The sequence below is a fragment of the Paenibacillus glucanolyticus genome, assembly GCF_037333485.1.
Taxonomy (GTDB): Bacteria; Bacillota; Bacilli; order Paenibacillales; family Paenibacillaceae; genus Paenibacillus_AQ; species Paenibacillus_AQ glucanolyticus.
Window position 1 is genome coordinate 3,180,069 of record NZ_CP147845.1, and the last position, 57,671, is coordinate 3,237,739.

Genomic DNA, 57,671 nt, shown 5'->3' on the forward strand with positions numbered 1-57,671 from the left:
CGTGTATCAAATGATACCACCGTGGAATCTATCAAAAGTTTAACAGATAAAGATGCGAAGACTTTCTTGAACCTTATATACGCAGTTTTGAAAGATAACACGAGTCCTAAAGAACAATTGATTTCAAATGTATTGTCCATTTATGAGAAGCAAATACCGAGAGTGGTTAAAGCAAGACAGAATCGTAATGATGGATCAAGCTGATAGATATAAAAGCCGTATAAGTTACACCTAAAGAAGAGGCTGGACTCTCTCACAAGGCGTTCAAAACCGGTAGTCGTGAGACGCACGATCTACGGAACGGATTTTACTGTCGCAGCAACTTTTCTAAGATCTATGTGTTACTATTGTAGTATTGAACTTTACATTAAGTGGGTGATCATTACTTGAAGATTAAGAAATGGAAAAATGCAATTGCCGTTATACTTATGATATCCGTACTTTTACCGCTGGGAGCACAAAAATCGGATGCGGCTTCGAAGTACGTTGAACTGGAGTTGCAATGGGAAGACGGCCGAATCTCTCATATTGAGACGCTGCTTAAGGACGGGGTTACTTACGCAAGTTTTTTCTCACTCGGCAGTGCGGCAGGTCTGCTGTGGAAGATGGAAGGTGACGATGTGGCCGTTCTGACAAGGGATCAGAAACGCATTGTTGTACACATGGGCAGCAAAATTGCTGAAGTTGATGGTCGAAAAGTGGATATGGGCAGAGAGCCTGTGTGGTATATCAGTCACCTTTATGTGCCGATTCAATTTCTCGCATCTGCTCTGGATGGGGAAGTGGCTAATCGTGACACAAAGACGGGGAAGGTAACCGTGACTGGACTCCACAATTATACGGATACTTTCTATGGCAGCATGATGGGATACAGCTATGTGATTCGTGCAGCAAGAGGGGATCTTGAGATTACTAATGCTGTTACGGGACAAAAGAATTCGATTCCGCTAGGCATCAAGGACATTAATGTGAATACTCACGATCTCAGCTTACAATTCAAGCGGACTCCCGAAAATTTACTTATTGTAATCATTGAGTATTCTAATCGAAAGACTGGAGAATATGATCTGTATGCATTAGTATTTAAGAATAAAGGGCTAATTCGCAAATCTGTTGCTCACGGGTTAATGGAGCAGCATGAATGGTTGAAGTCGGACGGCACCATTCAACTCATTGATGATCACAATATACGTATGATTGACGATGGAAGCGGCAATGTACTTGAAGTGATTGCTCGGTAACGTTGGACAACAAGAACATAAAGACTCTAAAAGTCGCTTAATATGCGACTTTTTTTGAGGCTCCATAAAAAGAAGAGGGCTATGGGAACAAGGTGTTCAAGTCCCAAATCCATAAAAAAATTTGGCGCTTTAGCCTTTCTACTCTTTTTATTTTTGTACCTAATGGGTAATAAGATGATGTTGGCTCTGATGGGAGGGATACGCGCATTACCACGTATGAGGGAGATGAATCAATAGCTCCTTCGAGTGCATTCTGTATTTTTCACCAAGTTGTCAGAAAGAGTTGACCCTTTCTTGAACGTTTAGGGACGAAGACGTGTCAGTGATTGATTTGCTAGGAGACAAAGATATAATAATTTTAACTATTAGGTTTCATCTAGTCATATAAATGCATGTAGTACCAGGTTTATACAGGCTCGCAAGATCTCGCTTCAGTCGGGCAAACGGCAGTCAAACGAAGCAACCAACGTATTGCCCAACACAGTGCTGTCATTTACGTTACTTTGTGAAAAAATTCTCTTTTTATATAACAGAGATCGAGGAACGATTCATAAAACGCAGCTTGCAGCGATGTCGCTAAAGCCTATCCAAACCTGATATTGAATGCAGCCCAACGGGTGGCAGGCCTAATCCAAAGTTTAATTTATCACAATAATGGAACAGAGTTTAAAAGGAGGCAGTATAAAATGGCAATTGATACGGTAATGTGGAGCAGGCTGGTGACAGGTATGACACTCGCATTCCACGTTATTTTTGCGACACTTGGAGTCGGTATACCCTTAATGATCGCTATTGCAGAGTTCATCGGGATTCGCAAGAAAGATCCCCATTATACACTGATGGCGAAGAGGTGGGCACGAGGTTTTGTCATTTCTGTCGCGGTTGGTGTCGTGACCGGCACCGTGATCTCCCTGCAGTTGGCTCTGGTGTGGCCGAACTTTATGAAGCTGGCTGGGAATGTCATTGCACTGCCATTATTCATGGAAGTGTTTGCGTTCTTTTTTGAGGCCATCTTCCTGGGCATTTATTTGTATACGTGGGATCGATTCAAAAATCCGTATATCCACTGGCTGCTGACCATTCCGATTGTGTTGGGCGCAGGCATGTCGGCTGTCTTCATTACAACGGTGAACGGATTCATGAACCAGCCTGGAGGCTTTGTGATGGAAGCAGGCCAATTCACGGCGGTTGACCCGGTGCAAGCGATGCTGAATACGGCAACGTTCTCCAAGGTGTTCCATGTATTAAGCTCGGCCTATTTGACAGGGGCAGCCCTGTTAGCCGGTATCGCAGCCTTTGCGATGCTGAGAAAAGGGGTATCCGCCTACCACAAAAAAGCCTTGAACCTCATGATGGCCGTTGTTTTACTGTTCGGGGTGCTGAACACGTTAGCCGGGGATGTGTCCGCCAAGTTTTTGGCTGAGCATCAGCCGGAGAAGCTTGCTGCGGCAGAGTGGCATTTTGAGACGGAAAGCGGCGCGGATTTGATTCTAATGGGATGGCTGAATGCAGAGCATGAAATTCTAGGGGCTCTTCACCTGCCGAAACTGCTCAGCTTCCTGGCCTTTGGAGACTTTAATGCAGAGGTAACGGGGCTGGAGGAATTTCCCCAGGACGAATGGCCGCCGCTTCTCGTTCATTACCTGTTTGATTTGATGGCCGGAATCGGATTTGCTCTGCTCGCTATTGCGGTGCTATATTTCCTGTTTGTGTTCTGGAAAAAACGCAATGAGCTTAACAAGTGGATGCTTCGCATTATCGCACTGGGCGCACCGCTTGCTTTCCTGGCTGTTGAGCTGGGCTGGTTCTATGCGGAAATTGGGCGACAGCCGTGGATTATCCGCGGGATTATGCGGGTGGAGGAAGCTGCTACGTCTTCACCGAATATAAGAATTTTATTCTTCGTTTTCTTGCTCCTGTACATCGTACTGGGCATCATGTGTGTAATCGTGTTAAGACGCTTGTTCAACAATAATCCGGCGGAAGTCGAGATGGAGAAATGGCTGAAGGAAAAGCCTGATCCATCTACGGAGAAGGGTGGTCCTGCATCATGAGTTACGAATTGATTGGCATCTCGGTGCTGTGGCTGTTCTTGTACGGCTATCTAATTATAGCCTCTATTGATTTCGGGGCGGGCTTCTTCGCTTTCTATGCACGCTTGACGAAGCAGGATCATCTGATTAATCGTTTGATCTCCCGTTATTTATCACCCGTTTGGGAGATCACGAATGTATTTTTTGTCTTTTTCTACATTGGTATCGTCGGATTTTTTCCGGACACGGCCTTTTATTATGGCTCCGCGCTGCTTGTTCCGGCCAGCATAGCCGTAATACTGCTTGCGATTCGCGGTTCGTTTTATGCTTTTGAAAATTACGGCTCCAAGAAAAACATTGTGTATCTGTTCCTATACGGAGCAACAGGTTTGCTTATTCCCGCTTCATTATCAGTGGCGCTAACGTTGTCTGAAGGCGGCTTTATCGTGAAGCAGGGGGAGACGGTTTCTCTGGATTACTGGGAGCTGTTTACCAATCCGTTATCGTGGAGCATTGTGGGACTCGCAATAGTGTCCGTGTTGTTCATTAGCGGCACATTTTTGACATTTTACGCTTCTCGGGCAGAGGATCATTCTGCGCTGAAGCTGATGCGGAATTATGCCCTGTTCTGGAGCACACCGACCATTATTCTCGCACTGACAGCATTTATTTATTTGGGTCAGCACAATGAGCGTCATTTTCAAAATATGATGGATTTATGGTGGCTGCTCGCGCTTTCCGTTGCTTTCTTCATGATTACGATGTGGCTGTTATACAACGGACGACGTTACGGTTTAGCTTTTATATGCGTCATGCTGCAATTTTTCTGTGCCTTTTTCGCTTACGGGATTGGGCAATACCCTTATATTCTTGATCCGTACATCACGATTCAGAGCAGCGCAACTTCACCGGCCATGGGCTTCGCACTGGTTGTTGTGTTTGTCGGTGGACTGCTCCTGTTGATCCCATCCCTTATTCTGGTGTTCCGACTATTCCTGTTTGATGCGGATTATGTAAAAGGGAAAAAATAAAGAGAATTGATCCATTACGGCTTGTAACAGGTTTCTATACAGGCCTATATATAAAGGAGGAGAGCTCTGTGAAGAGGAGATCCAGTCTGATTTCTCAGCAAATGTCTTCACAACGGAAAAGTATGACCCTCCTCGCGGTCATTTCGCTCGCGCTTGGTGTTGCTATTGTGAGTCAGGCTGGACTGCTTGCTGAAGCAGTCCAACGGGTTTTTGTAGAGAGTGCTTCCTTTTCATCGGTTGCCGTGCTGCTCGGCCTGCTTCTGGCTGTTATGGTTATACGCACATTGTTGTCGTATGGAAACGGTAAAGTTGGCTTGCGTATGGCTGCCACTGCGAAGACGAATATGCGAGCAGCTGTGCTGCAAAACTTGACCCATGCCTCCATGCCTTCAACCCTTCTTGGACAGACGGGAGGGAAGGTCAGTATTGCTCTGGATGCTGTGGATGAGGCTGACAGTTATTTCAGTCAGTACATGCCGCGTATGATGGAAGCTGCCATGATCCCGCTACTGATTCTGGTCGTTACATTTACCCAACATGCCAACACAGGTTTCATTATGCTGTTTACGGCTCCGTTTATCCCGTTGTTCATGATTCTGGTGGGGCTGAAAACGAAGAATAAATCCGAAGAAAAATATGCGCAGCTGGCCGAGTTTTCAGGTACGTTTCTGGATTCTCTGCAAGGGCTGGTGACGTTGAAACTATTTGGACGGGCCCGCCATCAGCAGCAGGAGATTGAACGCAGCAGTCTGGGCTACCGTGATGCCACGATGGGCATTTTGAAGATTGCGTTTACGAATACCTTCATGCTGGAATCGATCGTGATGCTAAGTATCGGTATTGTCGCGCTCGAACTGGCTATCCAGCTGCTCGTTTTCAAATCGATGACGTTCCATACTGCATTTCTCGTTCTGCTGCTCGTTCCCGAGTTTTACAGTCTGTTAAAGAACACGGGAACGGCCTTTCACAGCGGACGAACCAGTATGGGAGCGGTTCGCAAGGTGGAGCAGATGCTGGAGGAAACGGCAGGGGAGAGCTGGAACGCGAATGGCAATGAAGGAGAAGGTACATCCGAAGGAATCGACAAGATCGATAGTATGGACAGGGGCGTCAGCAAGATCAGCCCATCAGAGAGTGCTCATTTCGACCCAATTCACATGCCGCCATCGTTGGAACTGGACCATCTCCGGTTTCGATATGCTCCCGATTCTTTCGAGCTGGAGACTGGACGGATCACGCTGGGTCCGGGAGAACACATTGCCATTGTTGGCAAGAGTGGTTCCGGCAAAACGACTTTGCTCCATCTCATTGCAGGTTTGCTGAAACCAGCCTCGGGAACCGTACTGGTGAATGGAAGCCCACTCTCACAATACGATGAGAGCGCATGGTTCGAGTATGTTAGCTACATTACACAGCATCCGTATATTTTTGCAGGCACATTGGCTGAAAATATTGCAATTGGGGCTGGTGGAAACATCACCAGGGCTGAAATTGAGCGAGCGGCAGAGGAAGCCGGACTTGCCGCGCTTACCGCCCAATTGGAGCATGGATTTGATACCTTTGTGGGTGAAGGAGGCAGGGGGCTGTCCGGCGGGGAGAAGCAGCGGCTTGCTCTGGCACGCGCTTTTTTGAAGCGGCCTGCCATCATATTGTTTGATGAACCTACAGTTGGGCTCGATTTGCACACCGAGCGGGTACTGCAGCGCTCCATTGCCAAGCTGGCCAAGTCGGCTACGATGATAACGGTGGCTCACCGATTATATACAATCCAACAAGCCGACAAAATTTTGTATATGGACCGTGGAGTGCTGGTGGACGCCGGACGGCATGATGAGCTTCTGGAGCGTCTGCCCCAGTATGCCGAGATGGTTGATGTAGAGCGGAAAAGGGGGGATGACCATGAATGAGCTGGCTGTTCTGTCCAAAGCGATGATGCAGGAGCGCAAGGATATTGTCCTATCGATTTTGGGTGGTTTTATCGCTGGCATAGCCGGTGTGGCACTCTTTTCCGCGAGCGGTTATTTGATTTCGCAAACGGTATTTGCGCCACCGCTCTATACATTGATTGTGCTTACCTCGCTGGTCAAAATGCTGGGTCTGCTTCGGGCGGCAAGCCGTTATGGAGAACGCTTGTATTCTCACCGGGCGACGTTCTCCATGCTCAGCCGTTTGCGCACATCCTTTTTTGCCAAGTTAATTCCTTTAACGCCCGGTATACTGAACAAAAATCGAAGCGGGGATTTGCTTGCGCGGATCGTTGGGGATGTGGAAAGCCTGCAAAATTATTTTTTGCGTGTTGCTTATCCCCCGATCATGGTAGTCATGGTGTTTTTAGCAACGGTGTTGTTTACTTCTGCCTTTTCACTCTGGATTGCCCTTCTGTTTGTGCTGGGCATGCTGGTAACGGCATTCGTTGTACCGGGAATTGTTTTGCTCGGGCAGCGGAGAATCCATGGACGCGTTCGCGAGCAGCGGGCGCAGCTTTCCACGGAAGTCACCGAAGTGTTGTATGGTTTCCGGGATTTGAAAGTATACGGACAATTGGCACAGCGGGAGCAGCAGCTTCAGCAGGCTTCCTCAGCACTGGCGGCCGAGCAGCAGCGAGCAGCCGGGCACTTGCTGCGTGGGCAATCGATGCATGCTTTGGTTACGTTTCTCATTTCCTGGGGGGTGCTCGCGCAGGGTGCCTATTTAATAATGGACGGGGCGCTCGCCGGGGTGTTTCTGGCTATGCTGGTCATGGCCTCGTTAACCGTATTTGAAGAAGCGGCGGCAATGGCGACATTACCCGCGTATAAGGAGGATAGCGAACACGCAGCTAAACGACTGACGGAAACGGTTCAGTCCACCGCCGTGCAATCTTCGCAGCCAGGCGGCACGTTGGCTGTGGATCATGCTGTTTCGATTGAGCTATCCGGTGTTACGTTTCAATATGAAGGGGAATGGAGAGCGGCGCTCAGGGATATGTCGCTGCTCATTACACCCGGATCCAAAACGGCGATTGTCGGGCCGAGCGGTTCAGGAAAATCAACGATTATCGACTTGCTGCTCGAGCTGCGTACACCAATGGATGGTGATATACGATTAAACGGCATTTCAGTGAAAGAACTGGATGAGGCGAGCATATGGCAAGCGGCTAACGTGGTGTTGCAGCAAAGTCATTTCTTCCGGGGAACGATCCGGGACAACCTGCTGTTGAATGGAGAAGAGCACACAGACGAACAATTGTTGGAAGTGCTGACTAAAGTGCAGCTGCCCGATACATCGTTGACCGATAGGGTGTATGAAAAAGGGGAGAATCTGTCAGACGGGGAGAAGCAGCGGCTGGCTCTGGCACGGGCGATGCTTCGCAAAGGACGGTTATGGCTGCTGGACGAACCCACTTCATCGCTGGATTATGTGACAGAGCAGCACGTTATGAAGCATCTCTATACACAGGCAGCTCATGATACACTTCTCCTGATATGTCATCGGCTTACCGGATTGGAAGAGATGGACCAGATTGTGGTCATGGACCAAGGCAGGGTAATCGAAACAGGTTCTTATTTGGAGTTGATGGAGCAAAAAGGCTATTTTTATGAGATGAAGCAAATTGAGCGGCAAATGATCGGAGAAGTGGGAGCGTAGACAAGCCACAACTCGCCATAAGGTGTAGCCTACTGCCCGCACTGTGATGGTCCTCTGTTTGCAGGCAAGGACGTAGCGGTTATTGGCGGAGGAAACTCCGGCATCGAAGCAGCGATTGATCTTGCAGGCATTGTAAGTCTTGTGACGGTTCTCGAATACAATACGGAGCTATAAGCGGACGCCGTTCATCAAGATCGTCTTTACAGTCTGCCTAACGTAACGGTCCTAAAAAGACGTTCAGATAAAAGAATTTACTGGAACATATAAGTTGAACGGTGTTTCTTATATTGCCACCATGGCGCTACGAGCTTGCCAGGTGTGTTTACTGCCGGCGATTGTACAAACAGTCCGTACAAACAGATCATCATTTCTATGGGATCGGCGCAAATGCTGCTTTAGGCGCATTTGATTATCTTATCCGCAATTAATACAATATCTAATGTTTAAGCGGTCGCCTAACTACCAATCAGGTAGTTAGGCGACTTTTATTATTTTGATAGGTATCAATCCCAGCACCATGTTCACGTATAATCTTTAGTAGATAATGAAGGTATATTTAGAAAATTAGTGTATAAAGAGTCATTATTTCCTACGAAGCAAGTGCAGTATTGATTGACCTTGAGGGAGGCAATCCCCGAGGTTTTTTATTTATATGGACGTTCGCCTTGTCAACGAGTAAGAAACTGAATACCTTATGACATATAACCATAAAAGGAGGAAAACACATGAGTGAAGTTCTAAGACACGGATACCATCATTGTCATCAGGGTCACGGTTCAGTTGGGGCAATATTGGTTCTTTTTATCTTGTTGGTGATAATTACTAGTTCTTTCTGTGCTTGGGTATAATTCTCTCGCCCAAGGCTGTTATGCCCGTTTCTTTAATGGCATAAGTGTCATGCATGATTGCCTTCATGGCTTAATTCCTATTCTGAACTGTTGCCTAAGTGTGATAAAGTCCCCAAGACTTTAACTTTCATATCCATTCAAAAGGCCATGAAGCCCATGCCTACATGGCCTTTCTTCCGAATTTACCATATGCAACACCGATATTCACCTATCACTTCGCTCATGAATCATTCCACCTACCTTATCGTATGATGGTTACATAGAAAGGTAAGGGTGTACAAAAAAAGTTGAATGTGGAAGGGGGGAGCAGCATTTAGTACTTATCAACTACAGCCCCCAATGTAATCCCTCTCACATAAGGTTTTCCACTGAGTACCTGAAACTCTTCTGCTGTCCCTGTAACAACCACGCCCAAAATACGAACATCACTCGCATCCGGTTTAGATTTATCTTTCTTTAAATAATTGTAGATTCGCTTGAAATCATAATGGTAGTTTCCTTTCAGCTGAACTCCCCGTTCCAAAGCATCAAGAAACGGCTGTTCCGTTGCTTCAATTGCAGGTTCGGTTGGGGAGATGCCAAATCCGTGAGCCCATGACTCTGAATGAGGAATTGCGTAGCTCTTGTTCCCGTTTCCATCGATATAGGGTTCATAAATTTTTTTGTTATCGTAGGTGTCCACCCAATACCAAGTCTGGGTTAGTCCTGAAGGAGTCAGCTGTTTCACCTCACTTAATGAATAGCTTTTGTCAAAAGAAATGGCCATTTCAACCAGCTTTGCTGGATCCATTTCCTGAAGCAGGGGGAGATCATTAAGGATTTTGCCGTTATAATCTACTCCGGGAATATAAAACAGCATTTCTCGTTGCCCGTTCAGACCATTGTAACTGCGTGAATACTCATAACTGTTTTTTTGCATGTGAGCATCGGGTATTGAAATGCTTTGCTTGGTACTTCCAGACAAGGAAGCGAAACTGCTTTTTGTTATACCACTTTTGTTTTTAACGAAAGCGATAAATCCCTACAATATTTTAGGTATTTTTAATATTTTCCCACTTTTTTCTTAAGCAATCTTATCTATTCTTAATGCATTGGGAAACGTAACAAGCCAGGATGGAGGTCTGAAACTTAACTGAGAAAGGATGGATCGGTCAATCATGAAAAAATGGCTCCGTAAGGATGCTTCGGCGGCCATGTTGTTTCTCGTGCCAAGCGGTATCGGATTTGCACTCTTTTATCTTATTCCATTTGTCATGGGCGTGTACTATTCCTTTATGAGCCAATTGGTGGACGGTCATTTTGTGGGGCTCGATAATTACGTGGAACTGCTTGGAAGTGGTTCCTTCCGCAAGGCGGCATCCAACACGTTTTACTTCAGCGCGGTCAGTGTTCCGCTTATGGTCATGCTGTCCCTGGGATTAGCGATGCTATTGAATAAAAATATATATATTCAAAAATGGCTTCGGACAGCTTATGTCATGCCGCTTGTTGTGCCCGTCGCCTCCATCATCATGATCTGGCAGCTGCTATTTGATTGGAACGGCTCCCTGAACGCCTGGCTGAACAGCTATGGATATGAACGGGTGGATTGGATGAAGACGGAATCGGCACGTGGGGTCGTAATCATGGTGTATCTATGGAAGAACATCGGTTACAACGTCATTTTATTCCTGGCGGGGCTGCAGCAAATTCCGAAGGATTACTACGAAACGGCCCGGATTGAAGGGGCTGGTCGTTTACGACAATTCCGAAGCGTGACGCTGGTCTATCTGACTTCCACCATGTTTTTTGTTGTGATTATGTCCATTATCAACTCATTCAAAGTGTTTCGGGAAACGTATCTGATCGCAGGTGATTATCCTCATGACAGCATTTACATGATGCAGCATTATATGAACAATATGTTTGCATCACTCGACATTCAGAAGCTGACCGCAGCGGCCTCCTTGATGTTTGTCTGTATTATGCTGATCGTCCTGGTGCTTTTTGCGATTGAACGACGGCATCGACAGTACATGGAATAGGAGGTGGAGCGAAGTCTGTGCGAGTAGTCTACATATTGAAAAAAAGTGCTTTAACGTTTCTCATGGGCGTTATTGCTGTGATCTTAATATCACCTATTGTGATTACATTCACAAATTCATTGATGACAGAACTGGAAATTGAGATCAATTATGGCCTCATCGGGCAAATGAGTGAAGCGACTCCAGGTAGAGACGGCTCCTTTGCAAACCTGAAACTGATTCCGGATAAGGTGTCTTTTGCACAATATGGGGAGGTGTTCATCGACAATCCGAAATACTTGACCATGTTTTGGAATTCCGTGTTCATGGTGGTGCCAATCATTGCGGGCCAGACCCTCGTAGCAGCCCTAGCTGCCTATGCATTCTCCAAGCTGAAATTCCGCGGCCGGGATCCTATGTTTCTTGTATATGTCATGACGATGCTCATGCCATTCCAAGTAACGCTGGTACCCAACTATATTATGGTCGATAAGCTTGGCATGCTGAATACCACAGGCGCCATCATCTATCCTGGTATTTTCGCAGCATTTGGCGTGTTTATGCTCAGACAGTTCATGCTGGATATTCCCTATGCCTACATTGAAGCTGCCAAAATGGATGGCGCCGGGCACTTGCGGATATTTATGACGATGATCGTTCCGATGATTAAGCCAGGACTGTCCGCTCTCGTGATTTTGCTGTTCGTTGATTATTGGAACATGGTGGAACAACCGCTTGTTTTTCTGGACGACCCATTCAAGCAGCCGCTGTCCGTTTTTTTATCCAGTATCCATGATAGCGAGCGGGGGATTGCCTTTGCTGCATCCTTCCTCTATATGGCCCCGATGGTGATGTTATTTCTGTATGCGGAGTCGTATTTTATTGAGGGCATTCAATTGTCAGGAGTTAAGGGTTAACTTTTCAGGGCGGTTTTTAGGAGGAGAAAAAAGGATATGGAGTTAGGAAAAGGGGTTGCTGACCAAAGACGAAAGCGAATCATTCAAATCGTGTTCATGGGTTTTATGGGATTGCTGCTGTTCTTCACATTGTTCAGTAACACACTGCAATCACTCACCTTGCCGAAGGTGACTACAGAACAGCCAAAAATGGGAGGCATCGAGTTAGCAATTGAGGGAAGCGGAATCATTCAGTCGATTGCTGATGCTAAACTATCCAGTTCAACGGACTGGAAGGTTCAGCAGATTCTCGTGAAAGAAGGGGAACGTGTTAAGAAGGGGCAGAAGCTCATCACCTATGATAGTCAATCGGCAAGTCAAGAAATAGAAGTTGAAGTAACGAATCTGGAAAAGCAGAGAATCGAGCATCAGAATCTTCAGGACCAGTTTATTCAGTCGTCCATCGATGAAGATGAACTTAAGCTGCGCAGCGCAAAACGTGAAATTGAAAAAGGTAAACTTGATATAGTTGCGCAGGAACGCAAGATCAACCAGATGAGAGAACGTCTGTCAAAAGATCAAGTACTGACGGCTCCGTTCAACGGGATTGTAACCAAGCTGAATGCAGTAGAAGGACTGTCATCTGCGGGCGAGCCGGATGTCATTATCTCGAACAGCAGCCAAGGCTACCGATTTGAAGTGGGTGCGGATGCCAAGCGCTTGTCCAGCATAGGGGTATCCATCGGAGAGCGGATTGAGGTTGAGGTAGATACAGATAACAAGCAGCGAAGCAGTGTCATGGACGGTGTCATTGAAGAAATAACCAATGCGGAGCCGCTTATAGAGGGGGGATCGGATGAAGGAGCGGTGACGACAACCGTCCCTCAAAAGATCATTCGCATTAAGATCATAGATGCCAAGCTGAAGGGAGGTGAGCAGGCTCGAATCAAAATCGAGAAAAGCTCACTCGAAAAAGGACTGCTTGTTTCAAGCGGCGCTGTTCATCAGGATCGGGAAGGCATGTATGTTTTTGTGGTTGAAGAGCAGCCAGGTGCACTCGGTAATGTATTTGTTGCCCGTAAAGTGAACATTGAAATCAGTGAAAAGAATGACAAAGAAACGATGATCCAATCCGATCGCATCTATGAAGAGGATAAGATCATTCTGAAAAGCAGTGAGCCTCTGCAAGATGGAAACCGTATTCGATTGGAATAGTGAGGCGTTTCAATAAGAGAAGATCAGGAGGAATTTGTATCATGAAAAAATGGCTATCGATCATTTCAATGGGTGTTATTATCGCAAGTTTAACCGCATGCGGCTCTGGAGAAAGCGGGAAGGCGGGTCAGTCCACAACGAAAGAGGGAAAAACGGTGCTCACCCTGTCGCTGTTAGAGTCGAGTCCGTTCTATAAGACGCTGGAAAAAAAGTTTGAAGAGAAACATCCGGATATTGATCTGCAGATCCATGAATCTAAAGACTACGAGAAGTATCGAAACACAACGAATACAGCCATGTTATCGGGAAAAGGCATGGATATCATTGAAGCTGACGTCCTGCCTCTTAATGAATATGTGAGCAAAGGTTTTCTTCTCGATATGAATGATTTACTGGAGCAAGAACAGACGTTGAACAAAGACGATTTACAAACCACTATTTTGGACGGTTTGAAGGTGAATGAGGGGGTTTACGTGATCCCTTCGGGCTATTCCTTCAGTGTGTTTGTAGGTGACGGGGACATGCTGGGCAGCGCCAATGTGAAGTTCGATGATCAGACCTGGAACTTGAAGGAGTTCGAGCAAGTTTCGAAGGAAGTTATCCAAAAGAATCGTGGTGCCGATGAACTTTATGCGTTGGCAGACTATCCGCCGGAATACCTTTTTCAGGAAATGTTATTTACGAACTACACTGCGTTTGTTGAGGCTTCCGCCAAAAAGGCAAAGTTCGACTCGCCCGAATTTGTGGATCTGCTCCAGCAAGCTAAGAAAATGTCTGACGATAAAATCATCACATCAGAAGTGGCAAAGGCGGGCAATCAATTGTTCTACTCCAGCCGGATCGGATCACCAACTGATTTTATCGAAGGCCCTTATACGATTTTTGATAATCCCAAGCTATTGCAAATACCGCAAGCGGGAGAAGCCGGAGATCGTACAGGCGCGAGAGTTGTTCCTTTGTCTCAGTTCGTAATCAATGCCAAAACGCCGGTAAGAGATGAAGCCTGGAAGTTCATCACTTTCTTATTGTCGGAAGAAGCACAATCGATACAAGAAAGAACAGGGTTCTCGATGCTTAAATCCGTGAATGAAAAGATGATCAATGACCTTCAGGAAAAAGTGAAAAGCGGCGATTATACGCTTTCGAATGGGGAGCAGGCAAAAGTATCTGATGAACAATTTACCGTGTTTAAACAAATTGTTGAATCCGCCGATCAATACGTGGAACTGGATGCTAAAGTGTTAAACATTGCCCGTGAAGAGTCCTATGCGTTCTTCAGCGGACAGAAGACTGCGGAAGAAGTGGCTAAGCTGATCCAGAACCGGGTAACCACCTATTTAAACGAATAGGAAGATGACAGGAAGCAGCCCACATACGTGCGCTGCTTCCTATTTCACAGAAGAGGGAAAGCGAAATATAGATTTTTTTATCGGGAGGTACATTTATGCACAGGCCAAAAAAGACAGGCATGGCAGTGGTGCTATGCGCTGCGGTGTTGAGTCAATCTTTTGCCTTTGACACATACGGGGCATCCGCAGCGGATTCGTCTGTTTCCAAATCTGCAGCAGCGTCTATGTTCACACTGGATAAACTCGGCTCGGTCACATTGAAGCAGAGCGTCAGTGTGAAGCTGACGGATATGAATATTTTTGCTCAACCTGACGGGAATATCCTCACGTATACACTTCGTTACAGTAATAACAGTGGCAGCAGAGTAGATCTTATCGATTATTTTTCCAAGGTTTCCACGCCGAGTGGCGCCATCGTAAAAGGAAAAGTTGTTACGAGTGATGCTGATAAAAGAACGGTGCCTGCGAACAGCAGTCAATCCGTGACGTATTATGTGAACATTGTACGATCGGCACAGGTAAACGGAATAAAGGTTTCCATATTCGGATGGGATTTTAGCAGCGCCACTTATGAGAAGAAGCTGGGAGGTTTCACGATTCCGGCTCAGTACTCATCTGTAGTTCCTGTAGGCAAGAGCAAGAAGATGAAGATGAATAATCTTTCAGTTACGGCCAAGGCAGACACGGTACAGAGGTATAAAATCCATGGAAAAGTATATATAAAACTGGGGATGAAGCTCTCAAATGGAGGAACCGAGGTGCTTAGCGATCCAGGATATAAAGCATATCTCAAATCGGCCGGCGGCTCGATATTTGAACTCTTGCCCGAATCGGTTAGCACTGGTTACAAGCTCCAGCCTCAGGAGAGCAGAGTCATTTATTATTGGGCGGAGATTCCTTCCACGATGAAGACGAATGGTATGACATTGCAGCTGGCGCAGGAAGACGAAGCTTTGAAAATACATCTTCCGGTGCAATCGTTCAAACTTTCTGCGGCAGCTTCGGATATCGCCGTGGCTAAAGGCAAAAGCACAAAGCTTATGATGAAACAGCATCCTGTGACAGTGAAGGCAGAAAGAATGCAGCGTATGAAACATAACGGGAAAGTGTATTTGAGAGTCGGGGTCAATTTTGCAAACGGAGGTAAGAAGGTGCTAAGTGACCCTGGATATAAAGTACAAGTAAAGTCGGCTGGCGGCTCGGTATTCGACCTAGTGCCTGAGGACGAAACAGGAGGCAGCTTCAAGATTCAGCCAGGGCAGAAGCGAACGATTTATTATCTGGCAGAGGTTCCGTCCACACTCAAAACCGATAATATGACGATGCAATTCATGCAGGAAGATGAAGCATTAAAAATGACGCTGCCAGTAAAAACCTTCAAGCTGCCTTCCGTTACGGCTGATGTGCCTGCAGCGGATTATGCCGTCAAAAAAATATCCGTTAATGACCTTATGATTGAAACGCAGTTGAAACATGCTTCCGTATATGCTGAGAACGAAACCGGGAAATGGAGCCTACAATTCCGAGTTAAAAATCTTGGTGAAAAATCATTGAAGCTGCCGGCGTATGAGCTTTCCATCCTCACGAATGAAGGATACAGCATCCCGGTGAATGCGAAGGCACTTGCCAATGTTACACTGAAGCCGTTAGAAGAAAAGCTGATTGATCTCAATGCAGATGTACCATTGAACATGAAACAGAATATGCTGCAGCTGCAATTAACGGAGCCTGCGGTGGAAGGGAGGATCAGCTTCCCGGCTGCCCACTATAAAATTCCTTATGCTCAGGAAGGTAAAAGCCATCTGGGCTCAGAGAATGTCATCGAGAACGACCATGGGACATTCGGCGTAAAGCTGAACTCATATCAGCGGCTGCCATGGGGAGATGGGGATCAAATTGCAGCCCGTATCAGCATTCGTAACACCAAAGCGTTAACCGTACAGCTGCCGGAACTCAAAGCCCAAGTTAAGGCTGATATGCGAGACCTCAGCAGTACAGCTCAAATCGTGATTCCGAATGATCAGACGACTCTGGCGCCTAATGAAACCGTAGAGCTGTATGTACTTGCCAATGTACCGTATTCCTACAAATTTAATCAATTACGAATTGAGCTGCAGGAAGTTTCAGGAGAGGACGTCACGAGGTTTCTGTCACTAAATACCCGGGCGGTCAACAATGTGGTGAACCAGGTTGCTGCAGGCGAATCCTATCGTATCGATACTCCAGGCAAGAAAGCGGAGGTCCGTGAACGAATGAGTACCGTCTACCAAGACAGCAGCTCCAATTTGATCTACACGGAACTGGAGATGACCAGTCAGGAAACACGTCAATCCAAGCAGGCGCAGCTGGTGGCTTACTACAAAACACCGGATAACGAGTATTTTGAGGCAGAGGTCAATCAATCGTCCGTCAAGACAGGCCCGAACGGAAAAAATTTGGTTACCGTTTGGAGCAAGCTTCCGCTGAATGTGAATACTTCACAGCTTGTATTGTATGTCGGCGAAGGTGTAGCAGGCGAAAAGTTGACAGATCAGCGGGAAGAATCAACGGAAGTTATTGGATCGATCAATACGGTGGGATTAGCACTTAGCCCTAGAGCTTTCCAACCAGCAACGAATCTAGGGAATGTGGAATTGTTTCCTTATAAACTCTCCATTACGAGAGGAGAAGCTAGACTTAGTGAAGGGAAAGACACGCTTAATACCGCTATTCATTATAACCTCTCCAGGAATGGCGATTACGAGACAGGTGAATATGAACATAAACTCATTATGGAGATGATTGACCCGACCGGACAATCCACGGAGAAGACGTTAACACTCGGCACCGATTTGACCATCGGCAGCAATAAATCATACACCATTACATTGAATAACGACTTCCGCAAAAACGTAAGTGGAGGGGGAGTTCGCATCAATCTGTATGATGAGTTCCAAGGGCGGAGAATGCTGCTTGGAAGCCAGTCGTTTCCGATTATTTATGAAGAGAATCAGGGGAACAAGTCGGATAGCGATTAAATACGATCTATATAGGTTGAACTAATGAAAAGAAGAACCTCAACGGAGAAGACGGAATTATTCTGGAGAAGCGGTAGCGGTCGCCCGAAAGCTTTCCAAAGGAAAGCTCGCATCGGAAGCATATACTGCACCCGGATTTCAACCATTTTTAAATAGATTGATAGAAATCTGGGGGCAACAGTGATCGGAGGAATAATCCGTATTCGTAGTGATGCTCTGGCTGAGAATCTTTAGTTTAACTTATATAGACATAACTCTTTAAGAATTCTAAAAGGATTATTGAGATATTCCTACTAGACTGGTATAGTCGGGAGGTGCTTACAAGCTGTTGGATTGAATTACTGAACCCTCCTGCTTGTAGTCTCAAGTTTCAATAATGTTGCAAAGTGAACGAAGAGGATGGATACGATGAAGCGGATTACAATTCTCGTTGCAGACGATGAGGCAGAAATTGCGGACCTGATTGAGCTGCACTTAAAAAAGGAAGGCTATGATGTCCTTAAAGCGGCGGACGGGCAGGAGGCGGTACAAGCAGCTCAGACGCATTCCGTCGATCTGGCGATACTGGATATTATGATGCCCAAGCTGGATGGTTATGAAGTCATCCGGCAAATTCGGGAACAACATCACATGCCGATCATTTTTTTGAGCGCCAAAACGTCCGATCTTGATAAAATTGCTGGGCTGGTGAGAGGCGCAGACGATTATATGACCAAGCCCTTCAACCCGATGGAGCTGATCGCGCGCGTGAATGCCCACCTTCGTCGTTATATGCAAATGAGTCAACCGACGACTTCCGGCAAACTCGCGCTGGAAGCGGGAGGGGTGGTCATTTACCCCGATCAGCGGATTGTGACCCTGTACGGCGAAACGATCGAGCTGACGCCCAAAGAATTTGACATATTGCACTTACTGGCCAGTTACCCAAAAAAGGTGTTTAGTACCGAAAATATATTCCAGCACGTATGGGGCGAGGCCTACTTTGAAACAAGCAATACGGTTATGGTGCATATTCGGACATTGCGGAAAAAGCTGCATGAAGATACAAACAAAAACAAGCTGATCAAAACGGTTTGGGGGGTAGGCTATACGTTCAATGGCTAACTTGATACGAAGCTTCCGCTCCAAAATGATTGTGCTCTTCGGCTTAAGCATGCTTATATCCGGCATCATCATGTTCGCATTATACAAAATTCTGCAATACTATTACCGAACTCAGGTCAAATTCGAGGATCCGCTGGCTTATGTCCGCTTGTTCATAAGAACGGTCGGGGACATTAATTTTTTTCTGATATTTTTTATCCCGTTGGCGGTCTTTTTTTTCTTACTGCTTACGAAGCCTTATGTGGCTTATTTTAATGAAATTTCTGCGGGGATTCGGCATCTCGCCAACGGTGATTTTGACAAGCGGGTTTCGATCGCGTCCCGGGACGAATTCGGGGATATCGCGGCGGATATCAATCTGACCGGTGAGATGCTCAAGCAAGCGGTGGCGAGAGGGGATTTTGCCGAGAGCAGCAAAGATCAGCTGATACTGAATTTGGCCCATGATTTGCGTACACCCCTCACTTCCGTTATCGGTTATCTGGATTTCATTCTCAGGGACGAGTTATTGACCCCGGAACAGGTTCGGCATTATACAGGCATTGCTTTCGCGAAGTCGAAGCGCCTGGAGAAGCTGATTGATGAATTGTTCGAAATCACGAGAATGAATTACGGTATGCTGCCGGTCGAAAAAGCACCCATCGATTTAAGCGAGCTGCTGACGCAGTTGAGCGAAGAATTACTTCCGGTTTTTGAGAAAAACAAATTGAAAGCCCGATTGTTTGTTACTCCGCATCTGATCATTTCGGGTGATGGTGACTTGCTAGCACGCGTGTTTGAAAATTTGCTGACCAATGCGATTCGGTACGGCAACGACGGTCAGTTTGTCGATATTCACGCTTTCCTTGAAGCAGAAGTAGCGGTAGTTCAGGTGATTAACTTTGGCGACCGCATCCATCCGAACGAACTGCCGCATCTATTCGACATGTTTTATACTGGCGATAAATCCCGGAATCATCGGGAGGGCAGCACAGGCCTCGGCTTATTTATCTCGAAAAATATCGTGATGCAGCATCATGGAACGATTACGGCCGACAGCAGCTTGATTCGTACAGCTTTTGAAGTACGGCTGCCGCGAGGCATGCAGATACCTGAATAAAAAATGATAGGACTGACTATGAAAGGGGGCGCGGAGGGAGATTTGCGGAAATATGTATGGGTATGGTTATGGTTCGGTTTATTAGCTGTTATCGGCTTGGCCGCTTATGGCGCAAGCTCCTCGATTGACTTCCAGTCATCCGGGAAATTTGAGATTAACGGTAAAACCGTGAGGCTTCCTGTAATTAACTACAACGGAAACGTCTACGTCCCGCTTCGCCTTGTAGGGGAAGAAATGCATTCCGAAGTTTATTATGATGAGAACAAGGAATTAATCTCGATCAAACAGCACAGCTTAGCATTCGATGAGCAAATAGAGGCACCCGTTCCATCCATTGCTTATGAGCACGAGTATAAGGATGGTAGCGTATGGATGCAGGAGATTCCGCTGCTGCAGGGAAACTCCTGCTGGAATGGATGTCTGGAAATGAACGATCCGGTAGTACAATGGGTGTCTGAAGCCGAGTATCCACCGGTTCGCATGAAGCCTGGATCAAATCTTGTCATCACTTATCCGACTGGATTGGAGCCTGACGGATTGATGATATCTAACGTCCTTGATACGGGCAACGGCACAGAACAGTATATTGAGATGATGGCGGATAATCATCGAGTACAGCTGCCAACGGAACAGGGATTTTATACGATTTTAGTTAATTCGGACTGGGAGAGAGGATTCACCTCGTATGCTTTTGTTATCCATATTACGGACTCCGATGATCTAGGCGATTCATCATGAATCAGAAGCGTTAGCGAATGCGTCGGTGTCACTTTTCAAAATTAAAAGTCTAAAAACCCCATCATGTTTTCATGATGGGGTTATATTCATTGTCAAACTGCCTGACTGGACACTTCAATGCTATTCATGATCTATCCGTTTGTACTAAGCGCCAACAACCGTTTTAGATTATCGTCGATAAATTGATTATCGGCACTGTTGATCCCGCGTCCGGCAAAGTGGCCCCAGATCGACTCGATCGGATGAAGAACAGCATTAGGCATAAGTTTAGCCTCGTATTCGTTATCGTCGGCCGAGCAGAAGAGATCCGTGCTCCCTGGCATGATGCAGGCCAGTGCTTGAATACTTCTGAGCGCCTTATCGAAATCTCCGTTATAGGAGGGGGTTGCGCTAATATCTGCATGTTGTCCTGTCCATAACATGGCCAGGACATTGTGCGGATCCATCTTCATAAAGCTATCTTCCCAGACGCCAGTCATAAAATCCGCCAAGGATTCAAACCCCATCTCACGATAAAGTCCCTCTCTGTAAAATGCCTGCGATACGCCCCATCCTGCATAGACTCGACCAACGGCACGCATGTCGGCAGAAGTCAGCTGATGGAGTTTACTTGAGTCGAAGTGGACTGCAGCCAAGAGCGCGGCTTTCATTCCGTCCAGGACTACATTCGTGTGGGGCCAGGTCTTGGCTAAGCCGGCGAAAGGTGCAATTCGTTCCACCATGTCGGGATAACTTGCCCCCCATTGGAAGGCTTGAATACCTCCCATGGACCATCCCACTACAAGCGCGATCCTTTGAATGCCGAATTTTTCGGTTACCAGCCGATGTTGTAATGTAACGTTGTCATAGATGGTTACCTGCGGAAAATGGGCCCGGTCGAACGGGGGAGGCGTGTTGCTGGGTGACGAGGATAATCCATTGCCCAGCAGATTTGGAACGATGATGAAATATTTGTGCGGATCCAGTGCCATGCCGTGTCCGATCAGCCATTCGTTCTGGACATGCTGGTCGCCAAAAGCCGTTGGATAGACGATGACATTATCTTTCTTTTCATTCAATGTTCCATAAGTCTTATAAGCAAGAAAAGCGTCCGGTAGCGTTACTCCTGATTGCAAGGTTACGTCACCCAAATCATAAATCTCATAATCCATCGTGTTGTTAACTCCCTTCAAAATGAAACCAACTTGTAGAATGTATTTCTTGTGATTAGTATAGATCTGTTATACTCTCAATAAAAGTGAATGGATTTCAAAACAGCATTCAATTTTATTGAAAGTAAAAGTAAAAGGGGGAAGGCATAATGGAATTGCGCCAACTGAATACGTTCCGCACGGTTGCTTCAACATTAAACTTCAGTCGCGCTGCGGAAGTGCTGAACTATGTTCCTTCCAACGTCACGATGCAAATAAAAGCATTGGAGGATGAGCTTGGTGTTCGCCTCTTTGACCGCTTGGGCAAGCAGCTCGTTCTCACAACGGCGGGTAAGCGTTTTTTAACTCATATTCAAGGAGTTCTAAACCAATTGGACGAAGCTCGCAGCGTTGTACATGACAATGAACATCATCTAAGCGGCACCTTAACGATAAGTGCCAACGAGGTTATATGCGCCTATCGGCTTCCAGCGGTCTTTCAATTATATCGCTCACGTAATCCGGGAGTACGCCTTATCTTCCGTTCCGTACCCAATCAAGAGCTCAAGCAGACGCTCTTTGAGGGAACCGCGGATGTTGTCTTCATGTTGGACGAACCTATTCGATCGAGCGGACTTGCAGTGGAACCGCTGCAGGAAGAAACGTTCCGCTTATTCGCTGCACCAGATCACCCGCTCGCCAAACGAAGTGTGCTGCAGCTGGAAGATTTTCACGGGGAAGTGTTCCTGACGAATGAAAAGGGTTGTCCCTATCGAACCATGTTTGACCGGTCATTTGAGAAAGAGGGCATTGATAGTATCACGTATTTAGAGTTTCAAAGTGCCGAAGCCATTAAACAATGTGCAATCTCGGGAATCGGTATTGCCTTTCTTCCTGAAATAACGACGGAAGCCGAGGTTGAACGGGGAGAACTTGTTGCTCTTCCATGGCAAATTCCAGATCTGCACGTGTATACACAGATGTCATGGCATAAAGACAAGTGGCTATCACCGATCATATTATCTTTCATAGAAGCTGCAAGGGAGGTTATTGCAAGCGTGGAGGAGGATAAAAACCGCATACGACATCCAAGGGATTAGAGCTGACGACCCTTGAGGAATACTTTATAGGCGCGGCGATTGCTCATATTTATTCGAGAAAGATTGGTTGTTGGACCGTTAGTTGCGGAAGTGTTGCCAAAATTCGCAGGACAAACAAGGCCCGTGAATGGATTACGGGCCTCTTCTTCATGAGTTACAGACTTATGTCTCGGCTCGAAAGGTTTTGCCTAAAGCTTGGCCTAGACCATAATAGTGCCGGAAATTGTAGATGAGCGGACTCCATTTGCCTGGGTCAATGTGTTGTTCATTCTTCATGATGTCCTGATGGGCATGCACATGCACAGCCTGCGTTTCTATAATGGCAAAAAAGGGTGAATCCTCAGGCACCCGAATGTGATTTACCCTGGCTTCAATCTGGATCGGACACTCCAGAATACGAGTCGGCCTGACAACGACGGAATCCACTGGCGTTAATCCGCTTCGTTCAAACTTATCTTTTTCATATGTAAATCCGCTCTCAAGTTTATAGTCCGGAACAGGATATTTCCCTGTCAATGGGGCTAATTGTTCGACATTCTCCCATAATGAAGGGTCCGGTATATTGATGACGCATTCAGGATGTCGTTCCAGATTCTCAATCGCTTTACCCCCAAGGCCGATGCCTAGAATGATATATTCTCCCAGCGCCCATGATGAGGAGATTGGACTAATATTAACGGTGTGATCTTCATTTAGCGTGTTGAGCAGTATAACCGGGGTTCCATAATATAGGATTCTCGGTTTAATTATTTTTGTGTTTATCTTTTGAGCGGTTTTCTTCATACCATCGTTCCTCCCATGAACTATTCTATCTCCACTCATTGTAAAATAAAAAAGGTTCGATGCTCATCGAAATATGGATTACATTAGGGGGGAAGAAGATGAATCCGAATCCAAACATATCACAGATCGCCTCACTGGTAAGCGATGCATCGAGAGCAGCCATCTTGACCGCCTTGTTGGATGGGCGATATCATCCGGCAGGAGAACTAGCGCATATGGCAAATATTAAACCGCAAACGGCCAGCTTTCATTTATCCAAAATGGTTACAGCGAATCTGGTCACCGTTGAAAAACAGGGGAGGCATCGTTATTACGGAATAGCGAATCAGGAAGTAGCCCAGATCATGGAGACCCTTTTATCCATATCGCCACCTGTTGAAATAAGATCATTAAACCAAGCCTTGGAGCATAAAGCGATACGCCATGCAAGGACATGCTACGATCATCTTGCAGGGAGTCTGGGAATCCAGTTGACGGATTCGCTTCTCAGCGCAGGAGTCTTATCCGATGTGGGCGATCAATTTACGGTTACAGAAAAGGGAGTTGCCTTCTTCCAGACATTCCAGATCGATCTGGGACGCGTGAAGAAAAAGCGCCGCTCCTTCACGCATCGATGCCTGGATTGGAGTGAGAGACGTCATCACCTTGCCGGAGCATTAGGCCATGCCCTGCTAGAAAGGCTATTAGAATTAGCTTGGATACAACGCATGCCAAAAACCAGGGCTATTTCTATCACACCGGAAGGCAAAAGGGGGCTAAAAGAAACATTCCATATTGATATCGAATAGGCACCATACACATGGGGCAAGCCTATCGCGTGCGCTGTGACGGGATACAATCGTTCTGGAAGCGATGCTTAACCAAAGGGGCTTGAGATCCCGGAGAGGTTTACAAAAACTGTCTGTACCAGCATGAACATGGGCTATCTTCCCGGAGCCGCTGCTTTTGCGGTTTTTGGGCTACAAGTTCTTGTTCCGAGTTGAGGACAAGAACTTGTTTTTTTTCTGTAGAGGACAAAACTTGTACGAGTCTAAAGTGAATACAGATTCAACGATCCTGGTTCTTGACTCCCCACTCACATAAGCCTTCCAAAACAGGCAATAGGGTTTCCGCTTTCTCTGTGAGACTGTATTCCACCTTAGGGGGAACTTGAGGGTATTCTATCCGTTTTACCATGCCGTCTGCCTCCAACTCTTTAAGTTGTGAACTTAACATTTTATAAGTGATAGCTCCGATCTGCCTTTTCAGATCATTAAAGCGAACCGTCCCGTTCTCGGCGAGAAGGTAGATAATGACCATTTTCCATTTCCCGCCAATCACCGATAAGGTATAACCAAATGGCGTATCTTGAATATTTCTAACCTTACCTTTAAATTCAGCCATACTCATGTTTACACTATCCTTTCTGGAAGTACCTATCTAAAAAGCATATACTGTTTTTTTGTATGATTACATTTTAAACTAGATCTACTTTAAGTAAAGGGGATTATGAGTCCGTATGCTAATCTTTTCTTGAATGATTATTGCGAAATAAAGGCACCAGACGGACTAACCTTAGCCATTGCATAAATGTTGTACAATGAAGTCAGGTAAACCATTGCTTGCGCACACATGCGCTGCAAACGGAGAAAGGACAATATCAATATGGAAAACGTATCTATTTCAGATCAGTTGGAATCCATAAGGTCTCTGCAATCGACAGTCAGCAAACTCAAGAATGCCCTGTCCCAGATGAATCAAAGTGGTGCAAATACTACTCTCGTAAAGAAACGACTTCAAGCTGTTTCTATTGGCTTATCCATGCTGGAGCACGTTTGGAATCAAAGCCCCCATCATCACGGCCAGGAAGAATTAGCAGCTGCTCGCCATGTTATAAATGGTTTATTACCATCCATCCAGAACAGCTACGCTAAGTCTAAGGCTGGCAGTCCCCAAAGAACGCTTCTGGAAAGAAGAATGAGAGCGTTGGAACTTGCTGTTCAAGCGATTGACGATTACACCTCATAAGAAAGGGGAGGGAGTATTCGGGGGCATGAAACGATCGATTCTGTGAGGCTGGAAAAATAATTTATAAAAATAGTTGACGGCACCACTACTCGGTGTTACGATGTACGTGTAATAAGTAATACTAAATAGCGTGATTTCCATAAGCTACGGAGTAAAACTTCCCTTGGAACTATGTTGTACTGAATATATAGGTCAGACTAATTAGAGGAGGGACGAAATAAAGGAGGTTCTGAATATGGACAATTTAACTGAAATGCTGAAGGGTTCGCTGGAAGGCTGCGTATTGGAAATCATCAGCCGCCATGAAACCTATGGCTACGAGATTACCCGCCGATTGAACGATCTAGGGTTTACCGAAGTCGTGGAAGGGACAGTCTACACCATCCTCGTGCGATTAGAAAAGAAACAGCTGGTGAACATCGAAAAGAAGCCGTCAGATATGGGGCCGCCCCGCAAATTTTACTCGCTTAATGAAGCTGGCCGCCAGGAACTTGAATTGTTCTGGGAGAAGTGGGATTTTGTATCATCCAAAATCAACGATTTGAGATCAAAGGAGGATAAAAATTAATATGATGGAACTGTTCAAAAAATTGATCGGTGATAAAAAAGAATACAAGATGATGATGGCACGGGTGGATGCCCTGCCAGAGGATTATCAGTTCGTATTTAAGAAAATTCAAAACTATATGTGGAATTTCGCAACGGGCAGCGGAATGGATATGCTGAACATTCAATATGAATTAATCGAATTGTTTGAAGGTGGTGCGGCGGAAGGAAGACCAGTGCTGGATATCACCGGAGACGATGTGGCTTCCTTCGCCGATGAATTAGTCGCAAATGCGAAAACCTATGTCGCCAAATACCGCGAAGATTTGAATCAGAGCATCCAGAACCGGTTGGGAAAAAATAAATAAATAGATCATATCGACTGATTAGCTGGTTACCCAATGTGAATTGCCGCCTTCGCTATTCAGTTATATTTTTGGTCCGGTACTAAGTAATACTTATTATAAGTCAGACTAAATAGCTTATGAGGAGGAAGAAAGTATGAGTCATGCAGCAATTTCTGTAAAAGAGTTGAAAAAATCCTTTAAAGACAAGGAGGTCTTAAAGGGGGTGGATTTTAAAGTGCAACGTGGTGAGATATTCGCCCTGCTGGGCTCCAATGGAGCGGGCAAGACGACCACGGTGAACATTCTCTCAACGCTGATGAAGCCAGATGGCGGCGAAGCTCGGGTTAGTGGCTTTGATGTGCAGCGTCAACCGGATGATGTTCGCCAGAGCATCAGTCTGACAGGACAATTTGCAGCTATAGACGGCATGCTCACCGGGAGGGAAAACCTGATCATGATCGCCAAGTTGCGGGGCGTTTCCAATCCCGATCAAGTTGCCGACAATCTGCTTGCAAGATTCAGCCTGACTGATGCGGCCCATCGCCGGGCAGACCAATACTCCGGTGGGATGAAGCGCCGGATTGACATCGCCATGAGTTTGATTGGAACGCCAGCCGTCATTTTTCTCGACGAACCGACGACAGGACTTGATCCCGAAGGGCGAATTGAAGTCTGGGATACCGTCAAGGAGCTTGCCGGAGGCGGCACGACGATCTTGCTGACGACCCAGTACCTGGAGGAAGCCGAACAACTGGCAGACCGTATCGCCATCCTGCATGGCGGGAAAATTATCAAGACCGGTACCCTTACCGAACTCAAAGCGATGTTCCCGCCAGCGAAAGTGGAATATATCGAGAAGCAGCCGACGCTGGAGGAAATTTTCCTGGCGATGATCGGCAATAAGGAGGGAATGTAAATGAAAAGCAACACAGGGATATTACTTGGGCGTTTAATGCGCAACATCATGCGCAGCCCGGATACGATTATCACGGTGGCAATTACGCCGATTATGATGATGCTGTTGTTTGTCTACGTATTAGGGGGGGCCATAGAGACCGGCACGGACAACTACGTCAATTATTTATTGCCGGGAATCTTGCTGATGGCTATCGCATCGGGTGTAGCATACACGAGCCTTCGGCTGTTTAATGATGTAAAGAGCGGGCTGATGTCGCGTTTCATTACCATGCCTATTAAGCGCTCGTCGGTATTATGGGCGCACGTATTGACTTCGCTTGTATCCAATGCGCTTACGATTGTAGTGGTTTTCCTCGTAGCGCTCCTGATGGGCTTCCGTTCCAGTGCGAATATCCTGGATTGGCTCGCGGTAGCGGGTATGCTCGGACTGTTTACACTGGCGCTGACATGGCTGGCGGTCATTCCCGGATTGACGGCGGGGTCTATGGAAGGGGCGACAGCCTACTCGTATCCGTTGATTTTCCTTCCGTTTATCAGTTCGGCTTTTGTTCCAACCGAGACTATGCCTACCATTGTCCGTGTGTTCGCTGAGAACCAGCCCGTGACTTCCATCGTGAATGCCATTCGGGCCCTCTTGCAGGAAGGGACTGTCGGCAACGATATCTGGATCGCACTTGCCTGGTGTGTCGGTATCATGATTATCGCTTATTTCTTTGCAAGTAAAGCATTTAAACGCCAGTTAGGCTAAATACACCGTGATGGTTATTACATCAATTGAGCAGAACTTTTAAAATCAGATGAAAATAAGACAGAGGCAGCCGACCCGATGGAGCGGCTGCTTTTGCTCATATTACGGATGAATCTATAGCAAGTCATACTACTAAGCAATCAATCCTCTTTCCCCCATCAGGAACAGCTCATTCATCAAAAAGCATACACATACACCTTGGTGCATAGCGCATCCCGGCACGTGATGGTACGCAGCGGTACCTTGCCTGGCAAAGCAAAACAGACACTAATCACCCTGGCACCAGCCGGCAGTTCCCGGATGAATTTGTCCACGAGAAGATTCATCGCTCCGGGGAATAAATAACAGATCACACAATCCGCATGTTCATATGAACGGCTGTAGATATCGCCACGAATGAATCGCAGCCGTCCCTCCAGAGAATTCCGACTGCCTCTGGTCTGTCGAATGCGGACATTTACAAACGCAAGCAGCTGCGATGACCACAAGGGGACGAGTGAGTTTTCAATACCCGTAAGCCGTTTCCCAGGACAAGACCTGACCACGTCCAGAGCCAGCGTTCCCCACCCGGAGCCCGCTTCAATCACATTACCGTAACCGGGAATGCGGTTTACTTCCTGAATAACGACCTGTCTGACATGACTGGATGCAGGCATGGGCGAGATTCCGTTTTTCCAGCTGACCAGCACGATGGAGACCACCAATATAAGTGTCACCAGAGCAATCAACCATAGTATGAATTGAAATATGACCATAACCTCAACCCTTTGTATTTAAAATAAGAGGCTTTTACTTCTACATCATAACAAGAGAAGCTCCCCCAGGTCCAAATAGGCAGTGTTGAATTTTATGTCACGACGTGATATAGTCGTGACGTGATATATATAGTTGTGACATAGTTGAACAATACAAAGACAAGTGAGGTGGAAATTCTGGACATTGAAAAAGTGCTGAAAAAATATATACCCATGACTGAAACGGCCTTTTATATTCTTCTGTCCTTGGCTGAACCGCGTCACGGATATGGAATTGTTAAACACGTGGAGGAAATTTCCAATTCGCGAATCCGATTAGGTTCAGGTACTGTATACGGAACTTTAACAAAAATGCAAAAAGACGGGATAATAACCGTATTTGCCGACGAGGAAAGAAAAACGGTATACGGAGTGACTGAGATCGGACAAAAATTAATCATGGCTGAGATCGACAGACTTAAAGAGCTGTACCAGAATGCATTGAAATATGGGGAGGGTTTTTATGATAACAAAGATTTTTAGGCCATTCTGGAGTTATGATGTACAGAAAACCGAAGAGTGGCTCTCCTCTATGGCGGAAAAGGGTCACCAATTAGTGAAAATAAATAAAGGTACACGGCTTTTTATCTTTGAGCAAGCTGAGCCGAGAAAAAGAACGTACAGGATCGGATTCGACAAAATCCAACCCCATTTGCTTTCTAAAGTTTTATTAGATGATGGATGGGTGAAGATTCTGCAAAGTGGAAGGTGGTATGTAACGGCGAATGAACAACCTCAGGAATTAATTAAGACCTTCCCAGTACGCGAAGGCATAGTCAAGCACAATAAGTCGATAGGGTACATCTTCGCAAGTGTTTTAATCTATTTAACGATCATTGTTATGTTTAATCTTATCATCCGCTCGACATTGTTTTTTCAAGATGTACCGGTTCATTTTGTCGAAAGTCCTCTTTGGATTTTAACATACAGTTCAATGGGCATTGGAATTGCCCTATGGGTACTTGCACTTTATTCTGTTATGAAAATTAACAAGATCAACAAGAAATTGATCGCAGAAAACACACATCGAAAGAAACTCCAGGGAAGCGGCACCGTTGAAAGAAGGTTAAGCCAGGATGAAGAGAAGTGGTTAATGCGTTCAGGTCAACTAGTGGTTAAGAGAAGAATTGCATGGATGTATGCTCCGGATAAGCTTGAAAAGTGGCTTGAAGCAATGGAAGAACAGGGGCTTAATCTTTTTCGTGTTGGTAAAACAGGAACCGTTTTTTATTTTAAAATAGGAAGTCCTCGCAAAATAAGTTATTGCGCGGATTATCAAAATAATACAGATGAAAGCTACTTCGATATTCATAGAGATGCTGGCTGGAAGAGTGCTTATGTTTCCACCTCATCCTTTCAAAAATGGACTCTATGGAGCCGTGAATACTCAATGGGCGAGGAAGAACCACAAATCTACAGTGATAAATCACATCAATTAAAACATGCTAGACGTATAGCCGTCACCTATTCTTGTATGTTCATTCCATTAGTCATTTTTAATATTTTATTCATAGGGGCAAATATTCATCAGATGTTCAACTACAATCTGGATAAAATTGAACTTTTAAACATGATTTTGTTTGTCATATTAATCTTAATCTATGGTTCGTTCTCAATCAGGACTTGGCTGTACTACAGGCGACTAAGTAAGCGTTATAATTACAATATGTGACTATAATGGCGTTTTCTCGTACGGAGTAGAACATCGTCTTATTAACTAAAACACGAAGGAGGGACATGGATATGCAATATGGGCCTGATCCTCATGCAATCTACCCTAATGAAGCAATTAAAAGCATATGCTATATTAAAAACGTTGTAACACGTCCCAATATTATTGTTGGTGAATATACGTATTATGACGACATAAACGGTGCTGACGAGTTTGAAAAGCATGTCACACATCACTATGAATTTATTGGAGATAAACTGATTATCGGAAAATTTTGCGCAATAGCAAAGGGAATTGAATTTGTCATGAATGGTGCAAATCATAGAATGCAGAGTGTCACTACCTATCCATTCAACATTATGGGCAATGGTTGGGAGAGATCGACTCCAGCACTGGAAGATTTGCCCTTTAAAGGTGATACTGTAATTGGAAACGATGTGTGGATCGGACAAAATGTTACCGTAATGCCAGGTGTCCATATTGGTGATGGAGCAATTATTGCTGCCAACTCTGTTGTTGCAAAAGATGTCCCTCCTTACCATATTGCAGGCGGGAATCCCTGCAAAATAATTAAGAAAAGATTTGATGACGACCTCATCAATGATCTCCTGGCCATTAAATGGTGGAACTGGCCAGCTCGTAAAATTTTTGATAATCTTGAAGCCCTATGCAGCGGGGATCTTACAATAATCAAGGAAATTAAATAACTCATTATAAACAGAGTGGGAAGTCGAGAATAAGGCTTCCCACTTTGCTGTTCGGTGGAGTAAAGATATACTTTCTAATACAGGAAAAATATGGTTTAATTGTATTACGCGTTTGGCACCAAGCACCGACAGCCGTAGATAACATTCCATTTGCGCTCAAGACAGTCCTCCATCTTTAGTCGGGTTAACTAAATCCATACTTCATGGCCCCATTCTGCATGTTCATAGAATCCTCGATTTCATCCACATTCACGCATCTTGGCATATTCTATAGAGTTCGATCAACGAAGATTTTACCAACTCTTCGAACCTCTCCCAGCTTGTGTGTGGAACGAACGAATATAAGCTCCCATGTGAGTTTATATATATTTTCGTGATCATGAAGGAGGCGGTAGTGTTTATAGGGATTGAGGGTTTGGAAGTTTATTTTAAATAGGAGGTGAGTTACAAGCAGCTATGGGCTCTCAGATTAACAAAATATAATAATGGAGGAATTCATGATGCCTGAAGTACGTTTATTTTGTGTTAATAAGTCCAGAATGCTGATTACTAGCGGAATTATATTCATGCTTTTATTTGCAATGTCGCTGTTGCTTACGGAACAAGCTTCCGCCCACGGAAATGTGACCAACAGTCGTGCAGGACTCTGTGAGAGCAACGTTAATAAAAACTGTGGATTGATTATTTATGAGCCCTATAGCTTGGAAGCTCATAAAGGGTTTCCGGCCGGAGGCCCTGCCGATGGGAAAATTGCAAGCGCAGGCGTACAGCATTTCTCTCCGCTTGACGAGCAGTCGGCAACGCGTTGGTCCAAAGTGAACATAGCACCGGGTTCAAACACATTTAATTGGAAGATTAAAGTACCGCATGCAACAGCGAGCTGGAAATATTACATCACGAAGCAGAACTGGAACCCTAATGCACCGTTAACTCGCGATTCCTTCGACTTAACTCCATTCTGTACGGTGCCTTACAACGGTCAATTGCCTGGCAGTACCTATTCGGACACTTGTAACGTACCAAGTCGTACCGGATATCAAGTCATTCTAGCGGTCTGGGAAATTTCGGACACGCTAAATGCCTTCTATAATGTAATTGACGTTGATTTCGGTGGTAGCGTTGACAATATCGCACCTACTGCCCCTACAGCGGCTGTAGTATCCAATATTGGGACAACAAGCGCAACGATTACTTGGAATGCTTCTACAGACAACACAGGTGTAATTGGATACCGCATTTTCAACGGCTCCAACCAAATTGGATCGACTAACGGTGCATTAACCTTCAACGCAACGGGTCTTACAGCCAATACTGCCTATAACTTGACGGTTAAAGCGGTTGATGCAGCCGGTAACATCTCCGCCGCGAGCAATGCCGTTTCCTTTACAACGCTTCCTGTGACGGGTCCAGATACAGAGGCGCCAACAGCACCAGGCCATCTTCATGTCATGGGAACCAGAACATCCACAACGATCCCTCTCATGTGGGATGCTTCTACCGATAATGTAGGAGTGACAGGCTATCAAATTTTTGCAGGCAATACGCTGGTAGCCACAGTCTCGGGTGGAGCGACCATCGAACATCTTGTGACTGGCTTGACGCCGGATACCCTTTATCAATTTACTGTCAAAGCCGTTGATGCCGCTGGCAATGTATCCGCTGCAAGCAACGTTCTGACTGCAAGTACACCCCCAGCTCCAACCACTTATCCTGCTTGGAATTCTTCTACAGCCTATCTAGGTGGAACCAAAGTCACACATAACGGCTCCAACTATGAAGCAAAATGGTGGACACAAGGTGAAACACCTGGAGCGCCAGGTGTTGATGTGTGGAAACTGATCCCTTAGTATAAGGGATATCATACGAGCTATCTATAAATGGCGGGAAAGCATGTTCGAGATGCTGCCCGCCATTTTGTTGTAGCTGCTTACGGGCAGGATAGTACGGCATCCATGTTGAACTATGGATAGAGTGTATGAATAAGAAGTGTGACTATGAGATTGGAGAACGGAGTGACAAGTTGTTTGTAACTTTTGAGGTTATCACCCAAAAAGGCGTTGGGCTACTAAACGAGGATGCTGTTATTTCTCATCCCACAGCAAATGTGTACGGAGTTGTGGATGGAGTATCTTCATTGACAGCCTACTTAAACACCAACAAGGAAACTGGCGGTTTTATTGCAGCGAATCTGTTAAGAGACTACTTCGAATCTCTTGCTGAACTTGGAAGTCTAAGGGACCATATAGTTGAGGTCAATAATCTTCTTAGAGAACAAATGGTACTTGCAAATATTGACTTGGAGAAAAAAGAAGAGCTTTGGGGAGCGGCATTGTCCATCCTACATGTTCAGGATGATGGTGTGGAATTCATACAGACGGGGGATTGCATGATTCTGGCCGTGTATGATAATGGAGAGGTACGCCCTTTAACTTGGAGACAAGTTTCTCACTTAGAAGCACCGGCATTCGCTAAATGGCAGGAAGGAATATCGAGGGGCTTGAACACCCAGAAGGAGCTTCATGAAACCGTGATTGATACAATAACCAAGAACAGATATCAGTCTAACACGGATGGAGGCTACGGAGTCCTCAATGGGGAGAAGAATGCCGTGCGTTTCCTCGAATACGGAAAAATTAATCTGACAGGTCTGAAACATATTATTTTGATGACCGACGGGATGTTTTTGCCGAGCAGTGTCGTGCCTGAACAGAACTCGTATTGGAGCTTTGTTGCCCATGAAATATTAACAAAAGGTATCAAACTGTACACTCAAGAGTTACTGGAACTTGAAGATAGCGACCCAGAGTGTATAAACCATATCCGATTTAAGAAATCGGATGACAAGACCGCAATGGTGATTCATTTTCAAAGCGATAAACCTGACGAGTGTAGCTAAAAGAATACCGCGGCAGCTGATTTGAATGGATTAGTGCCAATACAAGGTCGATAACTTGTTGAAAACAGGTTATAAGCTGGAGAGGTAAATGTAAAAGGGAGGATTAAACAGCGTGTGGAATTATAGAAGATCAAGATTCTGGCTGCTTCTATTCTCAATTGTTATTATGTTAGCAGTTGCATCCGTACAGATTACGAACTCGAAGAATACACCATCAGGTGAGGAAGCCTCTTTGGAGCTACCAGAGAAATCAGCAGCAGAGATCTTAGGGGACCTGGCCAATCAACAATTTTCAATTCTAGGGAGTCAAATTCGTGATGATGATAAAGAAACCGTTGTCGCATTCGCAAAAGCTTTTGTGAATTTATATACCGGTGCTATTGCAGAACAACAAACAGTCTCATTTAACAATTACATATCGAACGGGAATCTTCTTGAGTACACAAATACCATGTTAGAGTTGGAACAAAGGCAGGAATTGAAGGGAGCCGTCAGGTTCATTTTCGGTTTGGAAAATGAATTTAAACAAGCAGAACTTCAGAAACTTGATGGCAACCTGTATTTCGTGGAGTTGCCTTTTTCGAACCAAGGTGCTGGAATGAGCCTCAAGCTGTTAGTTCAAGCTGAAAACAAGGCATTAAAAATCGTGGATTTATACTTTGGCAACAAAGATGGTGTGGATACGATTGTAACAGGACATCCCGCTGTCAGAAAACTTCAAGATCCCAAACGATGGGATGACCAAGTATGGGTGGATGGCGTTTTTGAAAAGCTAGAAAAAATAGGGATTTGAATGATTTCAGAAAACCAACTCTTTTTCAGAGTTGGTTTTTTTTGATACTACGATGAATTCGCTCTATTTTTCGTGCTCATTAATTTTAATGGTGATGAATCCGAGCGAGTCGGAAAACGGCTGTGCCTGGTTTCGAACCTAATGAATAGGCTTTTTTCATAGGCTATAAAACAACCCTTAGATAACAACCTAGAATATAATAGGGCAAATTCAACATAGAGGAGGATACATGTGTGGGTATCCATAACAAGAAGAAGGCCCGCTTATGTGAAAGGAACACATGCTCTAAATATCGGAAACCTATTGGCCGAATAGAAAAGAGTATTGTCTTGGACTGTAAAAAGCGAATAAAATTTTGCAGACAATCATCTATCTCGCCCAACCGACTAAGGACATTAATTGGAATCCTTGAGGAATTAAACGTCAATACCTTACGTGTATTAACAGATCCGACACCTGAGAATATCTTAGCTTTTAAAGACAATATTCGGGCTTTAGCCGATTTTGTACGTTCGCTTAATATGCGATCAGCCGCACGCGCACTTCTGTTAATTCAACTGAACCTTCTCCTTACTGCTCCTACATTTGTTGTGGTCTCAACAGCAATTCAAATCAGCCAATTATTGGTAAATATCGTTCTAGTAGTTCAACAAATAACCCAAAACGTTCAAATTCAACAAAACATCACCCAAATTATAAATAATATCCAAAATATCGTTGATAACGTAGTAAACATTAATGTTATTGGACCTACAGGACCTCAAGGCGTACCCGGACCACCAGGACCGCAGGGCCCAACAGGCATTGCTGGAGCTGCAGGTGTCACGGGAGCTACAGGAGCTGAGGGATTAGCGGGAGCAACGGGAGCAACAGGAGCAACAGGAGCAACAGGGGAAACAGGAGCAACAGGTGGAACTGGGGCAACAGGAACAGTGTCCTCTCAATTCGGTACATTTTACACTGAGGTAAATAGTACAGTGGCACCAAGCGGAACGGTTGTTCTTACAAGTGCTATAAACAATAGCTCAGGTCTTGCACTGGTAGGGGGCGGTGTTCAAATTAATGATCCTGGTGTCTATCATATAACTTATTTTGTAAGCCCATTCTCGCCGCCTACTTCTCTACCCAGCTTTGATTTACTTCTTAATGGTACTACTCATATCGTGGGTAGTGGCACTTTAACTAGTAGTACTGCTGGTCCAGGAGATCTAGGGGTTCAACCGGTAACTTGGACATTGGTAGTAGCTGGATTGAGTTCTGGTGATATCATCAGGATCCGTAATACATCTCCATTAAATGTTAACCTGAATAATACCGGAACCGCCACACAACCAGTTGTAAGGTCAGGTATTACATTATTTAAACTAAGCACAACCATTCCCTGATTCTATGATTTAATAGACGCTATGCGTAAAGGTTTTCAATGATAGGTGTGGAGGCCGCGCTGAATAATGGCACGGCCTTATTAGTCTGACTTGGTTATTCACACCATGGGTTGAATGTCTAAATGACGGACGATAAGAACTTTTCTGACGCAAGCTGCATATCCGCTCCAGCCCATACGCCACATCACGTTCCTACATACGTTATATAGAATCTGCCTAACTTTATGATAAAAAGCATACTCATTCCAAATAAGGAGTCGGTTAAATCAAATGAGATCAGAGGTTAAGCTTACAGGACGAGTGATTTTTAGGGGAGACCCTGGTTATGAAGCAGCCCGCAAGAACTGGGATCCGCATACGGACCGATATCCGAAAGTGTTCGTATTCGCTCAGAAAACACAGGATGTGGCAAACGCTATCCGCTGGGCTCGCAAGAATAATGTCCCGTTACGTCCGAGAAGTGGCAGGCATGCCCTGGAGGGCAATCTTTCACAGGTTAATGGAGGACTTGTCATCGACGTTAGCGAGATGAAGAAGATTCAATTGAACAAAAAGAGCGGTACAGCCGTTGTGGAGACAGGGAACCAGGTAGGAAGAATCGTGGATACGCTGGCGCGGCAAGGCTATATGGCGCCATTTGGCGATAGTCCGAGCGTTGGGATCGGCGGTATTACGCCGGGCGGTGGAATCGGGCCGCTGCAGCGGACAACGGGGCTCATCAGCGATAATCTGATCGAACTCGAAATGGTGGACGCGAAAGGGAGAATCATTCGAGCGAATAAGAAACAAAATTCCGATCTCCTCTGGGCTTCCCGCGGTGGTGGCGGTGGCAACTTCGGTGTCTACACCAAATACAAATTCAAAGTGCTGCGCGCTCCGGCTAATGCTACCGTATTCAGCATCATCTGGCCATGGGAGCAGTTCGAGAAAGTCGTGAAGAAATGGCAGGTATGGGCTCCTAACGCCAGCACTAAGCTCGGCAGCGAATTAAGTGTCGGTCCCAAAAAAGGCGGGAATGTCAGCATGCTGGGGGTCTACCTCGGGTCAAAAAGCGAGGCGCTTCGTCAGTTGGAGCCTATTCTTAGCGTCGGTACACCGACTCAAAAAACGATCCGTTACCTGCCGTACAGGGAAGCAACGAAGTTTTTGCTAGCCCCTGATCCAGTGCTTACGCAAAGGTTCAGTAACCAGTTCTCCAGCGGCTTTGGCAAACGCCCATTTCCGAATAAAGCTTACAAAACCATACGTAAATTCTTAGAAAAAGCTGAAGGGGGCACGCCAGCCGGCTTCTACTTCCTGAACTGGGGCGGGGCCATAAGTCGTATCGCACCTCGAGCCACCGCATTCTATTGGCGAAAACCCAAATTTTACGTTGAATGGAACAGCTCATGGGTGAAGCCATCCCATGCTGCCAGAAATATCGCCTTAGCTCGGAACACCAGGAAGAAACTGCAGCCTTACATCGTAGGTTCCTATATTAACGTTCCGGACCAAGGCATCAAATGTTCAGGGCCAGTCTATTATGGAAAGAACTACGCCAGATTAAAAAGAGTGAAAGCGAAGTACGATCCGAATAATGTATTTAACAATCCGCAGAGCATTCCTCCAGCTAAATAAGGACAGAGCAGCTAACATCGGAGTTAAGGCAGTGAGATTCAAGCGGTTCGATATGTATTGATGGTTAGATGCCGAAGAACAAGCCCTAGGGATGATCTGACCCCAATTGTTAGAGACACACACTAACAGTTGGGGTCAGCTCACCGGCTTGTTCTATTTGTTATCTCTAGTTCATTCACCCGTTTCGGCAAACCGTTGAATTCTATGACCAATCTCATCCCGAACCTTCTGGAATACTGACCATTTTTCTTCATCTGTTCCTTGGGCTTTGGCGGGATCATCAAACCCCCAATGTTCTCTTCTTACGTTCGGTGGAGTGACAGGGCATTTATCCGCAGCATCACCACACAGCGTCACAACCAAATCTGCGTTATATAGCAGTTCTGGATCGATGATATCGGAGGTTTGGTCTGAAATGTCAACGCCAATCTCATGCATAGCTCGAACAGCATTCGGATTCAGGCCATGTGCTTCGATACCCGCGCTGTAAACATTCCAGCTAATTCCCAGATGTTTTTTTGCCCACCCTTCTGCGATCTGACTCCGGCATGAGTTACCTGTGCACAAAAAGTATATCGTTTTTTTCTCCATGATGGATCTTCTCCTTATATCTGAATTACAAAACAGTTAACCACAGATAAAGCCCCAGCAAAGTAATAAATAATGTCGGGATCGTGAGGATCATCCCCGTTTTAAAGTATGTCCCCCAAGAAATCTTAACCCCTTTGTTGGAAAGCACATGAAGCCATAGCAAGGTAGCCAATGAGCCGATAGGTGTTATTTTTGGTCCCAAATCAGAACCGATTACGTTAGCATATATCAGCGCTTCTCGGATCGCTTCAGACGTCTGGGTAGCGTCAATAGCGAGCGCATCAATCATAACAGTGGGCAGATTGTTCATGATAGATGACAGAATCGCAGCAATGAACCCCATACCCATTGTAGCGGCAAACAATCCTTGATCTGCAACGGATTGTATTACTTGTGCCAGCAGGTCTGTAAGCCCTGCATTTCGAAGTCCATACACCACGACATACATGCCAATGGAGAAAAAGACAATGGACCAGGGAGCTCCTTTGAGAACCTCTTGAGTTGGGACGCTGCGGCTCCTTTGAGCAAATAGCAGGAACATAAAAGCTATGATACCTGCTATGACGGACACTGGAATACCAAGAAACTCGCTAATAAAATACCCGAACAATAGAAGCGTGAGGACATACCAGGAAATACGGAACATCAAGGGATCCTTGATGGCATCAGCTGGCTTCTTCAGGCGAGTGGCTTCAAATTGCCGCGGGATGCTTTTTCGGAAGAAGAGGTACAGGACCAAGATGCTGGTGACCAAAGAAAACAAATTCGGTATGATCATACGACTGGCGTATTCCGTGAACCCGATCCCAAAGAAATCAGCGGAAACGATATTGACCAAGTTACTTACAACGAGCGGAAGTGAGGTGGTGTCCGCGATAAATCCACTCGCAATGATGAAGGGAAATACTTTTTTCTCATCGAAATTAAGCGCCCTTACCATTGCCAACACGATGGGTGTCAGAATCAACGCTGCTCCATCGTTTGCAAAAAATGCAGCTACGATAGCGCCCAAAACACTGACGTACACAAACATACGGATGCCACTTTCCCGAGCAGCTCGTGCCATATGCAGCGCAGCCCATTCAAAAAATCCAATCTTATCTAAGATTAAAGAAATGATGATAATTGCGACAAAAGCCAGGGTTGCATTCCAGACCATTTGAGTTACGTCCCAGACGTCTTGGATATTAACTACTCCTACAAGCAACGCAAGGACAGCACCGCCACAAGCTGACCATCCGATGGATAAATTTCGAGGCTGCCAAATGACCAGAGTTAAGGTAATCAAAAAAATAATACATGCTAAAATAACAGTTACCATTACGACCTCCGTTAATGATTAAGTCAGTATTTCATCGATCATTATATAACTATGTACTTATATAAAGGGCGCAAAAAACTCATTTGCAAATGAAAGTTATATCTTTCTTATTCAGGACGTTTAAAATAGTCCTCGAATCGGGTGTGTATTCGAGTACTGACTTAATATAGGGTTTATCATCTACATTCAAGGAGTAATACACCCACTGTCCGCGCTTATCTTCTTTTACAAGGCCCTGGGATTTTAACTTCCGTAAATGCTGACTCACACCAGGCTGAGAAATCTCCAGGATATCAACAAGCTCGCATACGCAAAACTCCCGGTCCTTCAGCAAAGCCAAAATGGTGAGACGTGTACCATCGCTTAACAGTTTCAACTTTTCGACCATTTCGTGGATCTGCTCCAATTCAACACCTCCTTGCCCATTAAATATAAGTGAATACTTATATAATATTCGGATATCCGTTAAAAATCAACTGAGACAGCAGCTGAAGCTTCCATAAATTCAACCAATAAAAGGGAGACTGGATATGAAATTTTATAGCAGAAATTGGTATTATATAGGCGGTATCTTATTTGTGATCATGTCCTTCGTCATGGGCTTTTTTGGAGACGGCGTCAGCCAAATTGAAAAAATCCTGATTTTCAGTTTTATGTCATTGCTGGTTCACATTCGAAGAGTATAGACTGCCTGGCGGCTTTCCTGCTTTTTTTAATGTCATCATGAACGGTGAGAAGGAAGCGCTCGACAGATATCCGCAAAATAAGCCAGCTTGCCATGGTAGTAAACGTCGTGTTAGTTTATCCGTTCTACATGGCTGCGATTATATTTCCAGATGCTATCTGGTTAGGATTAGTAACCATGTACTTTGGATTCTCCCAAATACTCATGCATGGCATAGTAATGAACAGAAAATTAAAGAGCTTTTATAATCCAGGACTTGCGGCGAGTATTTTTCTGCATGGTCCGATAGGGGTGTATTATACTTGGTACGTTACAAAACCCATGATCTTGCGGGTACCTGGGATTATATTGCTGGCATTATTGCAATGATTGCAGCAGCGGTCATAATCGTAGCACTTCCGATCAAGCTTTTTTCAAGCAGACAGGCAAAGTATCCATTCTCGCAAGAAGAGATGGAACGATTTGGCATGTCAGAAAAAGCAAAGCGGCTTAGCGAGCCTATGAGGGTTCAAAAAAAGTAATACATTCTGTTTCTGTTTCATCATTATGTATAGATCGGAACAAGGAGGGCATCTCGCAAGATGTAAGATCCTTTGAGATACCCTCTTGCTTGTATTTCACCTTCGGGCATGGACAATAAGGGCGGGAACGGTTATTGCCCCTGTCTTGGCTGATCAGCCTCGAAATGAATCGGCGCAATGCCTGTTGCTTGCCATACTGTTCCTCTACGCTCGTACTCGAATAACTTTTCGATGGCATTCGCAATCTGTGGCCCTACTTCACGCTCAACCAAATACAAGGCCACGTCAAGTCCGGAAGTAACACCTCCGGCAGTCACCAAGCGAGGAGTATCTTCCACGATTCTTGCATCAACCGGAATTGCCCCGAGAGCTCCTAGTGCACCCATGCCTATTTGATTGGTGACAGCATATCTGTCTTTCAACAAACCACCCATAGCCAGCACCAATGAACCTCCACACACGGTAACCACTGTGACTTCCTTATTATTTAAAGCTTGTTTCATCATACTTGTTAAAGCAGTATCCTTAGCCTGCTTCAATATATTAGGAATAGAATCTTCTGATTTTCCGGCTGGCTTACCCGAAGCTCCAGGAACCACAATAATTCCAGAACGAGCGGGGTCAATTACGCCTTGCGCTTCAAGGGAGGGCCCATTCAGACCGCTCGGAACCGAACGCTTGCCTTCTGCGGATACCAATTCTACTGTGACTTTCCCTCCGGAGTACATTCCAGCGGCAGCGAATACTTCATATGGCGCTAACGCGTCCAGCAGATCGAACCCATCGAACAGTACGATTTGAACATGTACACTTTTGTCCTTGGCATCTTGATCCTTTTTTGTATTCGCACTTGCTACGGGGGCAAACAGACTTAACATAAGCGTTAACGACATGAGTAAGCTAATCATTTTTTTCATCCTATACCAATTCCTCTCGTTTTGTTTGAAAGATGATGTTTGGGATAACTAACCCCAGTGCGATAGAGCCGTAAATGTCGATGGTGTAGTCACCCGACGCGCTAGGTACGACAATGATACCCGCAATCTTCCTAGTCTCTATTAGACAGAAAATCTTTCAGCATGCGATATTCCTTCTCATCTATTTCGCCTTTGGCCATTCGCTCCTTCAGAATCATAGCAAAGTCATGTTTTTGATGATCATCTTTTTGTCGATGACGAATCGCGTATACACGAACCGCTAGGAAAGAAAACAGCGTGAGACAAAATAAAGCGCCGAACGGGAAAAATGAGAAAGCTTCATTTTCCAAACCCATATGGAAACCTCCTTCATTGAGTATTCTGTGAGAAGCCGATTTTCCGAAATTCAAAGAATCCGTGCTCCCAAATAAAAGCATAACAAACAAATATCTCAAACGAAGATGTAGAAAGGTCTCAAAATTATAAACAAATCATCACAATACAAAAGCTCGTATAAGCACTGGGACAGAGCGATTCGTAATATTGGGAAATTATAAGGAGCAGCCTTTGTTCTTTAACTTCCTCGCCAACCATCATACCCCTATAAAAATGCATGAAATTAATCGATGACTTTAACCAAGTCAAAGGGGGGATACATAATGAGCTATACCATATTGCAAACTCCAACATGAATGAAGTCAACAAGGCTTGGAGAATGATCGTGTAAGATGAAAAAAACAATACAGAATGATTCTAGCTTTGTTACGCAAATACGATCCCGTACAATATCAAGCCTACGTCTAAGATCAAAACACTCGATTTGATGCAAAGGAACCAATGCAAAATTAGAAACTGATGATGATCCGAAATGATATTAAAGGTGAGCTTGAATGGTGAAATAAACCTGCACTAGCCACAACATAATTAAAAAAAGCCGCACTCGCGGCTTTTTTATTATCTCGTCTTATCCAATCAAAATATGATCTTCCGCGTAGCCAATTTTGGATGAACGCTTTTTCTGAGCCAATGCGTAAGCCAGTGTCAAGGGACCCAGCCGTCCGGCAAACATCGTTATGGTTACAATGAATTTCCCCACGGGAGATAATTCGCTTGTCAATCCCATCGACAATCCAGTAGTGCTGAAAGCGGATGTCGCTTCAAACAGCACTTCCAAAAAATGCTCTTCCAGCATTCCTTCTGAAATGGTCAGCAATAGGGAAACTCCCAGCACAACCACCAGAGAACTCATGACAACGGCCAGTGCGCGCATAACGGTTTCGCCTGCTATTTTGCGCTTGAAGGCATGGATTTGACCACCCCCGCGAAAGGTTTGGATTGTAGCTAATATGAGTACAACAAGTGTATTGATCTTAATACCGCCGCCTGTCCCTCCGGAAGCAGCACCAATGAACATCAGAATAATAATGAAGAACTGAGAAGCTGCCAGCATACTGCCGATATCAATCGTATTAAACCCCGAGCTTCGTGGCGTTATGCCTTGAAAAAAAGCAGCCAGTACTTGTTCGCTCCCACTCAATTGGCCAAAGGTTGACGGATTCCAGCTCTCCATAAAGTATATAAATAGAAAACCAAGCAGGGACAGCGTTCCTGTCCCGACCAGAACAACCTTGGAATGAAGCGAAAGTTTTTTCCATGAACGTTTTTGGAATACATCCACAATGACGATATAGCCGAGACCTCCAATGATAAATAACAGGACAATCGTAATATTGACGATCGGATCGCCAACGAAGGGTGTCAGGCTGTCAGACCACAGGGCGAAACCGGCATTGTTGAATGCGGAAACGGAATGGAAGAGGGCGTAATAGGCCGCCTGCCCCCATCCAAAATCCGATTGCCAACGAAGTGTTAGAACAATCGTTGCCAGTGCTTCAAATGCGAAAGCGATAAGTACCATGTACATTGACAATTTAACCAAACCTTGTGCCGAAGTCGAATAGGTGGTTTGCTGGATGATGAGCCGTTGTTTCAAGCCAATTCTTTTCCCCAAAACAATGGCGACCATGACACCAAAGGTCATAAAGCCAAGTCCGCCAATTTGGATCAACATCATAATGATGACTTGTCCAAAAGTTGAAAACACGCTGCCGGTATCCAAGACAACGAGTCCGTTTACGCATATTGCTGACGTTGCCGTAAATAATGCATCCAGCAGACCAACTGAACTTCCGGTGGAGGAAGAGTGGGGAAGCGCAAGCAATGCGGCTCCGATTAATATCAATGTGAAAAAAACAAGCATGATGAGTTGGGGAGGGCTCATCTTTTTCTTAAGCTTGTTGATGAACAACTCCATTTTGCCAGGAGCGGAATGTTGTGTATTTCGATCGTTTGAATTTATAGAGGGTCTTCTCACAAATTCCACTCCCATTTCTTATTAATCTTCGTCCTTGGCATACATTTCTCTGTTTTGGAATAAAGACGAGTCTATTACTTTTCCGTGACTTATTTTTAGATATTGGACTTCTTGATCTGTTTTTATTTTTAGCAAACCGGTGTCAAAATCGGTATTCAACTCTTTGAAAAATAGTCCGCTGGCTACAGGGTTGCCCCCGGATTCCTTATTACCGATTATATAATGAGGACCCTCTTTGAAAACGGCGACTCGAATCCCTCGTTCATGGGTGTCAGTAATTTGTTCATCCATCCTCTGAACTGCCACGATGTGCAGATCCGTTTCGCCAATCTGGTTTAGGAGTTCGTTGACAAACGACCCGCGCGTAATTTCTTGCCATCGTGTTTGTCCAGACTGCCCGATGATGAGTTGGGTAATATGAAGGTTTTTGGCAGTTTCTGCTATGATTTCGGAAGCCTTGCGATCTTTGTTTGGTTTGACGATAAAGGTCGCCCCATATTCGTCGCATTTCATTTGCCACTCAGCCATATACCTTTCTTGTGTCTGATCAAGCTCATTCTCACGTAAGGGTATAACGCTCAACACAAACAGGGGACACTGAAGCAGATGGGCTAATTCACCGCCTCGGCGGATGAGGCGTTCGCCGTTCGGACCATAATACACGCATACCAGTATTTTTTCGTTGTTCAACAGATAAATCATTCCTTTCTTATTCTTCAGTAGACGGTAATTACCACATTAGCTTAAATTAAAAAGGCCTGGTTGCAGAGATATATCTGCTTCCAGACCTTGGCTGTACGAATTTTGGACAAGTCAAAGTAGAAGAGTGTTCTCTCCCAAGACGCTGACGAGGTTAGCTGTCGGATTCGGGATTGAGAGTTCCCGTTCCTTCTTAATCAGAAAGAATTCACCCCTAAAGCTTAAGCAGCTTTTGTTGGTTCCCCCGTTCCTCATAGAGGATTAAGCGTAATGCGTATAAAATTTATTGTAATAAATATTATGCTAAAATAAGCTAAAAGTAAACAGTCTGCCATGGGCAATGAATGTCATTCATGGGTTGAGGTAGAATTCAATCTTTGTTTTGTATATACTCGTTTCAAGTTATTATTTGATTACCCGAAGGTTACTTACATATCCGCACCGTCTTTTTCCTTCACGGGGTTAGCTAATCCAAACTTCTTAACCAATGGTTTGATGGTTAACCCCTGCACGAGAAGTGAGAAAAGGACAACACTAAACGTGAGCACGAGTATATCGTCGCGGCCGGCGAAGGTTGAGGGCAAACTTAAGGCGAGTGCGATGGATAAACTGCCCTTTAACCCTCCCCAATTCAAAACCATCTTCCATGATGAAGGGAAGGGTCTCAGGAAGTACAGGCTCGCGTAGACGGCCACAGTCCTACCGATGAGAACGATCAGAATGGCGGCACCGATTAACGCCCATTTGTCTGCGAAGTTAATATGTTTGATTTCGAGACCGATCATCAGGAATATCAATGAATTTGCAATCAACGTGATGACGTCCCAGAACGAATTAATGTTCATCTTGGTCGTCTCCGACATCCCGATGCGCGCTCCGTAACTGCCGAAAATCAAGCCGCCCACGACGACGGCAATCACACCGGATACATGGAAATGCTCGGCGATAAAGAAACTTCCGAAGAAGAGGAGCATTGAGAACGCAATCTCTAACGGATAATCGTCATAGAAGCGAATGAGCTGTGAGAATAGATACCCAAGCAAGCTTCCAACTGCGATACCGCCGACACTGAACTTGAGAAAGAGCAATAGGCCGCTGCCTGCTCCCGCCCAGCCCATTTCCATATATGTAAGTAAATAAACGGAAGAGATCTGAAACAACACAACGGCAATTCCGTCATTAAACAACGATTCCCCTTCAATAATCGTCACGATTTTCTTCGGTACGCCTAAAGACTTGAAGATGGAGATGACACTGATCGGATCTGTGGCGCTCATTAAAGCCGCAAAGGTAAATGCAACGACTAAAGGTAATCCCATAAGCCCGTACATGGCAAGAGCAATAAGAAGAAAAGAGAGCAAGGTGCCGCCAAAAGCAAGGGCAAGCACCGGCTTGCCTTGTTCACGAAGATGCGAGAATGGAAGCTTTAGCGTAGCATCCCCGAGAAGGATTGGCAGGAACAGGGAAATAATGATCGCTTGAAACACATTCGATTGGGTGATGAAAGATTCGGCTTCATCCAGCACCGGCACGTGGATCAATCCAAGCAGCAGACCTACGATAACAAGAGCAATAGAGTAGGGCTGATTCATTTTTTTGGCTACCGCGATAACCCCCATCGAAACCGCTAGTAGAATTAACAATTGAACGAATATCTCATTAAAATGATGCATAGAGCCCCCTCCTTAAAGAAGATAATCTCCAGTTATTGTAACTTAATGACCTCCAAACAACAAATATATTGACAAATGGGAAAAAGAGGGCGTATTTTATGAATATAAAATAAAATTAATCACAGAATCATTCCTATGCTGATTAAGGATGTGAAATACGATATGCCAAAAAAATTCTCTGACGAAGAACGTAAGTGGATTCGAGAAAAACTGCTGGTGGAGGCACGTCAGCATTTCGAAAAGTCTGGTCTCCGTAAAACGAGTGTTGAAGAATTAACGAAGGCGGTCGGCATTGCCCAAGGCTCATTTTACATGTTCTTCGGATCGAAAGAGGAATTGTATTATGAACTGATTCTGGAAGAGGAGGATCGAATCCGCAGTGCGGTTCTAGACTTATTTCCTCCGGAACAGGTCAGCAGCCAGGATAGCATCAAACGGTTTCTCTTGTATTCATTAAGGATGATGGATGAGAGCCCGCTGCTTCGACAGATGATGGATCGGGGGGAGATGGAGCTGTTGTTCAGGAAATTACCGAAGGAACTGCTGGACCGTAACTTTACCGAGGATCAGGATGCTCTCCTGCCAGTGATTGCAGCTTGGCAGAAAGCCGGCATTTTGAATGGTACGGCACCCGAATCCATCGTGGGCATGATCAGATCCTTGGCGTTTCTTACGCTGCACAGAAAAGAGATTGGAGAAGCACCATTTACAGCTACGATCGAATTGTTGGTAGAGTTATTATCTGCCGGTATGCTCGCAGTGTCCAAAGGGGCACAAGGAGGTGAGGGATTGTGATCGAAGTAAGCGGGCTTCATTTCACTTATCCCAATCGTAAAGAGCCGACCCTGCAGGGACTTGATTTTGTCATACGGTCTGGAGAAATCTTTGGATTTCTCGGCCCGTCTGGTGCAGGTAAAAGCACAACGCAGAAGCTGCTGATCGGTGTTCTGAAGGGATATCGTGGGAGCATAAAGGTAATGGGAAACGAAATTAAGGAAATCGGTCCGGAATATTACGAGCGAATCGGTGTAGCCTTTGAATTTCCTAACTTCTACAACAAATTTTCGGTTCTCGAAAATTTAAAACTTTTTCGATCTCTTTACAAGGGGAATACGGAGGATCCATTGAGATTGCTTGAACAAGTTGATTTGTCAGATGCAGCCAATATGATGGTTTCACACCTTTCCAAAGGGATGAAGATGAGGCTGAATTTCTGCAGGGCGTTAATGCATGATCCGGATATCCTCTTTCTGGATGAGCCTACCTCCGGATTGGACCCCGTGAATGCGAAACGAATAAAGGAATTGATCCTCGCGAAAAAAGCGGCAGGAAAGACGGTTCTCATAACAACGCACAATATGCAAGCAGCAGAAGAGTTGTGCGATCGGGTTGCATTTATCGTCGACGGCGAGATCAAGTTGGTTGATTCACCAAGGGAATTGAAACTCCGGAATGGAAGAAGGCTGGTGCGAGTTGAATACCGGAAGGACAGTGAGTTAGAAGAGGCTACATTTCCTCTAGATGATATGGGTCGGAATGACCGATTTCTGAGGTTTATACAGGAGTTTCCACCTGAGACTATTCATTCGCAAGAAGCATCCCTTGAACAAATTTTTATTGAGGTGACAGGGAGGCAGCTTTCATGAGAGGGCTAACCCTTTTTCTTTTTGATCTACGTTTCCAGTGGCGCCATGGCTTTTATTACGTTTATATATTCGTATGTATCTGTTACTGGATTCTGCTTCGATTCGTTCCTGAGACATATCAGGAGATAACCGCCATCGTGCTAACCTTCAGCGATCCGGCTGCCCTGGGACTTATCATGGCAGGTGGTATGGTCCTGCTGGAGAGAGATCAAGGTGTTCACGACCCGCTGTTTGTAGCGCCGGTGCACTTACGGGATTATTTACTGGCAAAAGCATTCTCGCTGTCGCTGTTATCTCTTGCGGCAGGATGGGTCATTCATATGGCAACCGGTACCATTCCCGATTCACCGTTTGCTTTTTCTACAGGTATTGTCTTAACCTCAACCTTCATGACCTTGTTGTCGATTGGGATTGCGGCACGCCAGCGGACCATTAACGGCTTTATTCTGATGGCACAAGTCTACGCGATACCACTCGTGCTTCCCTTGTTCGGTTTCCTTCAATTGTGGCATACTGACCTGTTTATGTTCCTTCCGACTGAAGGAACACTCCGCTTACTTGTTACCCCTGGTGACGGCTTATCTGCTGGCAGTGTTCTATTCTCCGTATGTCTTTTATCGCTCTGGAACATTGCTGCTTACTTCTGGGCATACCGTTCCTATACTCGACATGTGCTGATGCGGATAGGCGAGGGAGGGGCCGTACATGGAGAAATATAAATTCCTCATCATGAAGGATCTTCGGCATGCTTGGAAGGATCCTGTTCTGATGGCAGCGTTGATCGGACCGTTAGCGATCCTGTTTCTATCGAGATTCGGCTTTCCTGTTGCCGTTGATTGGCTTGAGGTAAACTATTCCTTTCACTTGGAGCTGTACCGTGGCTTTGCTGCATCGTTATTGGTTGTTACGATCCCAATGCTGACGGGAATGCTTACAGGATTGCTTATGCTCGACGAGCGGGACGAGAATATGATTGCTTATTATGCGGTTACACCTTTAACGAGTAAAGGCTATTTGTTTTATAGAATGGCTCTTCCTTTTCTGTTGTGCACCGTCCTGTCTTTTGTGTATTTGTTTTTTTCCAATTTGTCAGAAGTCCGCTCATACAATGTATTTGTGTTGCTGTTGCTGGCGTTGGAAGCACCCATGTTTTCGCTGTTTCTTGCCGCCTTCTCAACAAACAAGGTGGAAGGGTTGGCCTTGTCAAAATTAGGGGGGCTGTTCATAGCTGGCCCAGTGGTGGCCCATTTCGTGCCTGGAGCCTGGCAGGTGGTAGGCGCCTGGCTTCCAACGTATTGGCCTTCTAAGATCCCCTACCTGTTCATGCACAATGAACCTTTTCTGGCATCTGTATTTTTTGCCGGTGGTTTGCTCTTACATGGCGTGTTCTTGTACCTGATGGTAACTGTATTCATAAACAGGCGATCTTAACTGGTGCTCCGGCGTTTAATGCAGCCTGCTTGAATGATAGAATTCAAGCACTTGAAGGGAATGGAAGGTGCGTTGTTGAACGGGCCGAGTACTGCATACCCGGAAGTAAGTTTTATCGGAAATGATGAGACAAGAACATGGACCGATTGCTGGTCAGATAAGTGTGATAGAACCGGTCCATGTTTATATGGCAGTAGGCACGAGCATCTGCTAGAATAATTGCTTACTTGTTTTTAATATTAATCCATACCTAAAAGGTCTTTAACGACTATGTTAGATTCGTTAACCAGGCAGCAAGTGCTTCGCCAATTTCATGAGGCGAATCTTCCTGAGGATAATGAAGTCCACGGACGGTGATCTCCGTTTGCATTGACCAGGTACGGCAGAACTCAACATGAGATACCGGCATAGTGCCTGGATCACAGTTGATGAAGAGTTTCGGGACCGAGCTCTGTACCAACCACTCTCCGTACGTGGTTACAATCTCCGTCACATCAGCGGGATCTCCATCAAACGGAAGTTGTCGCGGCCAGGTTAACGTCGGGCGGCGGCCTTCACCAGGCAGCGAGAATGGCCGACGATATTCATTCATCTCTTCCTCGGTCAACTTACGAAGAATGCCGATTGGGAGGTTAGTCTCGATGAAAGAATTGTGTTCCAACACCATCTGTTCACCTTCCTCCGATCGTAAGGCCTGAAAAATTTTCCGTCCCCGTTCCGGAAGATCGCTCCAACTACGAGGTTGTATGATTCCCTCCATGTAGGCGATTCCTTTAACAGCCTCTCGATGGCGGTAAGCCCAATCAAATCCCAGGGCCGACCCCCAATCGTGCACCACAAAAGTAACCCGTTCGTGAACACCAATCTGATCCAACAGGGCATCGAGATAGCGACGATTCTCTACAAAGGTGTAAGAGTCGGTACCACTATGGGGAATTTTCTCTGAATCCCCCATACCTATGAGATCAGGAGCAATGCAACGACCAAAATCTTGGGCATAAGGAAGAGTTTCACGCCAGAGATAAGAGGAGGTAGGGTTGCCGTGCAGGAAGACAATCGGATCTCCACTTCCTTCGTCAACGTAAGCCATTTCTAGACCCAGTACGCGTTGACGCTTTTTTTCGTAGGGAAAAGACGGTGTAATCATTCAGAATCTCACCTTTCTATTGTTAAATTTAATATATATAAATGCTTTCATAAATGAAAGCAAGCACATACTTTCATTTATGTTATAAGAAAAGCTCCTTCGGAGCTGTTCTTAGTGAAATAATAGCTAAGGGCTAAGTGCCTTAGTAAATACACTTACACTTTCTTCAATAAATTCCTCAAGCGTATCTTCCGAGACCGCTTCTTTGGCATGTAGTCTACTGATGAAAGCCCCGTAATTCATCCACATGAACGATAAAGCTTGAATTTCAGGATTTGTGGAGACCACTTTGCCTTCTGATGACATTGTAGTTAGATAATCAGCGAGCAAATTTTTTAAGTGCTTCGGATTGCGCGAAGCCTCTTGTAGAACAGAGACGGGTAGAGTACTACTCCCTTTTAGCGCGATTGATATTAGCTTTCTGTTTCGGTTCATGATGTTATGATACGTTCGACTCACTGTAAGCAGATCCTCATGCAGATTTCCTATAAGACCCTCGTTAAAAAGCCTGGTCATCTCATTGCCATAGTGGAACCGGCTGAAGGCGGCCTCAAGCAGTTTTTCTTTCGTCCCAAAATGCCGAAATAAAGTGACCTCGTTCACTCCAGCAGCTAGCGCGATTTCTTTGGTTGTTGTGCTGTCATAGCCTTTTTCTGCCATGAGGTCCATGGTTGCCAGCAATATCTTTTCGCTTGTAGTCGGATTAGCACTCATGAGACACCCCCCCTTAATGCAAGTGCTTGCTTACATTTTTTATTGTAGGTTATGTGTAAACAATTGTCAATACAGAATTTTTTAGGATTTTCATCGAATCATCATGAGAGGCAACTTCTATTAAGAGGACAGTGAATCGGAAGAGATGGCTATGTTACATCAGTTTGTTGAAATGGAGGATAAAAGGAGCAATTCATAAGAAAGCATAACGTTTGTTACATGCTAGGATAGACGCAGTTCTCATGAAAGGAGAAATCAAGATGGCAACAAACAATATCCGTGAACCAGAGAATGATAATGCCCTTACTTCACACAATCCGTCTAAACCCGATCCTGCAATGGAACGCTTGAATGTCTTCGTAGGGAAATGGAATACAGAGGGTGTGATTAAAGCCAGTCCGTCCGGGGCAGCTGATCTGTTGAAAGCAGTAGATACCTACGAATGGCTGCCCGGGGGTTATTTTCTCATTCATCATGTCGATGGCTATATGGGAAAAGATAAGGTTAAGGCTATTGAGATCATTGGCTATGATGCTTCCAGTCAGAACTACACGACACACTCATATGACAACCAAGGTAATTTCAATGCATACCAAGCGAACCTACTCGACCGTGATTGGAAAATTTGGGGGGAGTCGGAGCGATTCACAGGAGTGTTTAGCGAAGATAGTAACATCTTAACAGGTAGTTGGGAGCTATCAAGCGAAGGTACGAATTGGGTACCATGGATGGACATCAAGTTGACTAAAGTGATCTAGTAAAGAAATTCTCTACTATCCATGAAGTGCATTTGAATGAAAGCAGCCTCTATCGCAACGTTATATCTGTTAAAACCACTGATCAAAATGATTCAGTGGTTTTTTAGTTATGAAAGAGGAGGGAGGGAACCAACAGAAAGACGACATGAACATATAGGGTTAACCGTTATTGTTATGCGTTATCACTAATCATAATTATTACGATTTTCAGAAAAGCTCTTGACAAAGACAGGTTGTCGGGATAAAGTTGTACCAGTTAATCGTAATATTTACGAATAATGAATATTTCATTTTCAGGAGGGCCAAACAAACCTATGTGCCTAAAGATCAAGCAGCGCGAAAAGAGTACCTTGCATTACGGTTATTGTCGATTCCACAATTGAAGGGTTACTTCTTAAATAAAACACTTTAGAATTATCTACTTGATAGGAAAAGGAAGGAAATCATGCATACATCACGCAAGCATTACACACTTACTCTGTTACTATCGCTTTCAATAGTGCTTCTACTATCAGCTTGTTCATCCGGCACAGAAGCAGGAAATGCGCAACAAACCGCCAAAGCTTCCAACGCGGAATTAGTCTTTGCCAGCACCAAGGATATCCGGGATATCAATCCCCATCTATACGCTGGAGAGATGCCGGCTCAGAATATGGTGTTTGAATCCCTTGTGATCAATACGCCGGAAGGCATCAAGCCTGCACTCGCGGAGAAGTGGGATATCTCAGAAGATGGCACAACGTATACCTTCTATTTACATAAAGGTGTTCAGTTTTCGGACGGAGAGCCGTTTAATGCCGAAGCCGTGAAGCTGAATATCGATGCAGTTCTGGAAAATGTCGAGAAGAACTCATGGCTGAATCTGGTTGCCGAGATCAAGGAGACGAAAGTGATCGATGACGCCACGTTCCAGATTGTACTGAAACACCCGTATTACCCGACATTGGAGGAATTGGGGTTAACTCGTCCGTTTCGCTTCATCTCACCAAAAAGCTTTGTTGACGGTACAACTGCGAATGGAGTCAGCAGCTATGCCGGAACAGGGCCATACATTTTAACGGAGCACAAGCAGGACCAGTACGCGACATTTACGGTCAATGAAAATTACTGGGGAGACAAACCGCAGATCCAAACGATTAAGTGGAAAGTCATGCCTGACCATCAAACGATTCTGCTTGCCCTGGAAAAGGGAGAAGTAGACCTGTTATTCGGTTCGGACGGTGACATGGTGGACAATGAATCGTTCAAAGTGTTGACGGATCAAGGGAAATACAGCACGGTCATCAGTCATCCGGTTGGCTCACGTGCGATCGTTCTTAATACCAACCGCTCAGCAACTCAGGAGCCCCAAGTGCGTGAAGCGCTGATGTATGCCATTAATAAACAAATCATCGCGGAAGGCATACTGAACGGTACGGAACAAGTAGCAGATACGTTGCTCTCCACTTCGGTTCCGTACGCTGATGTGGGCCTTGAAGGTGTGCAGTATGACATGAACAAAGCAAGCGATCTGCTTACGGCGGCTGGCTGGGTTGCGGGCTCGGATGGCTATCGGTATAAGGATGGGAACAAGCTTGAACTGACGATCTATTACAATTCCGATAATGCACAGGAGCGGACCATTAGTGAATCGATGCAAAACGATTTGAAGCAGGTTGGGGTAGCGTTGAACATTGTTGGCGAGGAAAAGCAGGCCTATCTGGACCGTCAGAAAACGGGTGAATTTGATCTGATGTACTCCCTCTCCTGGGGATTGCCGTATGATCCGCAAACGTATGTCTCTTCCTGGAGGGTTCCCTCCCACGCCGATTATCAGGCCCAATTGGGGCTGGAGAAAAAAGAGTGGCTGGATCATACGATCACAGACCTGATGGTCGAGCAGAATGAGGAACAGCGCCAAAACATGTACAAAGAGGTTCTAACGTATATTCATCATGAAAATGTATATATTCCACTGACCTATTCGGTTACCAAAGCCGTTCATATCAAGGCGCTTCAGGGTGTGGGCTTTAACGTTTCCCAATACGAAATTCCGTTTGAGAAGATGTACTTCGAAGAGTAATCAGGAATTTTGAAAATTCATTAGGAAAGTCAGGAAGCCTCGCTCACCATCTTCCATTCGCGGAGTTGTGCAGCGGGGTTTCCTTGTGAATCCATGAAATATAAAGGAGGATCACCTTGGGCAGGTACGTCATAAAACGAATATTAGCCATTATTCCGGTGCTGATCGGTATTTCATTTTTAGCATTTATTCTGATCCATTTGCGAACCAGTGATCCGGCTGAAGTGGCGCTGCGGGTGAATCAAGTTACGCCGACACCGGAAATGGTGGATGCCATGAGGGAAACACTAGGTTTGGATAAACCGTTTCTGACCCGTTACGTGGACTGGATTAGCAGCAGCATTCAGGGGGATTTCGGCATTAGTTATGTCAACCAACAATCGGTTGGAGAGCAAATTGCACGAGCCCTTCCAGCTACATTAAAGCTATCGGCTGTTGCCCTCATTATCATTCTGACGATAAGTATTCTGATTGGTGTGCTATGTGCGATATATGAGAACAGTATCCTGGATCGATTCATGCGTGCATGGGTCTTTATTGGCACAGCCATGCCGAGTTTCTGGATTGGCATTCTGCTGATGTGGTTATTTGCCGTCAAGCTGAATTGGTTCCCCACGAGTGGCATGGAGCAGGCAAGTTCAGTCATCCTGCCGGCAGTAACGCTGTCCCTGGTATTCATCTCTACCTACGTCAGGCTGATCCGCAACAATATGGTGCAAAACAAAACCGAAAACTACGTGTTGTACGCTCGTGTCAGAGGATTGAAGGAACGGACGATTATCTGGAAAGTGTTCCGTAACTCCCTTCAATTATCGATTACGGCGCTGGGTATGTCGATCCCGAAGTTAATCGCGGGTACGGTCATTGTGGAAAATATTTATGCATGGCCAGGCATTGGGCGTTTATGCGTCACCGCGATTTTCAATTCGGATTTTCCGATTATTCAAGCCTATATTCTGATTATGGGTGTGATGTTTGTCGTCTGTAATCTACTCGTGGATCTTCTGAATTCAGCTCTGGATCCCCGGATAAGAAGGGAGGGGTAACATGATGTTCTGGAAGCGCCTGGTGTCCGATAAAATGGCAGTGTTATGTATGATTACGATCGCACTTGTGGTCGTCGCTGGTGTTGGTGCACCCTGGTTCGCACCGCATGATCCCACGAGTCTAAACATTATGAACAAATATGCAGGGATCAGTCTGGAGTATCCATTGGGTACAGATCAACTCGGCCGCTGTAATCTGTCACGTCTTCTTTATGGAATTCGTACAACGATCCTGTTTGCTGTAATTACAACCGCGATTACAATTACGATCGGAACCCTGCTGGGCATCATATCGGGATATTTTCGCGGCAAGGTGGATGAAGTCATTATGCGAATCTGTGATATGATGCTCTCCTTTCCGGCAGAAGTGATGATTCTGGCGATTGTCGGCATTCTCGGTCCAGGCCTGCTAAATGTCGTCGTCGCCAATATTATCGCCAAATGGGCCTGGTATACCCGGATGATTCGTACAACAGTTATTCAATATACGGACAAGAACTATATTCGTTTTGCCAAAGTCTCGGGATGCGGGACGGGTCATATTATGAGAAAACATGTGCTGCCTGGCGTTTCGGGCGAAGTCGCTGTCTTTGCGACGCTGGATACGGGCTGGGTCATCCTCAATATATCGGCGTTGTCCTTCCTTGGTCTGGGTGTACAGGCACCTACGCCGGAGTGGGGCATGATGCTGAATGATGCAAAAAATGTAATGATTACACATCCAACGCAAATGCTTGCGCCTGGATTGGCGATTTTGCTGGTCGTGGCTGCTTTCAACTTTTTGGGAGACAGCCTGCACGCGGCGATGAATCCGAAAAGTTATATGCATAAGAAAGGAGGCCGGTTGAATGTCTTTGTTAGAAGTAAAAAATCTGTCCATCACTGATTCCAGAACCGGTCTGCCCATTGTGCAAAATCTAAGCTTTGCGTTGCAGTCCAATACCTGCCTTGGCATTGTGGGCGAGAGTGGCAGCGGCAAATCTTTATCCACCAAAGCCATTCTGGGATTGGCCTCTCCCTTGCTTGAAATTAGTGGAACAGCCTTTTACCAGGGGAAGGATCTATTACAGCAAACCGGGGAAGAGCTTCGAAAGATCCGCGGTCAGCGCATTTGCATGATTTTACAGGATGCAATGACGGCGTTTAACCCGCTGGAACCGATTGGGAAACAAATGATGGAGACCTTTCGAGAGAACCTTCGGATCCCCAAAATAGAAGCCAGACAACTGGCGGCGGATGCCTTGCATCGTGTTCATATTCTTCAACCTGAGCAGGTGCTGCAAAAGTATCCGCATCAACTATCAGGGGGCATGCTGCAAAGAGTAATGATCTCCATTGCCATGATGTTGGAGCCTGACATTATCATCGCCGATGAGCCGACAACCGCACTGGATTCGATTAACCAGCGTGCGATTGTTGAGCAATTCAAGCAACTTCGCGAAACGATGGGTATGTCCATCATTTTCATATCGCATGATTTGGGTGTCGTGCAGTATTTGGCGGATGATCTTATCGTTATGCGGGATGGGGAATGCGTCGAGCAAGGAAAGGCGAATGACGTATTTGCGAATCCTCAGCATGAGTTTACACAATATCTGATCCAGACCCGAATCAAGCTGTCTGATCCTTTTCAAGCCTCCATGGAAGCAGGTGTGCAGTAATGCTGGTCGAAGTGAATCATCTGTCCAAAAGCTATCCCCAATCGGGTGGCTTCTTTCGGAAAGAGACAACAGAAATTCTGAAAGATATTCATTTTGAGATCCGTGAAGGTGAATGTCTGGGTCTGATTGGTGAGAGTGGAAGTGGGAAAAGCACGTTAAGCCGCCTCATTCTTGGATTGGAGAAACCAACACAAGGTGAAGTTCGGATTGAGGGGATGGTTGTTTCCCAATGGATGAAGAAGAATAAAGGGAAAATAAGCGTTGTTTTTCAGGATTATACGTCTTCGGTCAATGGCAAATTCATCGTGCGGGATATCATAGCTGAACCCTTGGTTGCACTGGGTGATATCGCGGATCTGGATGATCGGGTCAATGACCTGCTCGCGAAGGTGGGGCTTCCTCATGCGGTGATGCACAAGTATGCTCATGAACTGAGTGGCGGGCAATTACAGCGGGTGTGTATCGCCCGCGCAATCTCAACCAAACCCAAATTCGTAGTTCTGGATGAAGCGCTCAGTTCGCTGGATGTCTCCGTCCAGGCGCAAATCCTGGAGTTGCTGCGCACTTTGCAGCATGAAATGAACATGACCTATCTATTTGTAGCGCATGATCTTCAGGCTGTGGCGAATCTCTGTGACCGGGTACTCTTCCTGTACCGCGGAACAATTGTGGAGGAGCTAGAACGGAATCATCTCTCGGATGCAACGAATGAATATGCGAAAGCATTGCTTGCATCGGTTATGCCCTTTCGAGCAAACGGTACCTGATTTGTATAATGGCC

General features: G+C 45.4%; 56 protein-coding genes, 1 pseudogene and 1 riboswitch (1 of these 58 only partly in view). Of the genes and pseudogenes, 42 read left to right on the top strand and 15 right to left on the bottom strand.

Annotation, left to right across the window (positions count from 1 at the left end):
- The 7 genes and pseudogenes from WDY75_RS15135 to WDY75_RS15165 form a co-directional block, all read left to right on the top strand.
- On the top strand, positions 1-204 hold the 3' portion of the coding sequence (locus WDY75_RS15135) for a hypothetical protein (RefSeq protein ID WP_006210337.1). The gene continues 18 nt to the left of window position 1, outside the view; only the last 204 of its 222 coding nucleotides appear in the window; the start codon falls outside the window, past its left edge; the stop codon is at positions 202-204.
- A gap of 182 nt (positions 205-386) precedes the next feature.
- Positions 387-1,241: a stalk domain-containing protein gene (locus WDY75_RS15140; RefSeq protein WP_063480720.1), complete on the top strand. Its 855-nt coding sequence runs from the start codon at positions 387-389 to the stop codon at positions 1,239-1,241.
- Positions 1,242-1,927: 686 nt separating this feature from the next.
- Positions 1,928-3,295, top strand: coding sequence for a cytochrome ubiquinol oxidase subunit I (locus tag WDY75_RS15145; protein WP_063480722.1), 1,368 nt, complete (start codon positions 1,928-1,930; stop codon positions 3,293-3,295).
- On the top strand, positions 3,292-4,305 hold the full coding sequence (locus tag WDY75_RS15150; RefSeq protein WP_006210333.1) for a cytochrome d ubiquinol oxidase subunit II: 1,014 nt from the start codon (positions 3,292-3,294) through the stop codon (positions 4,303-4,305). Before WDY75_RS15145 ends, WDY75_RS15150 begins: the two co-directional genes overlap by 4 nt.
- A 68-nt stretch (positions 4,306-4,373) precedes the next feature.
- Positions 4,374-6,212: a thiol reductant ABC exporter subunit CydD gene (gene cydD, locus WDY75_RS15155; RefSeq protein ID WP_063480723.1), complete on the top strand. Its 1,839-nt coding sequence runs from the start codon at positions 4,374-4,376 to the stop codon at positions 6,210-6,212.
- Positions 6,205-7,932, top strand: a complete 1,728-nt coding sequence (cydC, locus tag WDY75_RS15160) for a thiol reductant ABC exporter subunit CydC (RefSeq protein WP_063480724.1) — start codon at positions 6,205-6,207, stop codon at positions 7,930-7,932. Before cydD ends, cydC begins: the two co-directional genes overlap by 8 nt.
- A 21-nt stretch (positions 7,933-7,953) precedes the next feature.
- Positions 7,954-8,360 (top strand): annotated as a pseudogene (locus tag WDY75_RS15165) (FAD-dependent oxidoreductase); the annotation flags it as partial.
- A gap of 733 nt (positions 8,361-9,093) precedes the next feature.
- On the opposite strand, the gene WDY75_RS15170 reads toward WDY75_RS15165, so the two are convergent.
- The gene (locus WDY75_RS15170; protein WP_148247218.1) at positions 9,094-9,744 is read right to left on the bottom strand and encodes an anti-sigma factor C-terminal domain-containing protein; all 651 of its coding nucleotides are present in this window, start codon (positions 9,742-9,744) and stop codon (positions 9,094-9,096) included.
- Positions 9,745-9,937: 193 nt separating this feature from the next.
- On the opposite strand from WDY75_RS15170, the gene WDY75_RS15175 reads away from it, so the two are divergent.
- The 8 genes from WDY75_RS15175 to WDY75_RS15210 all read left to right on the top strand — a co-directional run bounded on the left by WDY75_RS15175 (position 9,938) and on the right by WDY75_RS15210 (position 20,201).
- Entirely contained in the window at positions 9,938-10,804 is an 867-nt protein-coding gene (locus WDY75_RS15175; protein ID WP_063480774.1) for a carbohydrate ABC transporter permease, read from the top strand.
- A 17-nt stretch (positions 10,805-10,821) separates the two neighbouring features.
- The gene (locus WDY75_RS15180) at positions 10,822-11,700 is read left to right on the top strand and encodes a carbohydrate ABC transporter permease (protein WP_063480726.1); all 879 of its coding nucleotides are present in this window, start codon (positions 10,822-10,824) and stop codon (positions 11,698-11,700) included.
- Between the two features lie 36 nt (positions 11,701-11,736).
- Entirely contained in the window at positions 11,737-12,894 is a 1,158-nt protein-coding gene (locus WDY75_RS15185; protein WP_063480727.1) for an efflux RND transporter periplasmic adaptor subunit, read from the top strand.
- Between the two features lie 41 nt (positions 12,895-12,935).
- Positions 12,936-14,243, top strand: coding sequence for an ABC transporter substrate-binding protein (locus WDY75_RS15190; RefSeq protein WP_063480728.1), 1,308 nt, complete (start codon positions 12,936-12,938; stop codon positions 14,241-14,243).
- Positions 14,244-14,338: 95 nt separating this feature from the next.
- Positions 14,339-17,260 carry a hypothetical protein gene (locus WDY75_RS15195; RefSeq protein WP_063480729.1) on the top strand — a complete coding sequence of 974 codons (2,922 nt, stop codon included), beginning with the start codon at positions 14,339-14,341 and terminating at the stop codon, positions 17,258-17,260.
- 408 nt (positions 17,261-17,668) lie between these two features.
- Positions 17,669-18,364 carry a response regulator transcription factor gene (locus WDY75_RS15200; RefSeq protein ID WP_063480730.1) on the top strand — a complete coding sequence of 232 codons (696 nt, stop codon included), beginning with the start codon at positions 17,669-17,671 and terminating at the stop codon, positions 18,362-18,364.
- Positions 18,357-19,463, top strand: coding sequence for a sensor histidine kinase (locus WDY75_RS15205; protein ID WP_063480731.1), 1,107 nt, complete (start codon positions 18,357-18,359; stop codon positions 19,461-19,463). The genes WDY75_RS15200 and WDY75_RS15205 overlap by 8 nt, the downstream gene beginning before the upstream one ends.
- 42 nt (positions 19,464-19,505) lie before the next feature.
- On the top strand, positions 19,506-20,201 hold the full coding sequence (locus tag WDY75_RS15210; RefSeq protein ID WP_338842202.1) for a stalk domain-containing protein: 696 nt from the start codon (positions 19,506-19,508) through the stop codon (positions 20,199-20,201).
- A gap of 131 nt (positions 20,202-20,332) precedes the next feature.
- Here the strand turns inward: WDY75_RS15210 and WDY75_RS15215 are convergent, their stop codons facing one another.
- The gene (locus WDY75_RS15215; RefSeq protein WP_006210318.1) at positions 20,333-21,352 is read right to left on the bottom strand and encodes an alpha/beta fold hydrolase; all 1,020 of its coding nucleotides are present in this window, start codon (positions 21,350-21,352) and stop codon (positions 20,333-20,335) included.
- A 149-nt stretch (positions 21,353-21,501) separates the two neighbouring features.
- Between WDY75_RS15215 and WDY75_RS15220 the strand changes: the two genes are divergently transcribed.
- The gene (locus WDY75_RS15220) at positions 21,502-22,431 is read left to right on the top strand and encodes a LysR family transcriptional regulator (RefSeq protein WP_063480733.1); all 930 of its coding nucleotides are present in this window, start codon (positions 21,502-21,504) and stop codon (positions 22,429-22,431) included.
- Positions 22,432-22,593: 162 nt separating this feature from the next.
- On the opposite strand, the gene WDY75_RS15225 is transcribed toward WDY75_RS15220, so the two are convergent.
- On the bottom strand, positions 22,594-23,214 hold the full coding sequence (locus tag WDY75_RS15225) for a flavin reductase family protein (protein ID WP_063480734.1): 621 nt from the start codon (positions 23,212-23,214) through the stop codon (positions 22,594-22,596).
- 98 nt (positions 23,215-23,312) lie between these two features.
- Between WDY75_RS15225 and WDY75_RS15230 the strand changes: the two genes are divergently transcribed.
- Positions 23,313-24,002: an ArsR/SmtB family transcription factor gene (locus WDY75_RS15230; protein ID WP_063480735.1), complete on the top strand. Its 690-nt coding sequence runs from the start codon at positions 23,313-23,315 to the stop codon at positions 24,000-24,002.
- 259 nt (positions 24,003-24,261) lie between these two features.
- Here the strand turns inward: WDY75_RS15230 and WDY75_RS15235 are convergent, their stop codons facing one another.
- Positions 24,262-24,603: a winged helix-turn-helix transcriptional regulator gene (locus tag WDY75_RS15235; protein WP_006210310.1), complete on the bottom strand. Its 342-nt coding sequence runs from the start codon at positions 24,601-24,603 to the stop codon at positions 24,262-24,264.
- Between the two features lie 255 nt (positions 24,604-24,858).
- On the opposite strand from WDY75_RS15235, the gene WDY75_RS15240 reads away from it, so the two are divergent.
- The 5 genes from WDY75_RS15240 to WDY75_RS15260 all read left to right on the top strand — a co-directional run bounded on the left by WDY75_RS15240 (position 24,859) and on the right by WDY75_RS15260 (position 27,780).
- Complete coding sequence (locus WDY75_RS15240; protein ID WP_006210309.1) at positions 24,859-25,221, top strand: hypothetical protein; 363 nt, start codon at positions 24,859-24,861, stop codon at positions 25,219-25,221.
- Between the two features lie 235 nt (positions 25,222-25,456).
- Complete coding sequence (locus WDY75_RS15245) at positions 25,457-25,789, top strand: PadR family transcriptional regulator (protein ID WP_006210308.1); 333 nt, start codon at positions 25,457-25,459, stop codon at positions 25,787-25,789.
- A gap of 1 nt (position 25,790) precedes the next feature.
- Complete coding sequence (locus tag WDY75_RS15250; protein ID WP_006210307.1) at positions 25,791-26,135, top strand: DUF1048 domain-containing protein; 345 nt, start codon at positions 25,791-25,793, stop codon at positions 26,133-26,135.
- A gap of 133 nt (positions 26,136-26,268) precedes the next feature.
- Positions 26,269-27,030, top strand: a complete 762-nt coding sequence (locus WDY75_RS15255) for an ABC transporter ATP-binding protein (RefSeq protein ID WP_006210306.1) — start codon at positions 26,269-26,271, stop codon at positions 27,028-27,030.
- Positions 27,031-27,780, top strand: a complete 750-nt coding sequence (locus tag WDY75_RS15260) for an ABC transporter permease (RefSeq protein WP_006210304.1) — start codon at positions 27,031-27,033, stop codon at positions 27,778-27,780.
- A gap of 176 nt (positions 27,781-27,956) precedes the next feature.
- On the opposite strand, the gene WDY75_RS15265 is transcribed toward WDY75_RS15260, so the two are convergent.
- Positions 27,957-28,535 carry a class I SAM-dependent methyltransferase gene (locus WDY75_RS15265; RefSeq protein WP_006210303.1) on the bottom strand — a complete coding sequence of 193 codons (579 nt, stop codon included), beginning with the start codon at positions 28,533-28,535 and terminating at the stop codon, positions 27,957-27,959.
- Positions 28,536-28,703: 168 nt separating this feature from the next.
- Here WDY75_RS15265 and WDY75_RS15270 point away from each other — a divergent pair, with 168 nt between their 5' ends.
- The 8 genes from WDY75_RS15270 to WDY75_RS15305 all read left to right on the top strand — a co-directional run bounded on the left by WDY75_RS15270 (position 28,704) and on the right by WDY75_RS15305 (position 37,644).
- On the top strand, positions 28,704-29,057 hold the full coding sequence (locus tag WDY75_RS15270; RefSeq protein ID WP_006210302.1) for a PadR family transcriptional regulator: 354 nt from the start codon (positions 28,704-28,706) through the stop codon (positions 29,055-29,057).
- Positions 29,038-30,246 (top strand): DUF2812 domain-containing protein, encoded by a 1,209-nt coding sequence (locus tag WDY75_RS15275; protein ID WP_063480736.1) that lies wholly within the window; start codon positions 29,038-29,040, stop codon positions 30,244-30,246. The genes WDY75_RS15270 and WDY75_RS15275 overlap by 20 nt, the downstream gene beginning before the upstream one ends.
- 71 nt (positions 30,247-30,317) lie before the next feature.
- Positions 30,318-30,953, top strand: a complete 636-nt coding sequence (locus tag WDY75_RS15280) for a Vat family streptogramin A O-acetyltransferase (protein ID WP_063480737.1) — start codon at positions 30,318-30,320, stop codon at positions 30,951-30,953.
- Between the two features lie 500 nt (positions 30,954-31,453).
- A complete protein-coding gene (locus tag WDY75_RS15285; RefSeq protein WP_063480738.1) occupies positions 31,454-32,800 on the top strand; it encodes a lytic polysaccharide monooxygenase in 1,347 nt (448 codons plus the stop codon).
- A 128-nt stretch (positions 32,801-32,928) separates the two neighbouring features.
- Positions 32,929-33,849: a protein phosphatase 2C domain-containing protein gene (locus WDY75_RS15290; protein WP_063480739.1), complete on the top strand. Its 921-nt coding sequence runs from the start codon at positions 32,929-32,931 to the stop codon at positions 33,847-33,849.
- 112 nt (positions 33,850-33,961) lie between these two features.
- Positions 33,962-34,642 (top strand): hypothetical protein, encoded by a 681-nt coding sequence (locus WDY75_RS15295; RefSeq protein ID WP_063480740.1) that lies wholly within the window; start codon positions 33,962-33,964, stop codon positions 34,640-34,642.
- Between the two features lie 233 nt (positions 34,643-34,875).
- A complete protein-coding gene (locus WDY75_RS15300) occupies positions 34,876-36,027 on the top strand; it encodes a collagen-like repeat preface domain-containing protein (RefSeq protein ID WP_063480741.1) in 1,152 nt (383 codons plus the stop codon).
- Between the two features lie 270 nt (positions 36,028-36,297).
- The gene (locus tag WDY75_RS15305; protein ID WP_063480742.1) at positions 36,298-37,644 is read left to right on the top strand and encodes an FAD-binding oxidoreductase; all 1,347 of its coding nucleotides are present in this window, start codon (positions 36,298-36,300) and stop codon (positions 37,642-37,644) included.
- 171 nt (positions 37,645-37,815) lie between these two features.
- Here WDY75_RS15305 and arsC read toward each other — a convergent pair whose 3' ends face one another.
- The 3 genes from arsC to WDY75_RS15320 form a co-directional block, all read right to left on the bottom strand.
- Positions 37,816-38,235: an arsenate reductase (thioredoxin) gene (gene arsC / locus WDY75_RS15310; RefSeq protein WP_063480743.1), complete on the bottom strand. Its 420-nt coding sequence runs from the start codon at positions 38,233-38,235 to the stop codon at positions 37,816-37,818.
- A 25-nt stretch (positions 38,236-38,260) separates the two neighbouring features.
- Positions 38,261-39,556: an arsenical efflux pump membrane protein ArsB gene (locus WDY75_RS15315; protein ID WP_063480744.1), complete on the bottom strand. Its 1,296-nt coding sequence runs from the start codon at positions 39,554-39,556 to the stop codon at positions 38,261-38,263.
- 79 nt (positions 39,557-39,635) lie between these two features.
- Complete coding sequence (locus WDY75_RS15320; RefSeq protein ID WP_006210287.1) at positions 39,636-39,962, bottom strand: metalloregulator ArsR/SmtB family transcription factor; 327 nt, start codon at positions 39,960-39,962, stop codon at positions 39,636-39,638.
- A gap of 408 nt (positions 39,963-40,370) precedes the next feature.
- On the opposite strand from WDY75_RS15320, the gene WDY75_RS30765 reads away from it, so the two are divergent.
- Positions 40,371-40,610, top strand: coding sequence for an HXXEE domain-containing protein (locus WDY75_RS30765; RefSeq protein WP_409348334.1), 240 nt, complete (start codon positions 40,371-40,373; stop codon positions 40,608-40,610).
- A complete protein-coding gene (locus WDY75_RS15325; protein ID WP_063480745.1) occupies positions 40,544-40,762 on the top strand; it encodes a hypothetical protein in 219 nt (72 codons plus the stop codon). Before WDY75_RS30765 ends, WDY75_RS15325 begins: the two co-directional genes overlap by 67 nt.
- 131 nt (positions 40,763-40,893) lie before the next feature.
- Here WDY75_RS15325 and WDY75_RS15330 read toward each other — a convergent pair whose 3' ends face one another.
- From WDY75_RS15330 to WDY75_RS15350, 5 genes are all read right to left on the bottom strand, one after another.
- The gene (locus WDY75_RS15330; RefSeq protein WP_063480746.1) at positions 40,894-41,679 is read right to left on the bottom strand and encodes a DJ-1/PfpI family protein; all 786 of its coding nucleotides are present in this window, start codon (positions 41,677-41,679) and stop codon (positions 40,894-40,896) included.
- A gap of 131 nt (positions 41,680-41,810) precedes the next feature.
- Positions 41,811-42,035 (bottom strand): hypothetical protein, encoded by a 225-nt coding sequence (locus tag WDY75_RS15335; protein WP_063480747.1) that lies wholly within the window; start codon positions 42,033-42,035, stop codon positions 41,811-41,813.
- Positions 42,036-42,643: 608 nt separating this feature from the next.
- Entirely contained in the window at positions 42,644-43,993 is a 1,350-nt protein-coding gene (locus WDY75_RS15340; protein WP_040680688.1) for a TrkH family potassium uptake protein, read from the bottom strand.
- A gap of 81 nt (positions 43,994-44,074) precedes the next feature.
- Positions 44,075-44,743 (bottom strand): universal stress protein, encoded by a 669-nt coding sequence (locus WDY75_RS15345; RefSeq protein WP_231888332.1) that lies wholly within the window; start codon positions 44,741-44,743, stop codon positions 44,075-44,077.
- A 136-nt stretch (positions 44,744-44,879) separates the two neighbouring features.
- Positions 44,880-45,030: riboswitch (cyclic di-AMP (ydaO/yuaA leader) on the bottom strand.
- 150 nt (positions 45,031-45,180) lie between these two features.
- Positions 45,181-46,425: a cation:proton antiporter gene (locus WDY75_RS15350; protein WP_063480749.1), complete on the bottom strand. Its 1,245-nt coding sequence runs from the start codon at positions 46,423-46,425 to the stop codon at positions 45,181-45,183.
- 162 nt (positions 46,426-46,587) lie between these two features.
- On the opposite strand from WDY75_RS15350, the gene WDY75_RS15355 reads away from it, so the two are divergent.
- Genes WDY75_RS15355 through WDY75_RS15370 form a run of 4 tightly spaced genes read left to right on the top strand, consistent with a single transcriptional unit; the run spans position 46,588 to position 49,502 of the window.
- Complete coding sequence (locus WDY75_RS15355; protein ID WP_063480750.1) at positions 46,588-47,220, top strand: TetR/AcrR family transcriptional regulator; 633 nt, start codon at positions 46,588-46,590, stop codon at positions 47,218-47,220.
- Complete coding sequence (locus WDY75_RS15360; protein ID WP_063480751.1) at positions 47,217-48,071, top strand: ABC transporter ATP-binding protein; 855 nt, start codon at positions 47,217-47,219, stop codon at positions 48,069-48,071. Before WDY75_RS15355 ends, WDY75_RS15360 begins: the two co-directional genes overlap by 4 nt.
- Positions 48,068-48,790, top strand: coding sequence for an ABC transporter permease (locus WDY75_RS15365; RefSeq protein WP_338842203.1), 723 nt, complete (start codon positions 48,068-48,070; stop codon positions 48,788-48,790). The genes WDY75_RS15360 and WDY75_RS15365 overlap by 4 nt, the downstream gene beginning before the upstream one ends.
- A complete protein-coding gene (locus WDY75_RS15370) occupies positions 48,777-49,502 on the top strand; it encodes a hypothetical protein (protein ID WP_063479671.1) in 726 nt (241 codons plus the stop codon). The genes WDY75_RS15365 and WDY75_RS15370 overlap by 14 nt, the downstream gene beginning before the upstream one ends.
- A gap of 268 nt (positions 49,503-49,770) precedes the next feature.
- On the opposite strand, the gene WDY75_RS15375 is transcribed toward WDY75_RS15370, so the two are convergent.
- Both WDY75_RS15375 and WDY75_RS15380 read right to left on the bottom strand, forming a co-directional pair.
- Entirely contained in the window at positions 49,771-50,649 is an 879-nt protein-coding gene (locus tag WDY75_RS15375; RefSeq protein ID WP_063479670.1) for a haloalkane dehalogenase, read from the bottom strand.
- 126 nt (positions 50,650-50,775) lie between these two features.
- Complete coding sequence (locus WDY75_RS15380; protein ID WP_063479669.1) at positions 50,776-51,363, bottom strand: TetR/AcrR family transcriptional regulator; 588 nt, start codon at positions 51,361-51,363, stop codon at positions 50,776-50,778.
- A 260-nt stretch (positions 51,364-51,623) separates the two neighbouring features.
- Here WDY75_RS15380 and WDY75_RS15385 point away from each other — a divergent pair, with 260 nt between their 5' ends.
- From WDY75_RS15385 to WDY75_RS15410, 6 genes are all read left to right on the top strand, one after another.
- Positions 51,624-52,121, top strand: coding sequence for a DUF1579 family protein (locus tag WDY75_RS15385; protein WP_063479668.1), 498 nt, complete (start codon positions 51,624-51,626; stop codon positions 52,119-52,121).
- Positions 52,122-52,566: 445 nt separating this feature from the next.
- Positions 52,567-54,183, top strand: a complete 1,617-nt coding sequence (gene nikA / locus WDY75_RS15390) for a nickel ABC transporter substrate-binding protein (RefSeq protein WP_051449154.1) — start codon at positions 52,567-52,569, stop codon at positions 54,181-54,183.
- A gap of 116 nt (positions 54,184-54,299) precedes the next feature.
- On the top strand, positions 54,300-55,229 hold the full coding sequence (gene opp1B / locus WDY75_RS15395) for a nickel/cobalt ABC transporter permease (RefSeq protein ID WP_063479667.1): 930 nt from the start codon (positions 54,300-54,302) through the stop codon (positions 55,227-55,229).
- 1 nt (position 55,230) lies between these two features.
- Positions 55,231-56,115, top strand: coding sequence for a nickel/cobalt ABC transporter permease (gene opp1C, locus WDY75_RS15400; RefSeq protein ID WP_036638912.1), 885 nt, complete (start codon positions 55,231-55,233; stop codon positions 56,113-56,115).
- Positions 56,078-56,890, top strand: a complete 813-nt coding sequence (locus tag WDY75_RS15405; protein WP_063479666.1) for an ABC transporter ATP-binding protein — start codon at positions 56,078-56,080, stop codon at positions 56,888-56,890. Before opp1C ends, WDY75_RS15405 begins: the two co-directional genes overlap by 38 nt.
- Complete coding sequence (locus WDY75_RS15410) at positions 56,890-57,657, top strand: ABC transporter ATP-binding protein (RefSeq protein WP_006210269.1); 768 nt, start codon at positions 56,890-56,892, stop codon at positions 57,655-57,657. Before WDY75_RS15405 ends, WDY75_RS15410 begins: the two co-directional genes overlap by 1 nt.
- The last annotated feature ends 14 nt before the right edge of the window (positions 57,658-57,671 follow it).

Excerpts from the sequence above, each read along its gene's own strand:
- WDY75_RS15145 (WP_063480722.1), top strand. The coding sequence starts at position 1,928 with ATGGCAATTGATACGGTAATGTGGAGCAGGCTGGTGACAGGTATGACA.
- WDY75_RS15150 (WP_006210333.1), top strand. The coding sequence starts at position 3,292 with ATGAGTTACGAATTGATTGGCATCTCGGTGCTGTGGCTGTTCTTGTAC.
- cydC (WP_063480724.1), top strand. The coding sequence starts at position 6,205 with ATGAATGAGCTGGCTGTTCTGTCCAAAGCGATGATGCAGGAGCGCAAG.
- WDY75_RS15175 (WP_063480774.1), top strand. The coding sequence starts at position 9,938 with ATGAAAAAATGGCTCCGTAAGGATGCTTCGGCGGCCATGTTGTTTCTC.
- WDY75_RS15185 (WP_063480727.1), top strand. The coding sequence starts at position 11,737 with ATGGAGTTAGGAAAAGGGGTTGCTGACCAAAGACGAAAGCGAATCATT.
- WDY75_RS15190 (WP_063480728.1), top strand. The coding sequence starts at position 12,936 with ATGAAAAAATGGCTATCGATCATTTCAATGGGTGTTATTATCGCAAGT.
- WDY75_RS15195 (WP_063480729.1), top strand. The coding sequence starts at position 14,339 with ATGCACAGGCCAAAAAAGACAGGCATGGCAGTGGTGCTATGCGCTGCG.
- WDY75_RS15200 (WP_063480730.1), top strand. The coding sequence starts at position 17,669 with ATGAAGCGGATTACAATTCTCGTTGCAGACGATGAGGCAGAAATTGCG.
- WDY75_RS15205 (WP_063480731.1), top strand. The coding sequence starts at position 18,357 with ATGGCTAACTTGATACGAAGCTTCCGCTCCAAAATGATTGTGCTCTTC.
- WDY75_RS15215 (WP_006210318.1), bottom strand. The coding sequence starts at position 21,352 with ATGGATTATGAGATTTATGATTTGGGTGACGTAACCTTGCAATCAGGA.
- WDY75_RS15220 (WP_063480733.1), top strand. The coding sequence starts at position 21,502 with ATGGAATTGCGCCAACTGAATACGTTCCGCACGGTTGCTTCAACATTA.
- WDY75_RS15225 (WP_063480734.1), bottom strand. The coding sequence starts at position 23,214 with ATGAAGAAAACCGCTCAAAAGATAAACACAAAAATAATTAAACCGAGA.
- WDY75_RS15230 (WP_063480735.1), top strand. The coding sequence starts at position 23,313 with ATGAATCCGAATCCAAACATATCACAGATCGCCTCACTGGTAAGCGAT.
- WDY75_RS15235 (WP_006210310.1), bottom strand. The coding sequence starts at position 24,603 with ATGAGTATGGCTGAATTTAAAGGTAAGGTTAGAAATATTCAAGATACG.
- WDY75_RS15240 (WP_006210309.1), top strand. The coding sequence starts at position 24,859 with ATGGAAAACGTATCTATTTCAGATCAGTTGGAATCCATAAGGTCTCTG.
- WDY75_RS15245 (WP_006210308.1), top strand. The coding sequence starts at position 25,457 with ATGGACAATTTAACTGAAATGCTGAAGGGTTCGCTGGAAGGCTGCGTA.
- WDY75_RS15250 (WP_006210307.1), top strand. The coding sequence starts at position 25,791 with ATGATGGAACTGTTCAAAAAATTGATCGGTGATAAAAAAGAATACAAG.
- WDY75_RS15255 (WP_006210306.1), top strand. The coding sequence starts at position 26,269 with ATGAGTCATGCAGCAATTTCTGTAAAAGAGTTGAAAAAATCCTTTAAA.
- WDY75_RS15260 (WP_006210304.1), top strand. The coding sequence starts at position 27,031 with ATGAAAAGCAACACAGGGATATTACTTGGGCGTTTAATGCGCAACATC.
- WDY75_RS15265 (WP_006210303.1), bottom strand. The coding sequence starts at position 28,535 with ATGGTCATATTTCAATTCATACTATGGTTGATTGCTCTGGTGACACTT.
- WDY75_RS15275 (WP_063480736.1), top strand. The coding sequence starts at position 29,038 with ATGATAACAAAGATTTTTAGGCCATTCTGGAGTTATGATGTACAGAAA.
- WDY75_RS15280 (WP_063480737.1), top strand. The coding sequence starts at position 30,318 with ATGCAATATGGGCCTGATCCTCATGCAATCTACCCTAATGAAGCAATT.
- WDY75_RS15285 (WP_063480738.1), top strand. The coding sequence starts at position 31,454 with ATGCCTGAAGTACGTTTATTTTGTGTTAATAAGTCCAGAATGCTGATT.
- WDY75_RS15290 (WP_063480739.1), top strand. The coding sequence starts at position 32,929 with ATGAATAAGAAGTGTGACTATGAGATTGGAGAACGGAGTGACAAGTTG.
- WDY75_RS15305 (WP_063480742.1), top strand. The coding sequence starts at position 36,298 with ATGAGATCAGAGGTTAAGCTTACAGGACGAGTGATTTTTAGGGGAGAC.
- arsC (WP_063480743.1), bottom strand. The coding sequence starts at position 38,235 with ATGGAGAAAAAAACGATATACTTTTTGTGCACAGGTAACTCATGCCGG.
- WDY75_RS15315 (WP_063480744.1), bottom strand. The coding sequence starts at position 39,556 with ATGGTAACTGTTATTTTAGCATGTATTATTTTTTTGATTACCTTAACT.
- WDY75_RS30765 (WP_409348334.1), top strand. The coding sequence starts at position 40,371 with ATGGCTGCGATTATATTTCCAGATGCTATCTGGTTAGGATTAGTAACC.
- WDY75_RS15330 (WP_063480746.1), bottom strand. The coding sequence starts at position 41,679 with ATGAAAAAAATGATTAGCTTACTCATGTCGTTAACGCTTATGTTAAGT.
- WDY75_RS15335 (WP_063480747.1), bottom strand. The coding sequence starts at position 42,035 with ATGGGTTTGGAAAATGAAGCTTTCTCATTTTTCCCGTTCGGCGCTTTA.
- WDY75_RS15340 (WP_040680688.1), bottom strand. The coding sequence starts at position 43,993 with ATGGAGTTGTTCATCAACAAGCTTAAGAAAAAGATGAGCCCTCCCCAA.
- WDY75_RS15350 (WP_063480749.1), bottom strand. The coding sequence starts at position 46,425 with ATGCATCATTTTAATGAGATATTCGTTCAATTGTTAATTCTACTAGCG.
- WDY75_RS15355 (WP_063480750.1), top strand. The coding sequence starts at position 46,588 with ATGCCAAAAAAATTCTCTGACGAAGAACGTAAGTGGATTCGAGAAAAA.
- WDY75_RS15365 (WP_338842203.1), top strand. The coding sequence starts at position 48,068 with ATGAGAGGGCTAACCCTTTTTCTTTTTGATCTACGTTTCCAGTGGCGC.
- WDY75_RS15370 (WP_063479671.1), top strand. The coding sequence starts at position 48,777 with ATGGAGAAATATAAATTCCTCATCATGAAGGATCTTCGGCATGCTTGG.
- WDY75_RS15375 (WP_063479670.1), bottom strand. The coding sequence starts at position 50,649 with ATGATTACACCGTCTTTTCCCTACGAAAAAAAGCGTCAACGCGTACTG.
- WDY75_RS15380 (WP_063479669.1), bottom strand. The coding sequence starts at position 51,363 with ATGAGTGCTAATCCGACTACAAGCGAAAAGATATTGCTGGCAACCATG.
- WDY75_RS15385 (WP_063479668.1), top strand. The coding sequence starts at position 51,624 with ATGGCAACAAACAATATCCGTGAACCAGAGAATGATAATGCCCTTACT.
- nikA (WP_051449154.1), top strand. The coding sequence starts at position 52,567 with ATGCATACATCACGCAAGCATTACACACTTACTCTGTTACTATCGCTT.
- opp1C (WP_036638912.1), top strand. The coding sequence starts at position 55,231 with ATGATGTTCTGGAAGCGCCTGGTGTCCGATAAAATGGCAGTGTTATGT.
- WDY75_RS15405 (WP_063479666.1), top strand. The coding sequence starts at position 56,078 with ATGTCTTTGTTAGAAGTAAAAAATCTGTCCATCACTGATTCCAGAACC.
- WDY75_RS15410 (WP_006210269.1), top strand. The coding sequence starts at position 56,890 with ATGCTGGTCGAAGTGAATCATCTGTCCAAAAGCTATCCCCAATCGGGT.